Origin of the sequence: Bacteroides caecigallinarum (assembly GCF_016902295.1) — a bacterium.
GTDB classification, from domain to species: domain Bacteria; phylum Bacteroidota; class Bacteroidia; order Bacteroidales; family Bacteroidaceae; genus Phocaeicola; species Phocaeicola caecigallinarum_A.
Genome location: NZ_JACJLQ010000002.1, coordinates 1 through 57,671 on the forward strand (window position 1 = coordinate 1; position 57,671 = coordinate 57,671).

Here is a 57,671-nt window from a genome sequence, read left to right on the forward strand (position 1 = left end):
GAAATCGAATATCTACAAGCTGGGGTTCCCGAACAAGCATGTGAAGAATGCCTTCATGACATTGATGAAATATATTTAGATATTATGTGACGGAAGGAAGCTGGTGAAGGTGGGTGTGAACTTCAGCTATGAGAAGAGGAATGTGGAGAGGTGGATTGTGAAGTAATAAAAGGGAACCTTTTGGTTTTACGGAAACTTTTACGTAATTTTGTATCTGGTGGAATAAAACTATTACGGTTATGAGATATTTGAATCCTAAAGCGGACCTGACATTCAAGAAAGTGTTTGGCGAACATCCTGACCTGGTACGCAGCCTGCTGAATGCACTGCTGCCGTTCGAGACTCCTGAAGAGGAGATAAGTGAAGTGGAGTATCTGCCCGCAGAGCTGGTGCCGGACACTCCGCTGAAGAAAAACAGTATAGTGGACGTGAGATGCAAGGACAGAAGAGGAAGGCAATTCATAGTGGAGATGCAGATGCTGTGGTCTCCGGCTTTCATGCAGAGAGTGCTGTTCAACGCGTCTAAGGCATACGTAAGGCAACTCAACGGCAGGGAGAAGTATGAGCTGCTGCAGCCGGTTTATTCGCTGAACCTGGTGAACGATGTGTTCGAACCGGAAATGGAGAGCTATTATCACGACTACAGGATTGTGTGCATGGAAAAGACAGACAGGGTGATAGACGGACTGAGGTTCGTGTTCGTGGAACTTCCGAAATTCAAACCGCAGACTTTCAGCCAGAAGAAGATGCACGTGCTATGGCTGAGGTATCTTACGGAGATAGACGAGAATACGCGGGAAATTCCTAAGGAACTGATGGACAATCCGGAAATAAAGAAGGCCGTGACACAAATCCAGGAATCGGCTTTCAGCGATGCGCAACTGCTGGGATATGATGATTTCTGGGATGCCGTAAGGGTGGAGAAGACCATAGTAAGTGATGCGGAAAGAAAAGGCATGGCACAGGGCATTGAAAAAGGCATAGCGCAGGGAATTGAAATAACTGAAGCGAAATGGCGTGAAGAAAAAAACGCAATAGTACGCAACCTGAAATCGCTGGGACTGACTACAGAACAGATTCAGGCCGCAACAGGACTTACTGCTGAGGAAATAGAGGGGCTGTAGGATATAACTTCCTTAACTTCATGACATTGATGAAATATATTTAAATGTCATGTGACGGAAGAAAGCTGGTTCCCCCATATCAGTCAGAGATGACGGGTGTGGGGGAATTTTTCGTTTTTTTATAGTGGATATTTGGTTTTTAGAAAGAATTTGATTTCTTTTGTACAAAGAGTATTTGTAAAAATAAAGTATGCGTTTGAGCAGAAAGGAAATAGAAACAATACTGAAAGTAGCTAATGAGATATACGGCAAAGGGGTAAAAGTATATCTCTTCGGGTCACGCACCGATGATAATAAACGCGCGCGGCGACATAGACCTTCTTTTGCGTACACCTCAAAGCAATGGAGGAATACTGAAAAGAATACGAATGGCTGCCAGACTGAAAGAACTGCTTGGAGACCAGAAAATAGACATTATCGGCGATCACGAAACATCTGTTGTAGCTCGTGAGGCTTTATCTAAAGGTATTTTACTGCAATGACAGAAAGAGAAAAAGAAATAAGAGAACGTATATGTACGTGAACTCAGAAACGAGATAGCTCATGACTATCCTATAGACGATCAGGAAGTGGTACAGGCTATAAATGAATTGATTAACAAAACTGATCTTCTGCTGGAAATATATAGAGAACTAATGAAAAGGTTTTATAGCGAGGAATAAACATAACTTATAAACTCAAGAACTGTATGGAAAATTATATCCGTTTTGACTGGGCTATGAAGCGACTGCTGCGCAACAAGGCCAATTATGCGGTGCTGGAAGGACTGCTAACCACTCTGCTGGAAGAGAAGGTGACCATACACAGACTGCTGGAAAGCGAGAGCAACCAGGAGGATGAATTTGACAAGTACAACCGTGTGGATATGCTGGCGGAGAATTCGAAAGGGGAACTGGTACTGATAGAGGTGCAGAACAACAACGAGTTCGCGTATTTCCAGCGTATGCTGTTCGGAGCGTCGAAACTGGTGACGGAGTATATCAACCGGGGTGAGGGATACGAGAATGTGCGAAAGGTGTATAGCGTTAATATTGTGTATTTCTCGCTGGGACACGGAAAGGATTTCGTGTATCATGGTAAGACGGAATTCATAGGTGTTCACGAAGGGGACGTGCTGGAGCTGAGTCCTTTCCAGAAACAGACGTTCAAGGTGGACAAGGTGAGCCAGCTATATCCGGAATATTATATCCTCAAGGTGAACGACTTCAACAGGGTGGCTACCACTCCGCTGGAGGAATGGATTTATTATCTGAACACGGGAAATGTGCCTGAACATGCTACTGCTCCGGGACTGGAAACTGTGAAGGAACAGTTGAAACTGGACCGCATGAGCCGTGAGGAACTGAAGGCGTACTACAAGCATCTGGACAATATCGTGATTCTGCGTGACAATATAAAGACGGAGCGTGCGGAAGGTCGTGCGGAAGGTCGTGCGGAAGGTCGTGCGGAAGGTCGTGCGGAAGGAATTACCACAGTAGCACGCAACCTGAAATCGCTGGGACTGACTACTGAACAGATTCAGGCCGCAACAGGACTTACTACTGAGGAGATTAACAGGTTATAGATAGTGTGACGGAAGGAAGCTGGTTCCCCCATATCAGTCAGGGTAGTGTTTTTTCGGTACAAATACTCATTTCGGCCTATCTTAAGCAATATCCGATATTGAACTGCATGGCATCGGCCCTCAAAAGATGGGCATGGACATTATAGCTGAGATAGAGTGGAGTGGAAGGTATGTAATAGCGCAAGCCTATGGTTTCGTAATAGGGTTTTGCCATGGTTTCGCCCATCTGGCCAAGACGACGGCGCAGATACCAGCCTAAACCTACATTGAGGGCTACATTGCGGTAGCGGACTTCGTGACGGAGGGAAACGCCAAGGACATGGGGGTTGTAGCTGTAGCCGGTAACTCCTTTATCGCTGTCTATTCGTGAGGCTTCGGCATAATAGCCGGCATACATATAGTCGAGGCTTATTCCTGAACTGAACTTGAGATGGTAGCGGTACATTGCGGCAAGGGACGAGGCAAAGGACGGACGCACAGGGAAGCGGGCGGGGACACCTGTGGGATTGGACTGGTGAAGGTACCAGGTTTCTATCATGGTATGGAGATTACAGCCCGCACTGATGTCAAACCAGAATCCTTTCGGGACAGTGGTCCTGTGGTATGGCCTGTAGGATGGTATTTCCAGGGCTTCAGGATAGTATTTCAACCCGACTGTTATGCCTACGGTATTGGCTCCCTTATTGGGACGGCCTAAGGCTGAATTGGAGAAATGGCGCAGACCGGCTTCGGCCATGATTTCGAAATTGGGGTGGAAACGGCAGGCGGCATATAGTCCGGTGGAAAAATAAATGGAAAACGGGGAACCGATAAACTCATTGTCGATATTCGTAGTGGCGGAATATGGACGGGTGCAATAGCCTATGCCATTGGAGATTGAATATCCGAGGCGGAAAACACCGGTGTTGAGCAGGTCGCGGTTGAACTTGCCATAAAGTCCAATGATATAGCCTATACGTGAGGTATAATCGCGATTGGGGCGTCCGAGGGATGAACCGGTATAATCGGCAAGGATTATGCCTGTCTCCAAGCCGGGATGACCGAAAGTAAGGTCGTATGGTGTAGCTGTGAGACTGTCGGCCCGATATGTGACACTGAGATTATAACTGCGGAAACCATTGGTACGGATAAGGTCCTTGCCGAATTTGTCGCCGGGAATGAGCTTGCCGTATCCGTAACCCGCTCCGTAGGAGAGATTGCCGGTAATGTTCTGTGCGATGGCTGACTGTACGGACATCAGAGCCGTAAGCGATAATAGCAGTATGATGATTTGTTTTCGCATTTTGTATTCGTTTGAAAGCAAAGTTAATATTTTTTTCTTTACAATGCTCTTTTTTAACAGCAACTTGGCTATATCGGGAATTAATGGTATTTTTGTAGAGTAGAAAAGGATTTAGACATGAACGTAATAAAAACTGAAATAGACGGTGCGGTGATTATCGAGCCGCGTATATTCAACGATGAAAGGGGGTATCTTTTCGAATCGTTTTCGGAAAGGGACTTTTTCAGAGAGGTGAGAGTGGTGGATTTCGTACAGGACAACGAAAGCAAATCGCAATATGGGGTACTGAGAGGACTGCATTTCCAGAAACCGCCTTTCTGCCAGAGCAAACTGGTGAGGGTGATTAAGGGGGCGGTACTGGATGTGGCGGTGGACATACGCAAAGGCTCACCTACCTTCGGGAAGCATGTGGCGGTGGAACTGACTGAAGACAATCACAGACAGTTTTTCGTACCAAGAGGGTTCGCACACGGTTTTTCAGTATTAACTCCGGAGGTGATATTCCAATATAAATGTGACAACTTTTATGCTCCACAATCGGAAGGGGCAATTGCATGGGATGACCCGGACTTAGGTATTGACTGGAAAATCCCTGCTGACAGAGTGATTCTGAGTGAAAAGGACAAGCATCATCCGAGACTCAAGGATGCGGAATGGCTGTTCGACTTTAATGAGAAGATGTATTGATGGTAACCTCGTCAACTAGTCAACTAGTATCTCGTCAACTTAAAAACTCAAAAACTCATAAACTAATATGAAAGGAATAGTATTAGCGGGTGGTAGCGGGACGAGACTGTATCCTATCACCAAGGGAGTGAGCAAACAGATGCTCCCGATTTTTGACAAACCGATGATTTATTATCCTATATCCGTACTGATGCTGGCGGGGATAAGGGAGATTCTGATAATATCGACTCCATACGATCTGCCGGGGTTCAGACGTCTGCTTGGTGACGGTACCGAGTTCGGCGTAAGGTTTGAATATGCGGAGCAGCCATCGCCTGACGGACTGGCACAGGCTTTCATTATAGGCGAGAAGTTTATTGGCAATGACTCTGTATGCATGGTTTTAGGAGATAACATATTCCACGGCGCAGGATTCAGCGGGATGCTGAAAGAAGCTGTACGAGCGGCAGAGGAGGAAGGCAAAGCTACCGTTTTCGGATATTGGGTGAGTGACCCGGAACGATACGGGGTGGCTGAATTTGACGAGAAGGGCAACTGCCTGAGCATAGAGGAGAAACCGGAGAAGCCGAAATCGAACTATGCTGTGGTGGGACTGTATTTCTATCCTAACAAGGTGGTGGAAGTGGCCAAGAACATCAAGCCTTCGGCACGCGGAGAACTGGAGATTACTACGGTGAACCAGAGCTTCCTGAAAGACGGAGAGTTGAGAGTACAGACTTTAGGCAGAGGATTTGCATGGCTGGATACGGGCACACATGACTCACTGAGCGAGGCTTCGACGTACATAGAGGTGCTTGAAAAACGTACCGGACTGAAAATAGCTTGTCTGGAGGGTATCGCATACCGCAAGGGCTGGATTTCGGATGAACAGATGAGAAAGAATGCGGAGCCTATGATGAAGAATCAGTACGGACAGTATCTGATGAAGATGATTGAGGAGAGAAGGTAGGGTTATCGTATCGTCGATAAGGCCTGACGGACGTAGGCAGATTCCATATCTTCGGGTTTGAGAACCTCGCCATCGTATTGAAGCAAATCGATGTCGAGCGGTACAATACCTGTGGATTTGGAACTTGCAATCCGACCGCAGGCTTTTTCTATTTCCTTAAATAGAGATTTAAGAGAGGATATATCCATGGTGGTGGTGAATATGGCCGCACGGTTATGATAGTCCGGAACAGGGAATGATACTCCTTCGGCGGTGGTTACTACGGTATCTCCCCAACGGATGTCGGGGAAAATACGGGTGAGGGTGGTGACCGCCTCTGAGATATTGTCCGAAGGGTTATCGTTGGAGCCCAAACATAGCATACAGGTACTCATAATCGAAAGGGGATTTGTAAAGGTATTGTATTCTTTTGCATTATTTTGCATACAAATTTATGAATTTCTTAGTAATTTTGCATATCAATGATTAATAATATATTTTATAGTGGACAGAACTGTTATGCCGGCTATCAACTGTATAGCCGAACTCAACATACAAAAACCTGTGAAGAAAATCATGCCTAACGGTATGATGCTTAACATTATAGATACCGGTACAGAGGATGTGGTAAAGCTTGACCTGGTAATAGGCAGCGGACAGCTGAACCAGAAGTTTCCGCTTCAGGCCATGATGACGAACAGAATGCTGAGAGAAGGTTCCTCAAGGATGACTTCGTCCGAAATTGCGGAGAAGCTGGATTTCTACGGGGCATGGCTGGATCTGTCATCGTCGGTAAACAATGGGTTCATAACATTATACTCTTTAGGAAAATTCTTTGACAAAACTGTAGAAGTGCTTGCCAATATGGTGAAGGACCCGGTATTCCCGGAAATGGAACTGAGAATAGTGGCGGAATCGAACAAACAGGTTTATCTGGTAAACGCGCAAAGGGTGGAGGTAATGGCGAGAAAAAGGCTGAACATTGAACTTTTCGGACCGGAACATCCATTGGCAAGGTATGCCGTACAGAAGGATTATGACAACCTGAGCACTGATATGCTGAAGGATTTCTATAGAGACAACTACTGCTCGGACAACTGTACGATATTTGTAGCCGGCAAGGTGACCGACAAGGTTGTGGAACGCATAGAAGAATGTTTCGGGAAATCTCCGTGGGGAGATAACAGGAATATGGCAAGACCTGTAATACCGGAGCCGAGGGGTATGGCGCGGAAAAGGGTAACCGTAGAGAAGAAGGACGGCATGCAGAGTTCGGTGAAGATAGGATGTTTCATGCCGGACAGATTGCACGAGGATTTTCATGACCTGAAGGTACTGACAACCATGATGGGCGGATACTTTGGCAGCAGACTGATGAAGAATATCAGAGAGGACAAGGGATACACCTACGGTATAGCGTCGGGCATTGTGACATATCCGGAAAACAGTGTGCTTATAATCAGCACGGAAACGGCCAACGAATACGTGGAGGACGTGATAAGGGAGGTAAGGAACGAAATTGACCTGCTGAAAAGCACGGAGGCTTCGAAAGAAGAACTCAACATGGTGAAAAACTATATGTTGGGAGATTTGTGCAGGGCATACGAAAATACTCTGTCTGTGACTGACGCATGGATATATGTGCTTACAGCCGGGGCTAAAGAGGATTTCTTCGACAAATCGGTTGAATCGATAAGAAATATCACGGAAAAAAGAATAAAGGAACTGGCCGAAAAATATCTCGACTGGAACAGAATGGTGGAGATAGTGGCAGGTAATGTATAATATACAAAATAAAAGATTTTAAGGAATGAATTTCAGAATATATGGCATTGCATTGTGCATGATGATTGCGTGCGGAACGGTGGAAGCACAACTGTCCGTGGGATACTACAAGTTTAAAAACGGAGCTGAATATACCGGACAGCTGAAAGGCAGAAAGCCGAACGGCATAGGCAGAACGGTATATCCCGACGGAGACATGTACGAAGGAGAATACGTGAAAGGCAAAAGAGAAGGCGAAGGTACGATGATGCTGAATAGAGGAGAAAGGTATATAGGTCACTGGAACAACGACATGAAGCAGGGTACAGGCACTTATTATTTCGCCAACAACAACATGTATAACGGCTCGTGGATGGACGATATGCAGGAAGGACAGGGGATAATGGACTACTACAACGGCGACAAATACGAAGGCGAATGGAGCGAAAGCAAAAGAAACGGTACGGGAAAGTATGTCTGGGCAGGAGGCGCAGTTTACAACGGGGAATGGAAGAATGACCTGAAAGACGGGAAAGGAAGCATGACCTGGGAAGACGGATCAAAATATGACGGCGAATGGAAAAACGGACTGAGACACGGCACAGGCACTTTCGTATATACAAACGGCGACAAATACATAGGCGAGTGGAAAAACGACGTCCAGGACGGGAAGGGGGTATATTACTTCCATAACGGAGAAAAATATGAAGGACAATATGCCAACAGCGAAAGAACAGGACACGGAGTATATACTTACCCTAACGGAGATATATACAGGGGTGAATTCAACAACGGCAAACAGGAAGGCAAGGGAACATTCAAATGGGCAAACGGAGCCGTATATACCGGACATTGGAAAGATAATGAAAGGAACGGAACAGGCAAATATGTGTGGGCAAACGGCGATGTGTACGAAGGTGAATGGAAAAACAACATGGCCGACGGAAAAGGAAAACTGAAAATGACAGACGGATCGGTCTATACCGGTGAATTCGTAAAAGGAAAGGAGCACGGGAAGGGAACCATCACTGAAAAGGACGGAACCATATTCGAAGGTGAATTTAAAAACGGAAAAAAAGACGGAGACTTTGTTGAAAAAAATGCCGAAGGAAAAGTTATCAGAAAAGGAACTTTTAAGAATGGAAGACTACTGGATGATAAAAAATTATAAAATATGATGAAAATAATTTCCTGAGGATGTTTTTTTTAATTATTTTTTCTTTTCTTGAAAAATTAATGTATTTTTGTGCGTAAATAAACATATTATTATCTAATATTATGTTTTATAATTAGCATAAAACAATAACTATAAGCATAAAACCATAGATTATGGATAAAGTCTTGAATATTATCAGCAATGACCCTTGGTTGGAACCATACGCAGACGCCATTAACGGAAGACACGGAATGGTTATTAACAAAGAAAAGGAATTAACAAGAAGATGCTCACTTGAAGATTTTGCATCCGGACATCTGTATTTTGGATTACACAAAATCAAAGAAGGAAAAACAGTAAAATGGGTTCTCAGGGAATGGGCCCCGAATGCTACTGCGATATATCTGGTTGGTGATTTCAACGGATGGAAGGAAACTCCTGAATACCAGTTGACTAAAATCAAAAAAACAGAAAACTGGGAAATTGAGCTTCCGGCCAAGGCCATGAAACATGGTGACCTGTTCAAACTGAAAGTGTATTGGAGCAACGGATGCGGTGAACGTATCCCTGCATGGGCCACAAGAGTAGTACAGGACGAAAATACCAAAATATTCAGCGCTCAGGTATGGGACCCGGCAAAACCTTACAAATTCAAAAAGAAAGTGTTCATACCAAATGTGGGACCTCTGCTGATATATGAATGCCATATCGGTATGGCCCAGGATGAAGAAAAGGTGGGCACATACAATGAATTCAGAGAAAAAATCCTGCCAAGAATAGCAAAGGACGGATATAACTGTATTCAGATTATGGCTATACAGGAACATCCTTACTATGGAAGTTTCGGATATCACGTATCAAGCTTCTTCGCTCCATCATCAAGATTCGGTACTCCGGACGAACTGAAACAGCTGATTGATACCGCTCACCAGATGGGTATTGCGGTTATCATGGATATAGTACACTCACACGCTGTAAAAAATGAAGTGGAAGGACTCGGTAACTTCGCAGGCGACCCTAACCAGTATTTCTACCAGGGCGGAAGAAGAGAACATCCGGCATGGGACTCTTTATGCTTTGACTACGGAAAGAACCAGGTGCTGCACTTCCTGCTTTCAAACTGCAGATACTGGCTTGAGGAGTTCAAGTTTGACGGATTCAGATTTGACGGTGTGACATCAATGCTGTATTACAGCCACGGACTGGGAGAGGCTTTCTGTAACTACGGAGACTACTATAACGGCCATCAGGATGATAACGCAATATGCTATCTGACTTTGGCGAACAAACTTATTCATACTGTAAACCCAAGAGCAATCACTATTGCAGAGGAAGTTTCAGGTATGCCCGGACTCGCAGCTCCATTCGAAGACGGAGGCTATGGATTCGACTACAGAATGGCAATGAATATTCCTGACTACTGGATTAAAATAATCAAGGAAAGAAGAGATGAGGACTGGAAACCTTCAAGCTTGTTCTGGGAAGTTACAAACAGAAGAAAGGATGAAAAGACAATTTCATATTGCGAAAGCCATGACCAAGCATTAGTGGGCGACAAAACTATAATATTCAGACTTTGCGACGCCGATATGTACTGGCACTTCAAGAAGGGTGACGAAAACGGTGTAGTACAAAGAGGTATCGCACTGCATAAAATGATAAGACTGCTGACTGCCTCAACAATTAACGGCGGTTACCTGAACTTTATGGGTAACGAATTCGGTCATCCGGAATGGATTGACTTCCCAAGAGAAGGTAACGGATGGTCGTACAAATATGCAAGAAGACAGTGGAACCTCGTGGACAATAAAGAATTATGCTATCACTACCTCGGTGACTTCGACCAAAAAATGGTGGAAACAATCAAGAGCGTGAAAAATATCCAGAAGACAGATGTAGTGGAAATATGGCATAATGACGGCGACCAGGTATTGGCCTACAGAAGAAAAGATCTTGTTTTCGTGTTTAACTTCAACCCTACAAAATCGTTTACCGACTACGGTTTCCTTGTTCCGAGAGGTGCTTACGAAGTGGTATTGAATACTGACAGCAAAGATTTCGGAGGTTTCGGATTCAATGACGATACCATAACACACTTCACCTGTGCCGATCCTTTATATGCCAAGGAAAAGAAAGAATGGCTTAAACTTTATCTGCCTGCAAGGACCGCAGTTGTCCTGAAAAGGGTGACTAAATAAATATGCACTGGTTAAACAACAATAATAACTATAGAAGAAATGACAAGACTGCCGCACGCTTTATAAATATAGTGTGCGGAGTCTTGTTTATTGTTTTTTCTACCGTATATTTAATCTATTTCCAAAATGACCTTATCGAAGCGGTACATTGCTCGATATCCAAAGGAAACAAAGATTTCAACATTATCCCAGCCACCATTATCATTATTACAATATTGCTGATAATGAGATGGGGACTAAATCTTCTGATGAAATTAAGAGGAAATCTCAGCGCTCTGGCTTATCTGCCCTCGTTTTTAGGGCTCGTAACAATGACAGCTTTCGGAAGGGACTTATACACTGACTGTAACTCATATATCTGGTGGTGGCTGATGCCACTGCTGACCGTGGCTTTCGTTATCGTTGTAGTGGCAATAAGAAAGGCCATGAGAATAAAAGACCAGACAGCCGTTGAACTGACAAATGGTCTGATATGGAACATCACGCTGATGTTAATAATGTCGATAGGTACAGTTTGTCTTGGAAATACAGACAGATACATGCACAATGAACTGAGAATGGAAAACCTTATCGCGAAAGACAATAACGCAGAGGCGCTGAAAGTGGCAGGCAAATCGCTGAAAGCTACACGGACAATGACGGCACTGAGGATGCTGGCCATGACTAAAGAAGAAGATACAGGCGAAATGCTTTTCAAATTCCCTCAATACTATAAAGAGAACGGTCTGTTCTTTGATGATGACCCTACAAAAACATTAAGATATACAAATGATTCCATATACAGCTTTCTGGGAGAGCGACCGATGCCTGGAGAAAGGAAAATGGATTACCTGAAAAGGTTGGCATACAGGGGAGATACCTGCTATTATAACGCAAGATTGTACTATATGGCCGGACTGATGCTGGAAAAGGACATTGACGGGTATGCCAAGGCACTGAAGGATTTTGACATTAAGGGAGACTCACTGAAAAGGTATTTCAAGGAGGCGGCTCTGATGTATAAGGAAAAATATCCGCAATGGAACTTTGAGATAGATGACAAGGACAGCGTCTGCCACAAAATGTTGGAAAGGTACAGATACAGGCAGAAGGACTTCTATAAATCGAAGGACGAGGAAAGGAACAGAATGAGAATGGAATTCGGAGATACTTTCCTGTGGTATTATGACTATCAGGAATAACTTTTTTGGCGTACAGGGGGATACTGTGCGCTTTTTTTATTAATTTTGCAACTCATTTTGAACATTATAAAAAACAAATTATAAATAGCTATGGCTAAAGAACTGAAAGAACTTACCAAAAGAAGTGAAAACTATTCACAATGGTATAATGACCTCGTGGTTAAGGCGGATCTGGCAGAACAGTCGCCTGTGAGAGGATGTATGGTAATAAAACCTTACGGATATGCTATCTGGGAAAAAATGCAGAGACAGCTGGACGATATGTTCAAGGCAACAGGACACGTAAACGCATATTTCCCACTGCTAATCCCTAAATCATATCTGAGCCGTGAAGCTGAACACGTGGAAGGCTTTGCAAAAGAATGTGCCGTGGTAACTCACTACAGACTGAAAAACGCCGAGGACGGATCGGGAGTAATCGTTGACCCTAACGCAAAACTGGAAGAGGAACTTATCATCAGACCGACTTCGGAAACTATTATATGGAGTACATACAAGAACTGGATTAACTCTTACAGAGACCTGCCTATCCTGTGTAACCAGTGGGCTAACGTTATGAGATGGGAAATGCGTACTCGTCTGTTCCTGCGTACTGCAGAATTCTTGTGGCAGGAAGGACATACCGCTCACGCTACAAGAGAAGAGGCTGAAGCTGAAGCTCAGAAGATGCTTCATGTATATGGCGACTTTGCAGAGAAGTTCATGGCTGTGCCTGTAATCAAGGGTGTGAAATCGGCTAACGAACGTTTTGCAGGCGCATTGGACACTTATACTATCGAAGGCCTTATGCAGGACGGTAAAGCTCTGCAGTGTGGTACTTCGCACTTCTTGGGACAGAACTTCGCCAAGGCTTTCAACGTGCAGTTTGTGGACAAGAACAACAAGCTTGACTATGTATGGGCTACTTCATGGGGCGTTTCTACACGTCTGATGGGCGCGCTTATCATGACCCACTCTGACGACAATGGTCTGGTACTTCCTCCACATCTGGCTCCTATACAGGTTGTTATCGTTCCTATCTACAAAAACGAAGAACAGTTGAACCAGATAAATGAGAAAGTTGACGGCATAGTGAACAAACTGAGAAGCATGGGTATCTCTGTGAAATATGACAACGCCGACAACAAGCGTCCGGGATTCAAATTCGCTGACTACGAGCTGAAGGGTGTGCCTGTAAGACTTGTTATGGGTGGAAGAGACTTGGAAAACAACACTATGGAGGTTATGCGTCGTGATACTCTGGAGAAAGAAACCCGTTCATGCGACGGCATAGAAGAATATGTAAAGAACCTGCTTGAGGATATCCAGAACAATATCTACCAGAAGGCTCTTAAGTACAGAAACGAGCATATCGTGAAAGTGGATACTTACGATGAATTCAAGGAACAGATTGAAAAGGGCGGATTCATCCTTGCTCACTGGGACGGTACAACTGAAACAGAAGAGCGAATCAAGGACGAAACTAAGGCCACAATCAGATGTCTGCCTTTCGAAGCCGACGAAGAAAGCCTTACTCCGGGTGTGGATATGGTTACAGGCAAACCATCGGCAAGAAGAGTATTGTTTGCAAGAGCATATTGATTGGAGAAGAAGTTAGAGAAGTTATAGAAGGTAAAGAAGATAGAGAATGTCCTCTTTAACTTCTATAACTTCTTTAAATTCCTTAACTTCTATAATACTTTATAAGCTCAACCCCTTATTCATCTTAACCCATATAAAAAAATCCTAATTTTTTTCTTATCATAACTTACACAAGCTTCTTTGTTTTTATTTTTGCAGTGAATTTATTCGCAAATATGAAAATTAAGGAAATATTAGATGCCCTTGAGATATTCGCGCCTCTGCCTCTGCAAGACGGATTCGACAATGCCGGACTGCAAGTAGGATTGACAGACGTGGAAGCTACAGGGGCTTTGTTGTGTTTGGACGTTACCGAAGAAGTGGTTGAGGAAGCTATAAACCAGGGACTTAACCTGATTATCGCACATCATCCTCTAATGTTCAGAGGGTATAAATCGATTACCGGAAAAGACTATACCGAAAGGTGCATAATGGATGCCATCAAAAACGAAATAGCCATCTATGCGATGCACACTAATCTGGATAACGCTCCGAACGGCGTGAATTACAAGATAGCAGAAAAGATAGGACTGAAGAACGTAAGAGTGCTTGAGCCTAAAGAATATCTGCAGCAGAGCGATTGTGACAAAGCGGATCAGGAAGAGCCGAAAAAGCCTGAATGGCTGACAGCAGGAGCGGGAGCTATAGGTGAACTGGATGAACCTATGACAGAAACGGAATTCCTGAAACACGTAAAGAAAACGTTTGAAGCCGGATGCGTAAAGCATACGAAGCTGACGGGAAGACTTATCTCGAAAGTCGCAATATGTGGTGGAGCCGGAGCATTCCTAATGGACAGAGCGACAAAGGTACATGCCGATGCTTTCGTCACCGGCGAAATAAAATATCATGACTATTTCTACTACGAAAACAAAATACTGGCAACAGAAATAGGACACTACGAAAGTGAACAATATACTAAAGAAATCATTCAGGACCTCCTGAACAGGAAATTCCCGTCGCTGAGAACTGAAATGACCAGAATTAATACGAACCCAATTAAATATTTATAAAACTATGGCTAAAGAAGCAAAAAAAGACCTTTCTGAAATCAGTGTTGAAGAGAAACTTAAATCTCTTTACAAATTGCAGACCATACTTTCTGAAATGGATAAAATAAAAACCCTCAGAGGGGAATTGCCACTTGAAGTTAGAGACTTGGAAGACGAAATATCGGGTTTGAACACTCGTATCGAAAAAATCAAAGCTGAGATAGAAGAACTGAAACAAAATGTCGCAACAAGAAAAATAGACATCGAAACAGCAAAAGTTTCTATCGAAAAGTACAAAGCTCAGCAGGACAACGTAAGAAACAACCGTGAATATGACGTGCTGACTAAAGAAATAGAATTCCAGTCGCTGGAAGTGGAACTTAACGAAAAAAGAATCAAGGAAGCAAACGCTTCAATCAAGGCCAAGGAAGAAGAGATAGTGAAAAGCCAGAACGCTCTTGAAGAAACAAAAAAAGACCTTGAAGACAAGAAAAACGAACTGGAAGAAATAGTAGCCGAGACTAAACAGGAAGAAGAAAAACTGAGAGAAAACGCAAAGGCTATAGAAAGCGGTATAGAACCAAGATTGCTTCAGGCTTTCAAACGTATCAGAAGCAACTCAAGAAACGGACTCGGCATCACTTACGTACAGAGAGGCGCATGTGGAGGTTGCTTCAACAAAATACCTGCCCAGAGACAGTTGGACATCAAAATGAGAAAGAAAATCATCGTTTGTGAATACTGCGGTAGAATCATGGTTGACCAGGAACTGGCAGGTGTAGCCCCAACAGACACAGAAGTTAAGGAAGCTCCAAAAACGACAAGAAGAAGAGCTGCCTCAAGCCAAGAGGATTAAACAAGTGAATTCTTAATATTCAGGACAGGACCGTAACATGAATGCTTTAAGCTACATGTACGGTCCTGTATTTTTTTCACAAGTCACTGTACAGGGGAACTGAAGGAAGGAAAATGCATCGACCTGTCTCGTAATCAACCTTGCAACAATAATGAGTCATACCATTGGTAACAATAAGGTAATCAACCTTCAAAACTATGTTATATCGGGTAATCTGATTGAAAACTTGTTGAGAAATATTTACATCCGGAGCCTTGTATTCAATAATCATCCGTGGTGAAAGTGAGGAGGAAAAGAGAACTGTGTCGCAACGCTTGGCCGTGCCGTTAAGCTTTATGCTCACTTCGTTGGCAAGAAGTCCGACCGGATATCCGAGTCCGTTAATAAGATAATGGACAAAATGCTGACGGACGCATTCCTCAGGGGTAAGCGCAACGTATTTCTTTCGTAAAACATCGAATACATATTTCTTACCGTTACGGTCGGCAATTTTAAGAGGTGCGGATGGCAGGTTTAATGATAACATTTCGTATATTTGCATTAATAGTTCTGTCCGAAACGATTTGTAACGGAAATTTATCACGGACAAAATTAATAAAACGAGACGAAACGCTAAAACAAGCACGCAATAATTTACAAGAATCATGACTTACGAAGATATAGCCAGAGACATTAAAAACGGAAAGTTCGCACCGGTATATCTGCTAATGGGTGAAGAGGACTACTACATTGACAGAATTTCAGACTATATTGTAGAGAAATCCCTTGACGAAAACGAAAGGGAATTCAACCTGACAATAATGTATGGTCTGGATACAGACATGGCTAACATAGTGAACAACGCGAAGCGATACCCTATGATGTCGGAACACCAGGTGGTGGTGGTAAAGGAAGCTCAGAACCTCAGGGCATGGGATGATCTTTCGTTTTATCTGCAGAAACCTTTGGCATCTACAATACTGGTATTCTGTTACAAGCACGGGACACTGGACAAACGGAAAAAGATAGTTGCAGAGATAGACAAGACAGGAGTTTTGTTTGAATCGAAGAAACTAAAAGAAGCCATGTTGCCAGGATTCATCACCGCATATATGAAAAGAAAGAAAGTGGAGATAGAAGACAAAGCAGCCGAAATGATGGCGGATTTCGTGGGCAATGACCTGAACAGGCTGGCAGGCGAACTCGACAAACTGGTAATCACATTACCTAAGGGCCAAAACAGAGTCACTCCGACAGAAATAGAAAGGAACATAGGCATCAGCAAGGACTACAACAATTTTGAGCTTAAAAGCGCTCTAATCACTAAAGACATACTAAAGGCCAACAAAATAGTGAAATACTTCAATGACAACCCAAAGAACAATCCTTTACAGCCTACATTAGCTCTACTGTTCAACTATTTTTCGAATCTTATGGTGGCATATTATGCACCGGAACGTACAGAAAACGGTGTAGCCGCATACTTAGGACTTAAATCGACATGGCAGGCTAAAGAGTACATCGCAGGAATGAGAGCATATACAGGAATGAAAGTAATGAACATAATAACTCAAATAAGGCTCTCTGACGCACGATCAAAAGGAATAGGTAATGTAACACTATCACAAGGAGAAATCCTCAGAGAACTCGTCTATTTCATTCTACATTGATTTATCATACATTTGTATAAAGCTCTATCATAAGATAGGGCTTTTTTTGTGTCTTTACAAATGGGCATGAGAATTTAAAATTTATGGACAAGATTACAATTGTACGCAAATTTTCAATTCTCAGCGATTTCACGAAAAAGCAATATATCAATTTACATTTATAACACAGCTTAAGGCTTACTAATGTAAAATTACAAATGTAATCACATGACATTTGTATAAAGCAGAGCAACAATATGCATATTTGTAACTGACTATACAAATGTAAAAGGGTAGGAGGAATGGTTGTAATATATCACCTGACAAGCTGTTTACCAATGTAAATGTATATATTTACATACAATATATATAAAGAATAATATACTAATTACCAGCACTTTACATATATATGTCTGGAATAAGCTTTAAAAAGAAGAACTTGTAACAGCAAAATAGAACCAATACGGACACAATATACATTTATATCATAGTATAACTCACATATAATCAATTTATTAGCTGTATTATATGAATAATTTATTTAATCAATATACACTTGTAAACGCGAACAATTGTATATCATCAACAGTTGTTATTACATTTGTAATATTTACATTTATTCTTGTTAATTTGTTTTTGTAAAATCTTATCTTTACCTTTGTAACGAAATAAAAACTATAATTCCATTTGTAAATGAAGGACAGGATTATCCAAATCATGCGTTCGGCAGGATTAAGCAATGCTGATTTCGCAGATAAAATAGGAATTTCTACATCATCATTATCACATATATTCAGTGGAAGAAACAATCCGAGCCTGGATGTGGTAAAACGTATTCACAAAGCATTTCCGTCATTAAACCTGAACTGGATTTTGTACGGAGAAGGAAATATGTACATTAACGATGCAGAAAGCGATACTCCCATAAAGAACGTGTATGACAACAGTTCAGATTTCAATCAGGATAACAATTTGCCCATGATTGAAAGTGATGAGAATCCGGAAAATACGGGCAACAGGCAGTTTTATATTGATTTTCGCAAGGAGAAGCCGTCTGAAACGCCTGTAAACATGCATAAAGAGACTGAAAAAGAACAAGTTAGATACATAGAAAAACCTGCACCGAAAATTACTGAAATAAGAATTTTCTATGATAACGGCACTTTCGAGGTATTCAAACCGGACAGCAAGTAAATTTTGCAGAGAGGCTACACCTGCTGCACCTCGGAATTAAAAGTCGAAAACCATGTTTTCACTTTGTACTTCACTCGGTTTGCACTATCTTTGCATTACAAAACGATTTTATCCGGTTTTTTATGAAAAAATACATTTTAGATTTGACTGTAACTGAGAACACGCGTCTGCACGACAACTATGTTCTCATCAAGCTGACACAGGACAAACCACTTCCTGAAATGCTTCCAGGACAGTTTGCAGAAATACGCATCGATGGTTCGAACACCACATTCCTGCGACGTCCGATTTCAATAAACTATGTTGACCACGCAAATAACGAAGTATGGTTCCTTGTACAACTCGTTGGCGACGGTACAAGGAAACTCGCTACTGTGGAAAAAGGCGACACAGTGAATGTAGTCCTTCCTCTGGGCAATGGATTCTCAATGCCTGAAAATACTGAAAAGAAACTTCTGCTGGTAGGCGGAGGTGTGGGAACTGCTCCTATGCTTTACATGGGCGAAGCTCTTAAGAAGATGGGTTGCAAACCTGTTTTCCTGTTGGGAGCACGCTCTGCCAATGACCTTCTGCAGTTGGAAGAATTCAAGGCTTTGGGTGATGTATATACTACCACAGAAGACGGTTCGGCAGGTGAAAAAGGTTATGTGACAATGCACAGCATTTTGAAGACTACAAAGTTCGACATGATATATACTTGTGGTCCGAAACCTATGATGATGGCAGTGGCAAAATATGCCAAAGAAAACGGCATAGAATGTGAGGTGTCATTGGAGAACACAATGGCATGCGGTGTAGGCGCATGTCTGTGCTGCGTGGAGAACACCCAGGAAGGTCACGTGTGTGTATGTAAAGAAGGTCCGGTATTTAATTATAAGAAACTATTATGGCAGATTTAAGCGTAAACATTGGCAAGCTGAATATGGCTAATCCGGTGATGACTGCATCGGGAACTTTCGGCTATGGTCTGGAATTCGAAGATTTCGTGGACCTGGAGAAAATAGGTGGTATTATTGTGAAAGGTACAACACTGCACCATCGCGAAGGCAATCCATACCCGCGTATGGCAGAAACTCCGATGGGTATGCTTAATGCCGTAGGATTGCAAAATAAGGGTGTACACTATTTCGTTGATAATATCTATCCGAAAATCAAGGATATCAAAACCAATATGATAGTAAACGTGTCCGGTTCGCAGATAGAAGACTATGCGGAAACAGCACGTATCATCAACGAACTGGAAAACATTCCGGCTATAGAGTTGAACATCTCATGCCCTAACGTGAAACAGGGAGGTATGGCTTTCGGAGTAACAGCAAAAGGCGCTTCAGAGGTCGTGAAAGCAGTAAGAGATGTTTACAAGAAGACTCTTATCGTGAAGCTCTCGCCTAACGTGACAGATATTACAGAGATAGCTCGTGCGGCTGAAGATGCAGGTGCGGACAGCGTGTCGCTTATCAACACTCTGCTGGGTATGGCAATCAACGCAGAAAAGCGCAAACCTGTACTATCGACAATCACAGGCGGTATGAGTGGAGCTGCTGTGAAACCTATCGCTCTTAGAATGGTATGGCAAGTGGCTAAAGCCGTGAAGATTCCTGTAATCGGACTGGGCGGTATAATGAACTGGCGTGACGCTGTGGAGTTCATGCTTGCGGGTGCTACTGCTATTCAGATAGGTACGGCTAACTTCATTGACCCTGCCATTACAGTGAAAGTGGCTGAAGGTATAAACGACTATCTGGAACGTCACGGATATTCTTCGGTTAAGGAGATTATCGGGGCACTGGAGGTATGAGAAAAGTTAAGAAGGTAGAGAAGTTAAGAAGGTAGAGAAGTTAAGAAGGTAGAGTAATACAGTAAATAAAGTAAAATCCCGTGAAGCAATCACTGAATGTTTCACGGGATTTTTGTTAATCCTTAAGCAAGTCCGGACGCAGACGTTTGGTGCGTTCCAGCGACTGTTGGAATTCCCATTCACGAATCTTGGCCTCATGACCTGAAAGCAGGATATCGGGCACTTTCCAGCCATTATATTCGGCAGGGCGGGTATATACAGGAGGAGCAAGAAGATTGTCCTGGAAAGAGTCGGACAATGCGGATTGCTCGTCGGAAATAACTCCGGGGATGATACGTACTATTGCATCGGTGATGACAGCAGCGGCAAGCTCTCCACCGGTAAGCACATAGTCGCCTATACTTATCTCCTTAGTGATGAAATGTTCGCGTATGCGATAGTCTATACCCTTGAAGTGGCCGCAAAGGATTATGAGGTTTTCCTTCAGAGAAAGAGTGTTGGCCATAGGCTGGTCGAACTTCTCACCATCGGGACTTGTAAAGATTATTTCATCATAATGACGCTGTTCCTTAAGAGCTGAGATACAACGGTCGATAGGCTCTATCTTCATCACCATGCCGGCACATCCGCCGAAAGGATAATCGTCAACACGGCGGTATTTGTCAAGAGTATAGTCGCGCAGATTGTGGATATGAATCTCCGCAATACCTTTTTTCTGCGCGCGGCTCATTATCGAGCAGTTGAAGAAGCCTTCGATCATCTCAGGCAAAACGGTTATAATGTCTATTCTCATATATAGTTTAAAATAGTAGTTAGTGAAGTTATGGAAGTTAGAGAAGTTAAAGAAGTTACTGAAGTCATTTCTTTAACTTTGTGCAAAAATACACATTATCATCCGTACATATAGCGGCAGGATGAGTTTTTTTGCTAATTTTGCATTACTAACATCGTAAATATTATGACAAATCCCGAAATTGAAAGAATATACCAGCTGCGTGAAGAACTTCACGCACATAACTATAATTACTATGTATTGAACGCGCCTGTGATAAGCGACATCGAGTTTGACCGTATGATGCGCGAACTGCAGGACCTCGAAGCCAAACATCCCGAAACATACGACGAGAACTCGCCTACAATGAGAGTGGGAAGCGACATCAACAAAGATTTCGTACAGGTGGAACACAAATATCCTATGCTTTCGTTGGGCAATACTTATTCTGAAGAGGAGGTTACGGACTTTTACGAAAGGGTAAGGAAATCGCTGAACGAGGATTTCGAAATCTGCTGCGAGATGAAATTCGACGGCACCTCCATCTCTCTTACATACGAGAACGGCAAACTGGTACGTGCCGTGACGCGTGGCGACGGGGTGAAAGGCGACGATGTGACAAACAACGTGAAGACCATCCGCACAATCCCTCTGATTCTGAAAGGCGACAACTATCCTAAGGAGTTCGAAATACGAGGCGAAATCCTAATGCCGTGGGAAGTGTTTGAAAAGCTCAACAAGGAACGTGAGGCACGTGAAGAACCTCTCTTCGCCAACCCGAGGAACGCAGCTTCTGGTACTCTTAAACAACAGAATTCATCTGTAGTGGCATCCAGAAAACTTGACGCATACCTGTACTATCTGCTGGGCGACAACCTGCCATGCGACGGACACTACGAAAACCTGCAGGAAGCCCGAAAATGGGGATTCAAAATATCGGATACAATGCGTAAGGTGAAGACCCTGCAGGAGGTGTTCGACTTTATAAACTACTGGGACACGGAAAGGAAGAACCTGCCTGTAGCAACTGACGGTATAGTGCTGAAAGTAAACTCCATCAGACAGCAGAAGAACCTGGGATATACAGCCAAATCGCCACGATGGGCAATAGCATACAAGTTCCAGGCAGAACGGGCCCTTACAAAGCTTCAGAAAGTGACATACCAGGTAGGGCGTACAGGAGCAATAACACCCGTGGCAAACCTCGACCCTGTGCAACTTTCGGGAACGATAGTGAAAAGAGCATCACTTCATAACGCAGACATCATAGAAAGTCTGGACTTGCACGAGGGAGACATGGTGTATGTGGAAAAGGGCGGCGAGATAATCCCAAAAATCACGGGAGTGGATATAGCTTCAAGGACTCCAGGCAGCGAGCCTGTAAGGTTCATCACACATTGTCCTGAATGCGGTGAACCACTCACACGATTCGATGATGAAGCCGCACATTACTGTACAAACGAAGACTCCTGTCCTCCACAGATAAAAGGCAAGATAGAGCATTTCATCAGCCGGAAGGCAATGAATATAGAAGGGTTGGGACCTGAAACAGTGGACCTGTTCTATCAGGAAGGCATGATAGGCAATGCTGCCGACCTGTATTCACTGAATGAGCAGGAAATAGCACGGCTGGAGAGATTTGGAGAAAAATCTGCCCAGAACATTATGGCTGGCCTTGAAGCATCGAGACAGGTCGGTTTCGAGAGAGTACTGTTTGCGCTCGGAATAAGATTTGTGGGCGAGACAGTGGCAAAAAAGCTGGCACGTTCGATAAAAAATATTGACGCCCTGATGACAGCCACAAAAGAAGAGCTGATGGCAATAGACGAGATAGGAGAGAAAATAGCCGAAAGCATCATGCACTTCTTCAGTAGCGGGAAAAACCGTGAACTGGTGGCAAGACTGAAAGCCGCAGGACTGAAAATGGAGATGGATGCCCAAGAAACAGCCGTATTGTCGAACATACTTGAAGGACAGTCCATTGTGATAAGCGGAGTGTTCGCAGTCCATTCAAGGGACGAGTACAAGGACATCATAGAGAAGCACGGCGGAAAGAATGTAGGAAGCATCTCAAAGAAAACAAGTTTTATACTTGCGGGTGAAAATATGGGCCCGAGCAAACTTGAAAAAGCACAAAAGTTAGGAATCAAGATAATGAATGAGAACGAATTCCTGTCACTTATTGCAACCAGTGAGGATAAGGCTGTTGAGGAAACAAACACGACAGAAGAAACACAAGCCGGGAATTCTGTAACGGAAGTTGTTGGGAAAAAGCCTAAAAATGACAATAAGAACATACAACTGGAATTATTTTAATTCAAAATTTCATCTACATAACCAAAAAAAGTAATATAAATATAGTTTTAAACGAAAATATTAGTACTTTTGTAACTCACAAACGAGGAATTCATTAAATTATGATACGAAAAAGATTGAAAGGAATGGGAGTGGCACTAATCACGCCATTCAAAGAAGACGGAAGCGTTGACTACGATTCGCTGCTGAGGTTAGTTGAATACCAGGTGCAGAACGGTATAGATTTTCTCTGTGTATTAGGAACGACAGCAGAAACACCAACATTGACAGCTGAAGAAAAAAAGAAGATAAAATCGCTTGTAATAGAGAGAGTTAACGGACGTGTTCCAATACTTCTCGGAGTTGGAAGCAACTGTACTCAGACTGTGATAGACACAATCAAGAACGATGATATGACAGGGGTAGATGCATTGCTTATTGCAGTACCTTATTATAATAAACCATCGCAGGAAGGAATTTACCAGCACTATAAGGCAATAGCACAATCTACAAAACTTCCTATAGTGCTATACAATGTTCCCGGACGTACAGGTGTAAATATGACTGCCGCTACAACTCTAAGACTTGCTCATGATTTCGACAATATCGTAGCAATCAAGGAAGCTTCAGGCGACATCTCGCAAATGGACGAGATAATAAAGAAGAAACCGGAGAACTTCGACGTAATCTCCGGTGACGACGGAATAACATTCCCTCTAATCACACTTGGAGCCGTAGGAGTGATTTCCGTGATAGGTAACGCGTTTCCTAAAGAATTCAGCCGTATGACAAGACTTGCATTGGCTGGCGACTATAACAGCGCATTGGCTATACATCACCAGTTTACAGAACTGTTCAAGCTTCTTTTCGTTGACGGAAATCCTGCAGGCGTAAAAGCGATGCTCAGCATGATGGGTATGATAGAAAACAGACTGAGGCTGCCGTTGGTCCCTACAAGAATCACAACTTACGAAGAAATGCGTAAGGTACTCGAAGGGTTGAAAGTCAAATGCTAAATCTGATAAGCTTAGATAGTAATATCCGGTCGTAGATTCTGAATTTGCGTGCCGGATATTTTTTTTCATTAAATATTGAAAAAAGGGAAGGTCTATATAAATTTCCATAATTCTAATTAAACATAATACCGATTATACAAATTCCGTACATTTGAACAGAGGAATCAAATTCATCGACTTCAATCAAATATATTCCTAATGGAAAACGCCTTGACATTTTACCCAAAACATCAAGGCGTTTGGAGTAAAATGTCAAGGCGTTTTAATAATAACCCGCGCGTATTCTTCAGTCAAACAATTCTACGAACAGAAATTTCCGGAAAATCATGCAGCAACATCAGCAATATTCCTTCTTCATTCATGTTCTTGGCTTTTACTACCATAGTGACATAATGAACAGGATTGCCGTTGGAATCTGTTTTATCTTCCATTTCGTAGGAACTGATTATAAAATTCTTAGAACTGAACAATGCGGAAATCTTTTTCAGCGAATCCTGATCATGGGTAGAAAATTCCACAATCATGCTCCTCAGGCTTATACCTTTAAAGAAATAGTTCAGGACTTCCACACCTATGAGAAAAAGCACTGTGCCCGTAATTCCCATGACGTACATGCCGGCTCCTATGGCAAGTCCGATACCCGATGTGGCCCATATACCCGCAGCAGTGGTCAGACCGCGTACTATCTGTTTCCGGAGCAATATTATCGTGCCTGCCCCTATAAAACCTATTCCGCTCACAACCTGGGAAGCAATACGGCTTGGGTCAAGCCTTACAAGATCCGTTTCAAGCACATCGGAAAAACCATATTGCGATACAATCATCATCAGCGCACTGCCCAAGGCTACCAGGAAATGAGTCCTATAGCCCGCTTCTTTTGAGCGATACTCCCTCTCCAGTCCTATAATAACTCCCATAAGGCTGGCTACTACCAGCCTTATGATAAATTCTGTGTACATTTCCATAATCAATCATGCTTACACACAAATATAAGCATTGTTTATGAAAAAAACAATAATCAACCCACTCTGCCCATTCTTGATATAAGCTCGTCACCCAATTCTCCTTTAACCTTGATATGCTCTACTACAGCATTTACGAAAGGATTTCCCTCAAAATCTCCTCTAACCTGCTCAAAATCAAGCTTTTGTTCTTCACGGCTTCCATCAGCGCCAAATCCTGTCATGGCAGAAAGCGAGAACTCCTTCTTGGCATCTTCGTAAACCATTCTGTCAAGGCCTATCACGGCTTCCTTCCACTTCTCTACGATACGGATAATGTCTTCACGGGTGATTTCACCGGCATTCAGGCCAAAGAATTCAAGCATCTTGCCGTATGCCCATGTCCACTCGTAAGTATAATAATTGTTGTGCATTTCTGTCAGGCGGGAGTCTATCTTTTCTACAGAATCCAGCACTCCGCTCTCAATATCTGCCATCAGACGGTCTATCTCGCTACGCGGAGCTATCAGTCCCGATACGTCAACCCACTCTCCTGTACCTATCGCTGTGTCAGGCTTCAGTCTTTCGCGGATTTCCTCATCAGTCTTGAACTCCGTAATCTCCAGTCGTTTAATCACCGAGTTTCCGAGGAACTTTGTGATACCTGTCTCATAGAACTTTATACCCTTGTTGAGTGATGAATTCTTGATTTTTGCACTCTGATATGAATATGTCTCCGATGTCTCGCCCGATACCCTTGCAAGGTCTTTCAATATCTGACGTCCCTTGAACATCTTCTGTATGGTATATGGACTGAGGAGGTTGTAGTTCACCTTATCCATTCGGCAAGGGTCCTTTCTGTTGTCACGCTTAGGCCATTTCTGGGCATCGCGGATGGTTCCCACACTGCGGAGGTTTACGCCGGGCATTAGGTATGTGGTATTCTTCTCCTCGATGAGGTATGAGAAAGGCAGGTTTGTGGTGTCAGGATGAGCCACATGGCGTCCCATAACGAGCGAGAATGCTCCGATACGTGCCGGCCAAAGGATATAAGAATCTGAGGCAGTCTTTGCTCCTCTCTCCATGATTCCCTGATGGATAGGTCCCAGCTTGTACATGTGGTTACTCTGGTTTGAACCTGAACCGGCATTCATGAACGAGAACATTCCGGCAATGAGAAGCGTTGACTTATGATGAGTGACGGTGAAAGGACCCGCAAAGATGGCGCATGCCTCGCCGTTTTCCTCCTGACAGTTGCAGAAGAAAAGAGAGTCGGATGCCGAATAGTTATGCCCCATGTGGCACGACTGACCAACGAAACATCTTGTGAGCATAGTACCGTCTTCGATATGCGAACCGCTGGAGATGATGAAATCATCGCAGATTACTCCGTAACCTATATGGATGGGAGCGCTTTCGTTACTGTTCAGGCTACCGTTCTTAAGTCGTCCCGCACTCTCTATCTTACAGAAACTTCCGATACGTACGTTCTTGATATATCCTGTATCTACAATCATTGCATCGCGGCCTACATATCCGTATTCCGATGCTATCTCGCCGGCATACTTCATAACGAGAGCTTTCATCTTGGCAGCCAGGTCCGGACGATGTCTGTACATGGCAGCGATATAAGCCTCATGAGCCGATAATTTGTCATGAATTATTACCTCACGTCCACCGGTTTCACTAAGCACAGACACTTCGGTACCGTTCCCGAAAGTGGAACGTCCTTCAACAACCATACAATCGACATTCTCTATGAAAACCCTATCGGATATTACATAATTAGCTATATAGTTCTTTACATTTTCTATACAGCAACCGTTGCCTATAGTAACGTTATGCAGTGTGGCATTCCTTATCCCTGAAGATTTCTTTACTCCCCCGGCAAGTGTAAACTCACCGCTCAACTCCCCTATCCTAATCTTGCCGGACATTCTTACATGCCATATCTTTGAAGCGTCAAAGTTCTCTACCACAGTTACGTCCGACCAGTTCTCGGCGCAACATCCCTGTGCTACGAGTGTATCAATCTCAGCCTCCGTGAGATTTCTAAAAGTATGTTCCATAAAATTCATTTCTTGTATTCATTCTTAAGGCAAAGATAACGACATATTTCATTGCATACAAGAGAGTAACAGAACATTTTGACATTATTCTTCCCAAATCCATCCGTAATTGAGCGAGTTTTTTTTATTTTTGCAGAATATTACAACTGTTGAATACCCCGTAATATTTTGGATTTTAAAGCATATTTCAGCTTCCTTCCGCAAGAATGAACAACAAATGAATTATTAATAGGAAGATCATAATAACTATACTATATGAAACAATATGAAGCGGTTATAGAAACATTGGAAACACTTGGCGGAGTTGCTACATTGGGAGAACTAAATAAAGAAGTTTTTAAAATAAAAGATTGTGAATGGAAGACAAAGACTCCTTTTGCAAGTATCCGTCGTATAGTTCAACAAACGAAAGGGATTTATAAAATAAAACCAGGATTATATGGACTTGAAAAATACAAAAAGCAACTTGAAGATAGTGGAATAATTGTAGATACGGATAAAAACAAAAACTCTGCCGAAGTCTGCAATTTCAATCATACTTACTATCAAGGTATCCTGCTTATAATAGGAAAGTTTCATAATATGCAGACTTTTATACCCAACCAAGATAAGAATAAAAAATTCTATAACGGACAAAAGCTACAAGAACTTTCCACACTCAATGAGCTACCAACTATTCATATCCTCAATTGATAAAACGCAGTTCTACTATTGACACAATTTGGTTTAATGCTCGAAACATGCCAGATTCTTTTTTTGAGATAGAGCATTCAACTGACATCCAAAATTCTTTGTTAAAATTCTATGACTTACAAGACTTCCATGCAAGGATGGTTATTGTAGCCGACATAAAGCGTAAACAAGAATTTGAATATAAAATGGGATTTCATGCATTTAAAGAATTAAACGCCCAGAGACGAGTTTCATTTTTAAGTTATGAAGCACTTGTCAAACAATATGAAATTGAATTGGAAAAACAATCATTAGATTTTATTCTATAAAAGTGTTACGGCATTGAAGAGCACTCCTGCCCTCTGCCGTAACACACGCCTATTATACATCCCTGATTATTCGCCGGAGATAAGTTTAGCCCCTCAAAATCTATGGAAGTAACCAAAATCTTGTTGTCCTTAATCTTTACAGATGCCTGATATACCTCCTTGACTTTTCTTGTAAACTCACAATACACTGTATCACTGTCTATTCCGGTCAGGCGGATATGTGTTATTTTTGTGAATTTCTTGATTCGCTTGCCAAGTTTCAGTTTCCAGTATTCCTGGTCTTCAACTCCGTCTGTGCATAAATACTTGTATGCATAATCATTGTATGCCATTGAAGTGGACGATTTATTGACCGGATAGTTAAAACATTGCAAGATGGAGTCAAGATTCTTTATGTTGCCTATAATGGATTCGTTATAGTCTATCGTGATTTCTTACCCAATACACTTTCTACACTGATTTTCAGCTGTTCCAAACATTCTTTTTCATCCATAGTATTTACTTTTGGTGCAAATGTAATATTTTATTGATAATCTCACACTAATTCATTAATGAATTGTCGAATCATAATCTCTGATTTTTTTCTAATTTTTTCTATTCCATAACGCCCTGTTTATCTGTATTTCTAACCTCCGGGTTACTTAGTATCCCTAATGTAACTTCTTGTTTTATAAGATGTTATAAGCTACATTTGCAAAGAGAAAGAGAAAAAGAGTACTCTAAACGATAATGTATCACAAAGTAAAAACAAGGAAAAATGAAACAGATTGAAAAACTAATCTCAGCAGAAAATTTCTGCGCCGTAAATTTAGGTAAATTAAGCCAGTTGAATGAATATGTTCTCGAAATGGGTCCGGAAATCAAAATACCGGGAAAGGTTTTCTGCGGAACAGCATTAGGATGTACAGGTAGCGAATTTTCTTTCCAGATGTTCCAGCCTGGAACTGAAACAGGATTCAAGCACACTCATAAGAGTCATGAGGAACTGTACTTCTTCCTGAGTGGAAATGGAGAATTTCAGGTTGACGACAAAATATTCCCTATAACAGAAGGCACAGTTGTCCGTGTTTCTCCGGATGGAAAACGCTCGGTACGCAATAACGGCGATACGCCACTGGTAATGCTATGCATACAGTACAAGGCAAATACATTCAATAGTGAAGATGCGAATGACGGAGTAATCCTGCAGGAACAGGTGAAATGGTAATATAAAGAATAATCCGGGAAGTTTATGAAACCTTTGAAAGGGAACTTGCCGGATTATAATATTTTTCATAAAAACTTAGTTACATTTGCAGTGTACTAAAATTCACACCATGACAAAGACAAATATTAAGGAAGAGCTGTTTTCTGACTGCCCAATACGCAACATTCTGGCAAGAATAAGCGACAAATGGTCGATGCTGATTCTCTTCATGCTGTATCAGAACGGCACTATGCGGTTTAACTCATTAAGACACAATATCCCTGATATTTCGCAGAAAATGCTGTCATCTACATTGCGTACATTGGAAGAAGACGGATACATTCTAAGGAAATCGTATGCTGAAGTTCCTCCACGTGTGGAATATTCACTATCGGAAAGAGGAAAATCTGTCATTCCGCACATAGAGGGACTTATTGAATGGGCAAAAAATAACCTTGAAGATATTCTTAATGACAGAAAGAAGAATTCTGCCAGATAAATATCAATCAATATCAGCACTTTCCCCCGCAAGAGCATTTCTGCTCCTCTGTATAGTTTTTGTTCGCCATTAATAGTATGTTTGAATATTGTTCGCAAAATAATAATATTCAGGCTTACAAACAAAATTGCAAATTTTTCATTACAACACATTAATATATGCTCCAGAAACTATTATTTACCCACGCTTTTTTCTCCTTATGACGAAGCCTGTATATATGCACCACATAGCTGCCATTCCGGCAAAAAAGATATAGACAAGAGTGCCCTGACCAAGGACGGTGTATATACGCCCTGTATGTATCTCCTGCGCAAAGTTCCATAACGACATAGGCAGAGAAGAAAGATTTTCGGGCATATGTAGAGCTGTCGTTCCCTTATAATACTCCACTACGAAAGTTTTTTCTCTAATATTATCGCAATAGCCCGATACGGCATATTTCCCGAATGGAGGACCTGCAACATTTTTCGCTGTCTCACCTGTAAAATAATCTGTAGAAACCTGCCTGCTTCTGTCCCAAACATACATTCCGCTGAAAGAACCGGACAGCCAATTGCCAAAGGAATCTTTCTGCCATACATTAAGCCCCATGACACTTACCGGAGGAACATTCTCTAATTTCACAGGAACGGATTCCAATGTAGCCAAATAGAAAATACCTTCGGAGGAAGAAAGGAGCCAGTCTCCAAATTCTGTATCATAACGAAGCATACGCAGTTTGTCGTTCCAGGCATTGTCGCTATTGGCAGTTGTAAAAGGTATAGCCGGAGTACGGAAAGAAACGAGTGCTATAAGTACAGGCGGACGGAGACACCACCCTGTGAAAGCCACGAATATAAGTATAATGAAAGTATATCTACCAAGTTTGTCATGCCAGTTGATTGATGACTTCATTAGCTGAGTACTTCCTTTTGCTGTTTTACCGCTCATACGGATTCTCTTGATATATTTAGGGAGAAGCCAGTAAGCAAGCCCTGTAAAACACAACACTATGAGTATCACTGCCACAGTATCCATAACCAGTTTCCCAAGAGTACCGAACATCTCTCCGCTATGCATAAGCCATACTGTACGGAAGAGCGAAACCTTACCGTCATAACCTTCAGGAGCTTTTAATTCCAATCGGCTGAATTCATTATAGGGAGTGACGGAAGTGTAGAGATACGAACGGCCCACTACCACCATAGTATCCCCTTTCATTACCAAATCCGATATGCGTTCGTGGGCTGATAGTATAAGAGAGGTACTATCCCATCCTTCTCCATCATTTCTGTAAAGTCCAAATTGTCCCGCTGCAAAAAGAGAGCCGTCCGGAGTATGAGCCATAGCCTTGATGTTGCGGAAATCAGCACCTATGGGAAGTCCGGCATTAAAATCATACACATGCAGTCCGATTGAATCAGTCTTCCAGATTCCGCTGTTTCCATATATAAACACTTTATCCCTATATTTTATAGAACCTCGCAGAAGCCCCATATTCCATTTATTATATCTATAATCTGCCGGAAGAAAACTTCTGTCAATATTTATATCCGCCACCAGTTCACGATGATTTAGCACTATTCCGCTCAGGCAAAACATAAGCATGAAGAATGCGAATATTATGCCGAACCATTTATGATGTTTTTTCCATGTGATGCGTTTCATTATACAATATCAATATTGAAATCCGGTGCAAAAATAAATATAATCACTATTCCATACAACAGGGGCATAAACAGAACGCCCGACAAACGTCAATACTACGTTCATCGGGCGTTGCTTATTCAGATTATTAAAAGACTGATTACATCTTAGTCTTTTCAAACTTGTTCTTTTCTGCCATCAGGATTTTTTCAAGTTCCTGTGTCTTTTCAGGATTTTCCTTAGCTACATTTTTCTTTTCAGAAGGATCGTCAACTACATTATAAAGTTGTACTTCCTTGCTGTTGCCAAGTTCTGTCTTGGTCCAGAATTCCAATGCAGGCTTGTCGCTAGTCTCAATATACTTCCAACCGTCTTTAACGATAGAAAGCGTGTTGTTCAGGTTCTGCTGGATTACATAGTCACATCCCTTAGTATCTGTTCCGATAAGAGTATTCAGATAGTTACGGCTGTCAGGAGCCTGTCCTTGAGGAATTTCATATCCCAACAAACCTGCGAATGATGCAAAGAAATCGACAGTAGAATAAAGTCCTTCCTGTACGGCTGGTTTAATCTTCTCCGGCCATCTTACAAGCAATGGAGTACGTGTACCGGCCTCGTATGCACTATATTTACCACCACGATAATTCAACATAGGAGTATGTCCGTTCAGCAATTCGCGAGCCTGATCCTGATAACCGTCGTCTATCACGGCACCATTGTCACTCAGGAATACGAAGATAGTATTATCAGCGATATTCAGACTGTCAAGAGTATTCATAATCTCGCCCACTGTCCAGTCTAACTGAAGGATAACATCTCCGCGAGTGCCCAAACCACTCTTTCCTGCAAATCTCGGATGCGGTACACGAGGTACGTGTACATCCTGAGTTCCCATATAAAGGAAGAATGTAGTGTCCTTGTTGCTTACTATGAAGTCCTTAGCTTTCTGTGTAATGATATCAGCAATCTTTTCATCATCCCACAGTGCAGACTTACCGCCTGTCATCCATCCTATACGAGGAATACCGTTTATGATAGTATTATTGTGTCCCTGACTTGGTTTAAGCTTGACAAGTTCAGGATTTTCCTTACCTGTAGGCCAGTCTCCTACCTTATGGTCATAGCTGACAGTTATAGGGTCATTAGGGTCAAGTCCGTCCACGCGTCCGTTTTCTACAAACACGCATGGCACACGGTCAACCGTAGCCGGAATAATGTATTCATAGTCGAAACCTATATCCTGAGTATTAGGCTTGATAAGTCCGTTGAAATCTGTTCCTCCCTTAGGGCCAAGTCCGAGATGCCATTTACCTACTGCTGCAGTGGCATAACCTTCGGCCTTGAACATGTCGGCCATAGTTGTACATTCAGTATTGATTATCAGCTCAGAATTACCCGGTGCGATACCTGTATTTTCCTGACGCCAAGGATACATACCGGTAAGTATTCCAAAGCGTGTTGGAGTACTTGTAGAAGATGTAGTATAAGCATTTGCAAACTGAAGTCCCTGACTTGCCAATCTGTCAATGTTTGGAGTCTGGATTTTTGTTGCACCATAGCAGCTAAGATCGCCTATTCCAAGGTCGTCTGCTATAAGGAATACTACGTTAGGATTTTTCTGTTTGGTTTCAGATTGATTCTTTGAACCGCCACCGGAACATGCGCTAAGCAACGCTGCAGCTGAAATCAATCCCAAGTGAAAAGTGGTTTTTTCCATAAGGTAAGATTTAGTTTAAATGATATATGTGTACAAAGATACGAAATATTATTAAAAATGCATTAATTACGCCAAAGAAAATAATATATTTTATTTATACTGACATAATAAATAAGAATATTTCCATTAGTTCTAATCAGAATTCAAATCTTACTTCATATAAAAAGGTAAATGTTATCTCTTCTTTAGGATTCCATTTACCTTTAATATACAATCAAAATTTATGGGCAAGTTCTGTAGCCAAACGACATCCATCAGTATTCTCAATCTCACCTTCATTTAAGACATCCGATATCAGAACTTCACCTGCAAGATTCCATTTCAACAAGGAAGCAGTCTTCTCCATTGGTATTCTTACACCATCCATTACAGACATATCATTTTCCTCGCAACAAGTAATCAGGCCCCACTTCTTTCCGGATACATTCTTCTCCCCAACTACAAGCGAGAATAAGCAATCAATTACTCCTTTTATTTGTGCCGGAATAGAATACCAATAGACAGGCATGGCAAACAGAACTCCATCCGAATCAAGAATAGAAGATGCTATAGCATCAAAATCTTTATTGAATGTGCATGCTCTCCCGGTCTTATAACAAGTCATGCACGCATGACAACCACTTATATTCATTGAAACAGCATCATAAAGATTAATAGTATGACCGCACTTTTCAGCTTCTTTTATAAACGCACGTGTCATGGCAAGGCTATTTCCATTCTTCCTCGGACTACCTGTAATAACAGTAATTTTCATATTTACTTCTCCTTATTTTTTATTGTATTTGAATTCTGATTATAGGCTTTTGCCACACATTTCCATTCACCGCCAATCTTCATAAGTAGAAGATAATCAGTAAAATCTATACGTCCACCCCAGTTTTCCTCCAAAACACGAACTACAGCAAGTGTCTCTTCCACATCGATTACGTCTATACGCGCCTTGAAACCGCTGTCCGGACCAACATTGTCTACATTCCTGTAGAATTGTTCTATACTGCCATGTTCCAACTGACCGTCTAAATATCCGAACAGGACAGCTTCATCTATAAAAAGATGTTTAGCATACGAACTGTTGCCTTCTGCAACACTCCTCACAAAATTCATGGCCGCAAGTTCTACAGCCTTGTATTCCTCTATATTCGCTCTCATAATTATAGGTTTATGTGTCAGTAATCATAATGGCACAAAGTTAGAGGGTAGTTGTTATTTCCACAAGTACCGAAAAATTTTTCGGTATATGAAAATTTTTTCATCATATCATAGTTTTGTAATTTTACGCTTGTTTTTGAGTGATAATAAATTTCAGTTCCATAGACTTATGTACGAAAGAAAAATACCGGTAGACTTGGATTGTCCTTTAAGGCTGACAATCAGCCTTATAGGTTCAAAGTGGAAATCATGCATCCTAGATGAATTGCGAAACAAATCATTACGTCCGAGCGAACTTCATAAAATATTTCCTGAAGCCACTCCACGTGTACTTGATTTACAGTTAAAAGAACTGGTGGAAGACGGATTGGTCACGAAAACCATATACCCTGAATTACCTCCACGTTCGGAATATACCATCTCATCATTAGGCCTGACATTGATACCAATTATTGATGCCATGATTGAATGGGGTAATAAGAATGAAAATTTATTTATCAGAAAATATGGGAAAGCTATTTCAAATGATATAACAGAGAATTAGCCTGACAGAAGTTTATTCTACAGGCTCGACAAGTGCAAAATTCCTTTTCATTTTCTCTAAATACAACCTATATTTATATAAATACAAGTTATATTTTTATATAAACAATCTATATATATAAAAACACAATCTGTATATAGAGAAAATGTAAGGTCATTCATGATTTTATTCAGGCTTAAAGTACAAATTTCTTCATGGCATTATACACACCGTCTTCATCTACAGATGACGTAACATAATCGGCCACTTCTTTGAGAGCCTGATTAGCATTTCCCATAGCAACGCCCAATCCTGCCTTTTCTATTATCGACAAGTCATTACCTCCATCTCCGAAGGCCATTGTTTCATCTATACTGATACCTTCGTGCGATATAATATCCAGAAGACCGTTACCCTTATTGGCATTTGTGGCAGTAATATCAGCGAAGTCCGGATACCAACGTGATGAAACACATCCGGAGAGGTACGGCATAATCTGCTTTTCCTTGGCTACAGAAATGACAGGCGTAAGCTGCAATATTCTTTGTTGCAGAATCTGTTCCACATTATTGTCTTCCCTCATATTGTGTACATTCAGCATCTGGCGGAATATCCGGTCTGTCCTCTCGTCGCTATTGTACATGGTAAGGTCCTTCTCGCCTACCACCATACACGGGAATTTCATATCGTCTGAAAACCTCAACACCGTCAATACATCTTCTTTCGGGATAGGTGTACATGATATTATCTTGCCGTCTGAAAAGCACAATGCTCCATTGGCTGTGATATATCCGTCTATCAGATGCTTTATTTCGTCAAGGTTGTTTATAAGAGATAAAGGACGTCCGGTGGAGATATAAATTCTGACACCTTTTGCCTTGGCCATTGAAATAGCATCTATGGCAGACTGTGGAATACGATGGGTGTTAAAACTCACCAGTGTTCCGTCAATATCGAAGAATATAGCTTTTATCATATGTTATATCAAAATTAATTACGCAATGCACGCATGGCATTGAATACGGCAAGAACCGTAACACCAACATCAGCGAATACAGCCATCCACATTGTGCTGAGACCTACAGAGGCTAGTACAAGGACTGCTATCTTCACTCCTATCGCAAACCAGACATTCTCGCGGGCTATCCTTATCGTACGCCTTGAGATACTTATCGCCTCGGCTATTTTTGAAGGTTTGTCGTCCATCAGAACAACATCGGACGCCTCTATGGCAGCATCGCTTCCCAGTCCGCCCATAGCTATACCCACATCGGCACGTTTAAGCACAGGAGCGTCGTTTATTCCGTCGCCCACGAAGGCCAGAGTCTTTCCTTTATCTACAGACGAGAGAAGAGCCTCCACATGCTCCACCTTGTCTGCCGGAAGGAGTTCCGCATGGCAGATATCTATTCCAAGCTTGCCAGCCACATCCATAGCCACTTCTTTACGGTCACCGGTAAGCATCACAGTTTTACTTATTCCCAGCCTTTTCAGTGAAGCTATTGCCTCAGGGCTATCTTCCTTTATACGGTCGTTTATTACGATATGGCCGGCATATTCTCCATCTACAGCCACATGTATTATAGTACCTATCCTATGACAATCATGCCATTTCACACCGATACTGTCCATCATCTTCTGATTGCCCACACACACCGTACGTCCTGCCACATTTGCCTTTATTCCATGTCCGGCTATTTCTTCCACGTCAGTTACCGGGCAACCGTCGTGCGCCTCGTTTGGAAAAGCCGAACGAAGGGCTTCACCTATGGGATGTGTAGAGAAATGTTCCACATGTGCGGCAAGATGCAGCAACTCCTGTTCGTTGAACCTGTCCGAATGGACAGCCTCAACGGCAAATTCTCCTCGTGTGAGTGTTCCGGTCTTGTCGAATACAACAGTACCAATCTTTGAAAGTGTGTCCATATAATTGCTTCCTTTTATAAGGATACCACGGCGTGAAGCTCCGCCAAGTCCACCGAAAAATGTAAGAGGGACACTGATTACCAACGCACAGGGACAGGACACAACCAGAAATATCAGGGCACGATGGAGCCATAATGGGAACGATTCCATAAAGGCCGACGGTGAAAACAGCGGCGGAATAACGGCAAGAAACAGTGCGGCTATAACCACTATAGGAGTATATACACGTGCAAAACGTGTTATAAACGATTCGCTGCGCGACTTGCTGGCATCGGCATTTTCCATGAGACTGATGATTTTCGACACAGTGCTTTCTCCGAAACTCTTTGTGGTCTTAACACGGATAACTCCCGTAAGGTTTATGCAACCGGACATAACCTCATCGTTAACCGACAATTCGCGCGGCATACTCTCGCCTGTCAACGCTATGGTGTTAAGTGACGATGTACCCTCTACAACTATTCCGTCCAAAGGAACTTTCTCTCCTGGTCTGATAACAATTGTTTCGCCTACATTGACCTTCTGAGGAGAAACTGTAACGATTTTTCCATTTCTCTCCACATTTGCCACATCCGGACGTATGTCCATAAGATGCGAAATGCTGTCGCGGCTCTTTCCTTCGGCATAACTCTCAAACAACTCGCCTACCTGAAAGAAAAGCATAACGAATACAGCCTCCGGATACTCAGTCTCAGCACCGGGGAGGAAACCTATACATAAGGCTCCTATGGTAGCGACAGCCATAAGAAAATGTTCATTAAACACATCTCCTCCGGCTATACCTTCGCATGCCTCTTTTAATGTCCCGTATCCGACAATAAGATAAGGCACAAGATAAACAAACAGTAACTGCAAGGTTGACAAGTTACCGTATTTCTCAATTATTGCCGCCACTATGAGCAACAACGAGGTGATTACAATAAGGGTAATCTTTCCTCTCAGACCACTATGCGCATGATTGTGCTTATGGTCGTGTACATGTTCATTATTCTCTGTCATAATTCAAATCTTTCTGTTTCGTGACGCAAATATAAAATGGATTTTATACAACCTGGTTGCATAAAAACTTTGCGGGAGTATATGCAACCGGGTTGCATAAAAACGGACAGGCGTACAAATGTACTTATTTTTTTATATCTTTGCCGCGATGAAAACAAACAATCAGAAAAGACGATGGAAACTAATGATTTAGCTGACAGCCTGGAGCTTAAGGGAGTAAAACCGACAGCAAACAGAATACTTGTTCTGAAAGCACTCAAAGTACAGACCCGTCCCTTGAGTCTGACAGACCTTGAGGATATTCTTGCCACGATGGACAAGTCGAGCATATTCCGTGTGTTGACACTGTTCCTTGAGCACGACATAGTGCATTCATTCGAGGACGGGCGCGGGATTCTGAACTATGAGCTGTGCACAAGCAAAACCGTGTGTAACCAATCCGACGCACATATACATTTCTATTGTGAGTCGTGCAGAAAATCATTCTGCATGGATGACATTCCATTTCCTGCGTTTGAGCTGAAACAAGGATTTACCATGCATTCTGTATCGTTTGTAATAAAGGGCGAATGTCCCGAGTGCAGCAGAAAACATAAGGATAATCAGCATGGATAAAATAGGAAGTCTGGAGATAGGCCATTCTCACGTGAAGGATAAAGATTTCAATATTAAACGTGAGATAGTGGACGACGAGAATGTTGAGGTTACATTCTCTCACCGTCATTTCTTTTATGCCGTTTACTGGATACACGATGGAAACGGAACTCATACCATAGACTTTGAAGAGTATCAGATAATACCAGACAGAATTTTCTTCATAAAGCCGGAGCAAGTACATTTTCTATGTACCGAAGGGAAAATGAGATATTCCGCATTGCAGTTTACAGAAGATTTCATGATACCCTACTCTACTGATTTACAAAAGCTGATTCCTGTCTGCAAGGACCTGAACGAAGATGAAAAAGTCCGTATCCGCGCTCTATTCAATCAGATATACCAAGAGTCCGTCTCGAATCTCGTAAACTCAACAGCTATAATCCAGTCGGAAATACATACATTGCTTTTGGAACTTGAAAGAATAGGCATTAACAATTCGGCCACATCAATCATACCGGATATTCTGAACAGATACAAATCTCTAATAGACAGTTCATTCGCAAAAGAGCACCAGGTACAATATTATGCCGGACAATTGGGATGCAGTCCTAATTATCTTAACGTCCTAAGCAAAAAGCATCTCAACAAATCCGCATTGGAGATGATAAACGAACGCTTGATATTGGAGATAAAAAGGCTGTTGCTCCGTACGGATAATGACATTTCAGAAATTGCATATAAGTTAGGTTTTAATGAATTGTCCTATTTCTCACGCTTCTTCAAACGCCATACAGGCACTACGCCAAATGAATTCAGAATCATGATGAATAAAATGTACCAAAAATGAGATGTTTTGTGTAATCTCATCACAATGTATGTTCCATATCTTTGCACCAAAATAAAAACAACAATGATATGGGACATAAACATGAATCATTATCACCGGAAAAATCTCAAGGTGAAAAACGGACTGCGTTTGTAGTGATATTCTCGGCTACGACAATGGTACTTGAAATAATATTCGGACTGTTATCAAACTCAATGGCGCTGCTTGCCGACGGCATTCACATGGGCTCGCACGTACTGGCTATAGGTCTTAGTTGGGGTGCATACGCATTAGTACGCAGATTGCAGAAAAAGCAGGTAAACAATGTTGACAACGACAAGGTACTGTCGCTTTCGGCCTATACAAGCGGAATCCTTTTATTACTGTTCGCTGTTTTCATCATCATAGAGGCGGCAGAACGTTTCTTCACTCCTGCCATTGAGATTAGATATACGGAAGCCATGATTGTGGCAGCCATAGGAATGGTGGTAAATATAATATGCGCATTCGTATTGCATGATAATAAGGGGCATCAGCACGAAGACTATAACCGTCATTCGGCATACCTGCATGTAGTGGCTGACGCGTTGACAAGCCTTGGAGCCATCTTCGGACTGATATGTGCTATGATATGGGATATTACGTGGATTGACACACTTGTGGCAGTTGTATGTTCCGCAGTAATAATTCGATGGTCGAAGAACCTGCTTTTTGATACAGGAAAAATACTTACATCCAAAGCCGACAGATAATAATGAAACTCTCAGAATTAAAGAAAGGGGAAAAAGGGATTATAAAAAGAATCAATGGGCAAGGACTGTTAAGAAAACGTTTGTCGGAAATGGGATTCATAAAAGGCAAAACAATTGAAGCTGTCAGATATGCACCTTTAGGAAGTCCTGTGGTATATAGAATCCTAAATTCAGAAATTGCCATTACACCGGAAATTGCTTCACTGATAGAAATAACCAAAAAAGAACTACCTTTGCAGTAAAAACCAATTGTTATGAGGCATAAAGAATCGTATGGCATTTATCCGGCAGAAACGGCTGAGCACATTTCTCTGCTGAAATACTCCAAAAGTTCATGCGGAGTGGATTTTCTTCTTAATACGGCGGAAAGTTCAGAAAAGCCGGGATGGTTCAATCTTGAAAAACGGTATAAAACTGATTTCTTTGAGTTTTATTTCTTTCGTAAAGCAGAAGGCTATATGCTTTTGTCGGGCAGAAAGATAGAGTTGCACCCTAATATGGTACTTGTAGTATCCCCTTTCCAGATTCAGGAATGGCATGTCAGCCTGGACAAGTTGGACTATACATTCTTAATATTTCAGGAGGAGTTCATCAACAATTTCCTGTCCGACAAATACTTCATGTACAGACTACTGTATTGCTACCAGCATGACTATCCAACTTTTTTCGATATGCCGAAGGAAGATATGGCTACATACCTGACTATCCTGCAACAGATGAAAAGAGAGCTGCATAATCCTATTGCCGACAGCTACCACATGATTGTGGCATGTCTGTATCAGTTTCTGCTGTTACTGAACAGATTCTATGCCAGGCATTTCAACCTTCCTTTCGCACCTCCACAGAACAATTACGCATACCAATATAAAGAACTGCTGGAAAAACATATTTCAGAGAAGACACATGTATCGGATTATGCGGAGATGATGAACGTCAGCAGGGTGACACTGAACAAGGCCGTAATGCGAGAGTTCGGTCTGTCGGCTGTACATCTGCTGAAACAGCGGTTGCTGCAGGAAGTGAAGAACGATATTCTTTTCTCCGACATGTCTGTAAAAGAGATAGCCTACCGCCTGCATTTCTCTGAACCTAACCATCTGATGCGTTTCTTCAAGCAGATGACAGGACAGACCATCAGTGAATTTGTGGCATCAATCAAGTCAATATAATCAGTGTTACTGATTCAACCTTATCTTCTCGTGGTAAAAATAATTTACTATGACAGGTTTTCCTTTCTCTGAACGCCCGTATGGCAAGTCATTAACCATGTATGGGAAACCGTTTTGTTTTGCGAACATTGAAATCTCTTTTTCGAGGGACTCCCAGTAGTCCATCCGTTTCTTATTGTAGATTTCATCATACAAGGCATAAACATCCGGATGATTCTCCCTAATATAACTCATGATGGTACCCTTGAATTGACCCCGAAGATTTAGATTTTCAAGCCATATCAAATCGGCAAAATCCTTGACTCGCCCGATAATGGATTTCACATCGGTAATACCCGGGAATATAGGCGACACGAAACACACGGTACGTATTCCTGCTTCATATACCTTTTTCATAGCCTCAATCCTTCGCTCTATACTTACGGCGCGGTCCATATCCATGCGGAACTGTTCGTCCAAGGTATTTATAGACCATGAAACTGTAACCTTCGGGAACTTCTTAAGCAAGTCGAGGTCACGCAAAACCAAATCGGATTTGGTACATATCATTATCTCGGCATTTGTACCTTTCAGCTCTTCCAGAAGTCTGCGAGTCCTGCAAAACTCCTCTTCGTATGGATTATATCCATCTGTAACAGAACCGATAACAATCCTCTGACCATCGTATTTATGCGGATTGGCTATAGGTTTCCAGTGCTTCACATCAAGAAAGGTTCCCCATGGTTCCGTATGACCGGTAAAACGTTTCATGAACGATGCATAACAATACTTACATGCGTGAGGACATCCCACGTACGGATTGACAGAGAATCCTCCAACCGGCAAAGACGATTTGGTCATCACGCTTTGCACCTCTATTTCCCTGATGATTTCTTTTTCCATGCTTTTTTAATAAATTGTTCCGGTAATTCTTGAATCATGTTATCTTCACCCATAATAGGCAAAAGATCTTCTTTCATAAAAACAGGAATATTACATTTTTTTGCTTGTTCAGCTATATGTAATACCCACTTTGGCCTGGCATCAACTTTCCCTTTTCTTTTTCCGGTTTCTGTTCCTATAACGACCCAGTCAAACCCTCTAAAATCAATTTCGCCTATATCCTCAAAAAGAGGTTCAAATGTGGCATGATAATGTTTAGCCTTAACATGTTTCTTTAAATCTGTAAGACGTTTTTTCTCTGACGCCCTGGTTACAGTCACACCCATCCACACATTTTCATCGTCTGTTCTGAAATCAATAAGTTCAGGTCGCTTGGTCAATAATATGTAAGAATGCTGAGGATTAATAGATATACGATTGAATATTTCATTATTCCATTCTGTTTTCCAATCAGAGAAATCGCTCATTCCGGTGAGAAACCATACATGTGATTTCGGATTATCCATAAGATATAACTTCCTGCCCATATATTCCGGTTTTGAGAAATCATCAGTCATATGAAACCTGTTGCAGTTACACCTGGCATAACAGTAGTTACACCCTATAGTACAACCTATAACAATATTCATATTCTGAATCAGAGATTTAATACACACAGTCATATTACTTATATTTTCCTGTAAAATTAATCCATAATAAACACTGAAAATGTACCATAACAGCAATGAAATATACCAATTTGATAAGGACAGGCGGAAATATTGCAGATACGATGAAGAAACAGAGAAATCAATTAAAAACAGAAACGGAAGAACAGGCAGACAGCCTAATGCTTGCCTATTCTTCCGTTATCAAATGGTCCGTAAATGGAAACCGATATCTTATTTCACTCTAACCTTTACAATAACTTTCTTCAGTTCAACTTCTGTGACACCAGGAGCATGAGCATCTTCAGGGAAGAAGATAGCGAACATACCTGGTTTAACAGTCAGATAGTCAGTAGCATGACCGGGATAGAAAGTCACGTCCTTTTCCGCATTGTATTCAGCCTCAGCGAGATCTGTTCTTGGCATATATCCCATTAGTTCAGTGCTGGTAAGAGGAATCTGGATGTCGATGAAATTATTGTGTGTCTCGATTTTTGCATCATCCTTAGTCTTTGGTCTTGCAGCTGCAAAGTTAACGAACAGTTCGCCTTCTTTCAGCACTACCTTACCAAGTTCGTGAGCATTAAGGTCTGTTTATTTCAAAAATTCAATAGCCTGAGCAAACAGCGGATTTACAGAGACATACATTCCAATGTTTTCAAGTTTGTCGATAATCATAATCGTAATGTTTTTAATTCAGATAATGCAAAATTAAGAAAAAGATAAGGAATAACCACTATATTAAGAAAAGAATATGTTGAGAATTAGAGATATTAAATGCAAAATCTCCGGTTTAAAAATGAGTTTCGATATTAAACACTTTTAATAATATGATGGATTATAGTATTTTTTATAACTTTGACAAGTTAATGAATTATACATCATAAATATAATATAAAAACTTCAAATATGGAAAACAGTGACAAGCTCGATAAATACATACAATTGTTAGAAGCTAATAAGAATATTATACTTACAGGAGCACCTGGTACAGGAAAGACTCATCTTGCTAAAGCTATTGCTAAAAAGATGGAAGCTGAATACGAATTTGTTCAATTTCATCCATCTTATGATTATACGGATTTCGTAGAGGGGTTACGTCCTACTCCACCTGACAAAAATGGGAATATTGGTTTTGAAAGGAAGGATGGGGTGTTTAAGGAGTTTTGCAAGAAGGCTATAATAAGAAAATGGAATACAATAGACTCCAATGATTATAAAAATGCTATAAAACGATTTAAAAATGAATTAAAAATAAACTTCATTAAAATAAAAAGTTTTAGAAGTGAAACTATTATACACACGTATATTGATGATAAGAATATTATTTGTGTACAAAATAAAAGTGGACAAAAAAGTTGGAGTACCTCAGACAACAGGTTACTAAATTATTTAATAAGTAAAATATGTCCTCCAAATGATACTTATCTTAAATCAATAGGAAATTATATACTTGACAATTACCTACAGAGCAACATTACAATCACTCCTAATATAGGTAATTATATCTTCATCATCGACGAAATAAACCGTGGTGAGATTTCCAAAATCTTCGGTGAACTTTTCTTCAGCATAGACCCAGGTTATCGTGGAGAAAAAGGTCTTGTGAAAACACAATATCAGAATCTGATTACAGACGAATCGGACCCTTTTTACGAAGGATTTTATGTTCCGGAAAATGTTTACATCATTGGAACTATGAATGACATAGATCGCAGTGTGGAAAGTATGGACTTTGCAATGCGCCGCCGTTTTGCCTGGATAGATGTAAAAGCAAATGAAAATACCGGAATGCTTGATGAAGAACTGTCTGACATGAAAGACGAAATAATAAGCATTATGAAACGTCTTAATGAGGTTATATGGGATGAAGACAACAATACTGGAATAGAAGGATTAAGTGCCGCATACCATATTGGTGGCTCTTATTTCAGTAAGCTGTCACTCTATTTGAATAAAGAACATACAAACAAGCAAGAAGCTTACGAAAACTTATGGAACAATCATCTGAAAGGAGTACTATTTGAATATCTGAGAGGAACGATTAATGCAATGGAAAACTTGAAGATACTGGAACGAGTTTATTTTAATCAAGATATCTATGGTACTGAAGGATAACTCGAAATATTCTGTAACAACAGATAATCTTAATGATGTTCTGTTGTTACAGAACATTGCAAACCGTAACATTTCAGAATTGGCAGATGAATATGACAACAGCATACTCATTTATCCGTATTCTTTCAAAGAATGTGAAGATAAATTAGGTAAACAACAATTGATATCATTACAAGCTACGTGGAACGGGAATAAATGTACAAAGGTTAATCTTGAAACCGGTAATGTGGCAGGTTTTATTGGAATAAACGGATTGTCTGTTTCCATACATTCACGTTTTTCAAGAAATACGGATGAAGACTTCTTTCTACATTATATGCTTCAAAAGGTACTGAACATAAATGTGGTCAGTCTTCAACATGGGATAAAAGATGAGCAAGTCTTTGATTTTCTGCTTTATTTGTTTCCTAAGTTACTTAACGATGCGTTAGCACAGGGACTATATAAAGAATATCAACGAAATGAATATAATGATACGAATATCAGGGGTGTGATAGACATAAACAGGCATATAAAAAGGAATATGCCATTCAATGGTCGTATAGCCTATCGTACACGTGAATTCAGCCATGACAATAATGTGACCGAGCTGATACGTCATACAATTGAATATATCTGTACAACGAAATTTGGAAGGGAATTAATGGAAATCAATGTCGAAACACGTTCCAATGTTGCACAAATCTTGGCTGCCACAACTCGCTATAAACGTCAAGACAGGGAGAAGGTAATAAAAAATAATCTGAAAATAGCGAACCATCCTTTTTATATCCGATATGCTCCGCTTCAGAAACTTTGTTTGCGGATATTGGGACACGAAAAGATAAAATACGGTCAGAACGAAAATAAAATACATGGTATTTTGTTTGATGTTTCCCATTTATGGGAAGAATACCTCGCAACCATCCTTACAAGACAAGGTTTCAAACATCCAGACAACAGGAAAGGTATAGGAAGAATACACTTGACGAATACCAACAAATTTCCACGTTATCTTGATTTTTATAGAGAACATGACAGTATCGTCATCGATGCAAAATATAAAGCGGAAACTGAAAAAAGAGATGATATTCACCAGATTATAACGTATATGTACCGTCTGAAAGGTAAATATGGTATTCTTATTCACCCAACGCACAAGGAACATATAGTAAAAAAATATCATCTATTAGGATATGGAGAAAACAATGATGCGGAATTGCACACATATTTATTTAAGATACCACAAGACGCAAACAATTATAATGACTTTATTACCAAAATACGATTATCAGAGGAATTGCTCATAAAGCACATGGAAACTTAAGAGCTAATCGTTTTAATCAGATGATTGTTATTGAATATTTTAGACTAAATAGAATTGGACAAATATTAAAAGTGCTATTTTATGAATGATTTAGAAAAGCTTATATTATTAAAGCAGAAAGCCGCATATCAAGAAACTCCACCAGGGGTCGGAGAGCCAGCATTCAAAGCACATGCAAGGAAAAAGCAGTCACTTTTTCGTCAGATGGTGTTAGGAATTCCATACAATCCCAAACACAAGTTCGGTAAGTATGGGGCTTTCCTCATGGAGCCATTCGCTTCATTAGGATATAATTTCTGTGAGGTTTATCGAAACGATATACTTAATGGCATAAAGGAGCGATACGGGAAATTGAATACAGCTCTCCATGAGGGACTTATGGGCAATATGCTTAGGAGTGAACATATCCCATGGAATGTATTTTATCCAATGAAATCTGACCTGCAAGCCACAGCCGCTCTATTAAAAGATATTCTGAAAACAGACGAGATAGACAAAGTAACAGATATTCGTATTGAGTGGGCTCCGAAAAAAGAGGAAGCACTTGACGACAATACCTCATTCGATACATATATTGAATATATTTATAATGGGAAAGAGTGTGGTGTAGGTATTGAAGTAAAATATACTGAAGAAGGATATCCTTTTGGGAAATTAGAAAGGAAGAGGGTTATGGAAGAGGAAGATTCCTTATACGCCATCAAGACACGCCAATGTGGGTTATACACAAATGAGATAAACAACCGCCGCCTGAGTGAAACATTGCTTTGCAAAGATGACTACAGGCAGATATGGAGGAATCATTTATTAGGTGCTGCAATGGTTATGAACGGACGAATCACTAAATTCCATAGTATCACACTTTATCCCAACGGAAATACCCATTTCAAGAAAGTACTTCCTGAGTATGAAAAATTACTGTCGGAATATGGAAAAGCAACATTCGGCTATATTACCATCGAAAAACTCATCCTTCTTATATGTAAGCACTTTGAGATGAATGAAAAGAACAAGCAATGGGTAGACTATCTGAATACAAGATATCCTTTTATCTAAGAATGAATAAAAAAACATTACTCAATTATTTATAATAACCAAGTAATTTGTAATTTTGTTATAATTCATGCGAACTATTAAAATCTCAAATGATTATGGATAAAGAAGTTTTGGATTTTGTAACATTTTGCATCAGCTCATTGGCTGTACATCTTCATCTATCACAGAGAGAAGTTTATAAACGGCTTAAAGAATCAGGGATACTGTATGGATACATTGTCCCCTCATACGATGTACTGCATACATTTGGTTCGCGTTATCTGATGGAAGACCTGACAGATTATATGAAAGAGAAAGGAGTTCTATAATTATGAAAGTATATCATGCTTCAAGTGTTATAGTAGAAAATCCGGACACGATACATTCAAGGGAGTATCTTGATTTCGGACAGGGATTTTACATTACAACAATACGTGAGCAGGCTGAAAAATACGCACAACGTTTCCTGCGTAGAGGTAAACCTGCTTGGCTCAATATTTATGAATTAAGTTATAATATTGATAAATGGAAATTACTTCGTTTTGATTCATATAACAGCGAATGGTTGGATTACGTTGCAAATTGTCGTATAGGAAAACCTGTAGAACTTTATGATATGATTATTGGAGGTATTGCCAACGATCGTGTTATTTTAACATTAGACAGATATTTCGCAGGTGAATTATCCAAAGAGCAAGCGTTAGGTTTATTGAAATACGAAAAGCCAAATATCCAATTATGTATTCGGTCACAACAAATGATAGATGAATGTTTAACTTATATTGAAAGTATTAAATTATGACAGGAGTTTCAAAACAGATATATAAAGGAGTAAAATGCTCAAACATAATATCAAGCTTGAGTGAGATGTATCATATAACAATTGAAGAAGCTACAGATATATATTATAGTTCTGAAATAGCAGACCTTATAGACGAGGGTATTGCTGACCTACATTGCAGAAGTGACAAATATCTTGCTACAGAAATCTGGAATGATTATATCGCTCAAAATCATAATTAAGAATATCTCATATTCTCCTTTGAAAACCCGAAAACTTTTAATATCTTGACAACATAAATCTTTAAAAAACACTTATTTTATGGAAATCTGGCAAATATGGCTTGCCATAGCACTGGCACTGGTAATAATAGAAATAATCACCGTAGGTTTTGCTGCATTATGTTTAGCTATTGGAGCCGTTGGCGCAGCGGTGGCATCTTGTTTCACCGATTCTTTGGTCTGGCAGATTACGGTATTCGCTGTTTTCACCTTAATATCATTTATCTATGTGCGCCCGTTCATGCTTAAATTTCTTTCAAGGAAGAAAGATTCGCCGAAAAGCGGAGTGGAAGCTCTTATCGGACGAACCGCCATTGTAGAGGAAGATATCGTACCGGAAACAAACAGCGGACGCATAGCCATTGACGGGGACAGATGGAAGGCCGTGTCGGAAGACGGAAACAATATAATGAAAGGTGAGAAAGTTGTCGTTCTTAAAGTGGACAGCATTATCCTCACTGTTAGAAAAGCATGATTAATATCCATATTATAAACATCTAAAACACACATTCATTATGGGAGCTTTGATTATTGTAGGGCTTGTGGCACTTGTTGTGATAGTTTTCGCAGTACAAGGGCTTAAAATCATACGCCAGGGGGAAACAAAGGTTATTGAAAGATTAGGAAGATACCACAGCACGTTGTCTTCCGGAATAAACATTATATGGCCTATTCTCGACAGACCGAGAAAGGTTTATACAAGGTATGTGGTAACCAGAATGAACGGAGCTACACAGACACTGATAAGGATGTCGGACGTGATAGACCTTCGTGAACAGGTTTACGATTTTCCGGAACAGAGCGTGATTACCAAAGATAATGTTACCACCAGCATCAACGCATTGCTGTATTTCCAGATTACAGACCCGTTCAAGTCTGTATATGAGATAGAAAACCTGCCTAACGCAATAGAGAAACTTACGCAGACAACTCTACGTAACATTATCGGTGAACTGGAGCTGGACGAAACCTTGACATCGCGTGATACAATCAACTCCCGTCTTCGTGAGGTTCTTGACGAGGCAACAAACAAATGGGGAGTTAAAGTAAACCGTGTGGAACTGCAGGACATTACTCCTCCCGAGAGTGTACGTCGTGCCATGGAACAGCAGATGCAGGCAGAGCGCGAACGCCGTGCAAAAATTCTGAAGGCTGAAGGAGACAAGACATCGAAGATTCTTTATTCCGAAGGTGAAAAAGAAGCACAGATAAACCAGGCAAAGGCTCAGAAAGAATCGCAAATCCTTATGGCACAGGGTGAAGCAGAAGCTAAAATCCTTCAGGCAAAAGCAGAGGCGGAAGCCATTGAGAAACTGGCTGAAGCAATTAAAGGTTCCAGTTCAGACCCGGCATCTTATCAGATTGCACTGAAATATATCGAAACGCTTAAAGAAATGACAAGCGGAAAGGATAACAAGACCGTTTATATCCCATACGAAGCGACCTCCCTATTAGGCTCTTTGGGAGGCATAAAAGAAATACTTAAAGGATAAACCCACGCTTAATTTAAACGTGCCCATGTTTGACTTTAAACGTGCCCGCATTTGATTTCGAATGCGGGCACGTTTTTTTTCAGTGGAAACAGAATAAAATTTCACCTCCACAAACAGCCGTTTCACCTCCGTTTTTATCAGCCTCATAAGATAGCGACACCGGAACATTGACATAATACATATTTTTGCGTTATTATCAGAAATAACATAATCACGCAAAAACTATGTTTAAGAAAATCGTTCATTTTTCAATCAAAAAAAACTGTTTGTGGCACTGGCTACAATAATGCTGTTGGCAGGGGGTATATACTCCATGTTTACACTGCCAATAGATGCCGTGCCGGACATAACTAACAATCAGGTGCAGATAGTAACTGTATCGCCTACCCTTGCGCCACAGGAAGTGGAACAGCTCATCACATTCCCGATAGAAATCGCCATGAGCAACATCATGAATGTAGAAGAAATCAGGTCTGTGTCAAGATTCGGACTGTCGCTTGTAACCGTAGTATTCAAGGAAGATGTACCTACCCTCGATGCCAGACAGTTGATTAACGAACAGATACAAACAGTGGCAGGTGAAATCCCGCCAGAATTGGGCACGCCGGAAATGATGCCTATCACTACCGGATTGGGAGAAATATACCAGTATGTACTTAAAGTAGCTCCCGGGTACGAGGACAAATATGATGCCATGGAGCTGCGGACCATCCAGGACTGGATAGTGAAAAGACAGCTCTCAGGAATACCCGGAATAGTGGAGATAAACAGTTTTGGCGGTTATCTGAAACAATACGAGGTGGCTGTTGACCCTGACGCTCTGTATTCACTGAATATCACTATAGGCGAAGTGTTCTCGGCACTCAGCAAGAACAACCAGAATACCGGAGGCAGCTATATAGAAAAGGTGAACCGTGCATACTATATCCGTTCGGAAGGTATGATTAAGGACGTGAAGGATATAGAACATATAGTTATAACGAACCGTGGCGGTATTCCTGTACACGTAGCAGATATAGGTAAAGTGAGATTTGGCGCTCCAAAACGTTTCGGAGCCATGACAAAGGATGGTGAGGGAGAATGTGTGGGCGGCATAGCGATGATGCTTAAAGGCGCAAACGCCAATGTCGTGACAGGGGAACTTGAGAAACGCATGGAGAAGGTCCAGAAGACGCTTCCCGAAGGTGTAAGCGTAGAGCCTTACCTGAACCGTTCTGAGCTTGTAAACAGAAATATATCCACAGTAATAAAGAATCTTATAGAAGGCGCCATAATAGTATTCCTTGTACTGATTATATTCCTCGGGAATGTCAGGGCTGGACTTATCGTGGCATCAGTCATACCGCTTGCCATGCTTTTCGGATTCATCATGATGAGGATATTCGGTGTGTCGGCCAATCTTATGAGTCTTGGGGCCATAGACTTCGGAATTGTGGTGGATGGTTCGATAGTGATACTTGAAGGAATCCTTGCACATATCTACAGCAAAGGAATGATGGGCAGGACATTCACCCGCGAAGAAATGGATGAAGAGGTCGAGAAAGGTGCGGGCAATATGGTGAGAAGTGCCACCTTTGCCGTACTTATCATCCTGATAGTGTTTTTCCCTATCCTCACTCTTACAGGAATAGAAGGAAAGTACTTCACCCCTATGGCAAAGACATTGGTGTTCTGTATCATAGGAGCATTACTATTGTCACTGACATACGTACCTATGATGGCATCGCTGTTCCTGAAAAGAACCGTTTCTGTGAAACCAACTCTTGCAGACAAGTTTTTCTCACGTCTCGCCTATTATTACAAAAAAGCATTGGACTTTTGTCTGAAACACATCTGGGGCACTATAGCTACATCGTTTGTGGCTCTTATAGCGTGGTATCAAAGATTCAGGAGTCACTGGACAAGAACATAAAGCTCAAACCGGGATATTACTTTGAATACGGAGGGCAGTTCGAAAATCTTCAGAATGCCATCAACACTCTTACTGTTGTGATACCTATAGCGTTGATGCTCATCCTGCTATTGCTGTTCTTCGCATTCAGAAGCGTAATTTATTCGCTCGTGGTATTCTCTACCGTACCATTGTCACTTATCGGTGGTATCGTAGCGTTATGGCTAAGAGGATTGCCGTTCAGTATATCAGCCGGAGTGGGGTTCATTGCCCTGTTCGGGGTGGCAGTATTAAACGGTATTCTCATGATTAACCATTTCAATGATTTAAGAAAGAAAAACGAATACACTATGTGTACGGGAAGTATAATCAGACACGGATGTCCGCATCTGCTAAGACCTGTATTCCTTATCGGACTTGTGGCTTCATTGTGATTTGTGCCTATGGCAATAGCTACGTCAGCCGGTGCGGAAGTACAAAGACCATTGGCTACAGTGGTTATAGGCGGACTGATTGTATCTACTGTTCTGACACTGATTATCATTCCTGTGTTCTATAAACTTGTAAATAATATTTCATACTCTTTTATGAGAAAAAACAGTTTAAAAAAGATAAAAGGTGCAGGAAAAGCCTTTGGAATGACAGCTATACTATTGTCGCTTGCCATAAGCGCAAACGCGCAAAGCACCGTACCAGCTAAGGTGAGCATGGAAGAAGCAATAGAAATCGCTCTCCAGAATCATCCACGGCTGAAAGTCGCGACTGTTGAAATTGAAAAAGCGAGAGCGTCAAAGGGAGAAATCTGGGACGGTGGAAGCACTTCATTCAGCTATGCATGGGGACAGTTGAACGGCGAATATAACAAAGACAATGAGATGAGCATAGAACAGTCGTTAGGCTCATTCATCACTCCGTTTTATAAGAATGCTCTTGTAAAATCGCAGGTAAGTACAGGTGAATACTACCGCAACATGGTAAAAAAAGAGATTATTGCCGAAGTGAAACGAGCATGGACATACTATCAATTCGCAAACAGTATCTATAACCTATACAAAGAGCAGGACCAGCTTGCAGGAAAACTTAAGCAAAGCGGCGAATTACGCTATTCGCAGGGCGACATAGACCTGACGGAGAAAAATATGATTTCTGCAATGGCTGCAAATATGCGTACTATGCTGCTTCACTGGCAGGAAGAACTTTCACTGGCAGGTAAAAGACTGACATGGGTATGTTATTCCGACAGACAGATATTACCATCGGACAATTCTCTTTCAGTATTTCCAAGCTTCAGTACAGACATATTGCCATCTTCAGACCATCTGAACTATTTCTTGGGAAAAGTGGATGAGCAAAAAAAACTGCTGCAGATAGAAAGAAGCAAGTTCTTTTCCTCATTCCTGAAAAGGGTGACAAGTTCATACCATTATCCACCGATTCGATACTATTTTTCTATATATCCGATGGACAGGTAAAAGCTGTAAATACGGATGGCAAGCAATATCCCTTTACACTATCTTTGGACGAACTTGCAGAGATGCTCAATCCCAAACTATTCTTCAGGGCAAACCGCCAGTTCCTTATTTCAAGAAAAGCCATAAAGGATATCAGTCTGTGGTTTAACGGACGACTGGTAATAAATCTGAACATTCCTATGGATTTGAAAGACAAAATAATCATAAGCAAAGCCAAGGCTTCCGAATTTAAAGAATGGTTCTAAACGTATTACAAGACCTGTATCGAAAACATTTCCATACAGAAAAAGGCTGTTGCCTGATATATCAGTTCCACAGACTCAGGATATCGGAATCTCCCCAATAGAGATGTGTAAAACCGGCAACAACATTCTTATACCTATACAGAGGTGTGCCTGTATCAACTCCTCTTGTATTTTCAATAATAATAGTGGAAATACCTGAATTATCTTTAACTCCATCATTATCGACAGACAAATATCGTGACTCATATCCTTTAAGTCTGGCGGATTTGTCCGACAGGAGTCTATAACCAGATACCACTCCCCCTTTATTCATAAAACAATGTATAGGCAAAATGCCGCTCATCTCGTATGGAGTACCGCCATCTCTCACTGTGATAGTCTGAGCCAACAAAGCTACAGCACCACCCTCAGCCAGAATCTTTCCGCCACTATTGGCAAACTCATTAAGATGATGAAGAAATTCCTTCCTACGATATAACTGACGTGCAAATAATTCCGGAAATCCTCCCGGGAAATATATCAAATCGGCTTCAGGCAATTCTTTAGCAAACAGAGGGCTGAAAAAAGCAATATTCCCAACAGACGATAATTTGTCCAGATTCTCCTTATACATAAAATTGAACGCACTATCCTTTGCTACAGCTATCTTAATCTTTTTGTCTGAATTAATAATGTTTGTATCTGTTTCCTCCACATCCGAAGTGTACGGAAGTGTATATTCGCATGGGAAAATACGCATACCCATTTTCATAATACGTTCAATATCTACATTCTGCTCTACATAAGCCGAGGCTTTTTCAGCAACCTCCTCTATTTCAGAACGGACTGATAGCGTTATGGCCGTATGGCGTTGCGGCAATTTCAGATTATCATCAAAAGGAATATAGCCAAGACAACTCAAACCGGCGTCGTTGCATGCATCTTTAAGATATGAGAAGTGTGTCGGCGAAGACACCTGTGTAAAGACCACTCCTATCACTTTTACCTTAGGACGGAAATGTCTGTAACCATAAAGCATCGGAGCCACAGAATAAGCGGCCGAACGTGCATTAACAACCAATATTACCGGCACAGAAACCAACTGTGACATCTCGGCGCTGCTGCCCTGCATTCTCCTGTAGCCATCGAATAAGGCAGAATTACCTTCTATCATACATACGTCCGCCTTCTCGCCATATTTATTGTAAACATACTGTAAGTGTGTACGTCCGGCAAACCATGAGTCCAAGTTTACGGAATCAGTACCGGAAGAAATAGTATGTAAGAGCGGGTCCATAAATCCCGGACCACACTTGAATGGTTGAACCTTAAATCCCCTATTTCTCAATGCGCGAAGAAGCCCTAAAGCGAAAATAGTCTTTCCGCTTCCCGATGTCGCACCTCCTATGAGAAATTGTGGTTTCATACTGATTTTGTTATCTTAAAAAATGCAGACACAAAAGTACAAAAAATATTTATTCTTAATATCATCATACAATGTGTATGCTTACAAAATGTGTTTCAGAGTAGATTTTTTGGTCATTTTTTAGTAAATTCGCACAACTTTTTTCGGTATGAAAAAGTTGAGAAACCCAAAATACGGAATAACAATATGAATATAAAGTTTTTAAGCCTTGCCAGCGGAAGCAGCGGAAACTGCTATTATCTGAGCAATGGCAACACTTCTATCTTGATTGACGGAGGCTTGGGAATACGTTCTGTAAAAAAGATTTTCAAAGACCACAGCTTAAGTCTGGATGATATTAAAGCTGTATTTGTTACCCACGACCATGCCGATCATATAAAGGCTGTCGGACATCTGGCAGGAAAGCATAACATTCCAGTCTATGCAACTGCCGAAGTTCACGAGGGTATGAAAAGAAGCTACTGCATGACAGAAAAACTGGCGGATAATATGAAAAGATTTATCAGCAAAGGAGAAACCGTCAAACTGGACGAACTGGAAATTACATGTTTTGAAGTTCCTCATGATGCAACAGACAATGTAGGTTACAGCATAAAAATCTGTGACAAAATCTTTACATTTATCACCGATATAGGTCGAATAACACCTATCGTTGCCGAGTATGTAAGTATTTCTGATTATCTCGTAATGGAAGCGAACTATGATAAAGGTATGCTTGACACAGGACCTTATCCTACACACCTGAAGGAAAGAATAGCAAGCGGAAACGGACATCTCTGCAACAAAGAACTTGCAGAATTCATATCCAACAACTTTCCACCAAAACTTAAATATTTATGGCTATGCCATTTAAGCAAGGATAACAATCATCCTGAACTTGCTTTAAAGACCGTCGAGACCTCTCTTAAGACACAGGATATTATCATTGGAAGAGATTTGGAAGTGGTTCCACTGAGAAGGACTTCTCCTACCGGAATATTTGAGCTATAAACATCAGGAACGGACTTTAGACAGAAAATCGGCTATCAGAGGTAACATCTCTGCCGGCTCTGAGAGTCCGTCGCATAACGTTTCCACAGGACAACGTCCTGTTCCCTGACGGTTTATAATATAACCTACCTCCTGATCGAAATCAGTAGCTACTCCGGCATCGCGCAATAAAGCCAATGCCGGAGTACTTATTATATGTGTATGAAGTCTTGATACTTTTCCTAAAATCATCAATGCGGCAGCACCCTTCCCAACGACCTTGTCTGCTATAAAGGAATGTTCAAGCAGCTCAGGTTCTGTAGTCAGAATATTATATAAGTCTGCCACTCCCCTACGGGTGAATGTTCTCATTTCTGAGCCATTTCCAACGACACATGACCATCTTCCACTCTGTAATTCATCAACAAGCGACTTCATATCGCCATTCCATGCAAACGTCATAACTTATTCTGTTTTAATGACTCTACAAAACGGTCGATACGGTGTAATTCATGAGGTATATTGATATTTTGCGGACAATGCTCGACACATTGTTTACATCCAATACAATGACTTGCCTGTCTCAATTTTGGCACACTCCTGTCATAACCTACAAGATATGCTCTACGCGCCTTATCGTAATTCTCGTCTTTACTTGATTTAGGAACATTTCCTTCGTTCACACACTTGTTATAGTGAACCAGAATGGCAGGTATATCTATACCGTAAGGACATGGCATACAATATTTACAGTCATTACAAGGCACTGTAGGATATTTTCTGATAAGCTGCGCTGTCTCTTCAAGGAATACTTTATCATCGTCTGTCAGCGGAACAAGAGGTGAATACGTACGTATATTGTCTTGCAAGTGTTCCATATAAGTCATGCCGCTAAGTACAGTAAGAACCTTATCCCATGTTCCCGCAAAACGGAATGCCCATGAAGCAACACTTTCCGACGGACGGTTCTGCTTGAATCTGTCAACGATATGCTGTGGGACGTTCGACAAACGACCACCAAGCAACGGTTCCATTATTATAGCCTGAATATTGCGCTTTTCAAGTTCTGAATAAAGATATTCGGCATTTACATTGTTTCCTGTAGCATGACGCCAATCGACATAATTCAACTGAATCTGCACAAAATCCCAATGAACTTTATCATGCATGGCAAGAACTTCATCGAAAACATCTTTTGTTCCATGAAATGAGAATCCAAGGTTACGAATCCTTCCGGCTTTCCTCTCTTCCATAAGATAATCAATCATACCATTATCAATGTATCTTGCCCTGAAAGTGTTTATTCCACCATTTCCTATAGAATGAAGGAGGTAATAGTCGATATAATCCACCTGCAATTCTTCAAAAGATCTTTTATACATCTTTATCGAGTTCTCTCGAGTGTAATTAGAGAAATTCGACAACTTGGTAGCTACATAGAATTTATCCCTTGGATGTCTTTTAAGAGCTATACCGGTTGATCTTTCCGACCATCCCTGGACATATACAGGTGATGTATCATAATAATTCACACCATGAGCCATAGCATAATCTATCAATTCGTTTACGGCATCCTGGTCTATCACATTTCCATCTCCCGCAGGCGAAGGCAATGTCGGCCAACGCATACATCCATATCCCAACAACGAAACTTTATCACCACGCTCTGATGTACGATATGTCATTTTATCTGTTGGTACAGGCGATGTAGGATCGGATGAAGACTCACTCTCCGACTTACCGCTTCCACATCCATAGAACAATCCACTGACGGCAGCAGTACTTATTCCTACTATTTTGATGAAATCCCTTCGATTTATATTCTTATTATCCTCCATAAGGCAATTTAATTCTAATATTATCAAATCATTCTATGACGTTCGTGACCCTCAACATAAATAGCACTGAACGGACGTGCAGGACAAAGATTTTCGCAGGCGCCACATCCAATACATCTTTCTACGTTTACTGAAGGTATCTGTGGAGATGATTTATCACCTTCACTCCTTCTTATCATCTTAATGGCACCGGCCGGACAATGACGCGCACAATTTCCGCATTCAACTCCATCCTTCACAGCCACACAGTTTTCAACAATAAATACAGCATGT

57 protein-coding genes and 3 pseudogenes (1 of these 60 running past the window's edge) are annotated in these 57,671 nt (G+C 41.2%); 40 read left to right on the plus strand and 20 right to left on the minus strand.

All coding sequences use genetic code 11. The features are described from left to right. Window positions 1–239: 239 nt before the first annotated feature. From H6A27_RS00870 to H6A27_RS00880, 3 genes are all read left to right on the plus strand, one after another. Window positions 240–1,124 carry an Rpn family recombination-promoting nuclease/putative transposase gene (locus tag H6A27_RS00870; RefSeq protein WP_204507347.1) on the plus strand — a complete coding sequence of 295 codons (885 nt, stop codon included), beginning with the start codon at window positions 240–242 and terminating at the stop codon, window positions 1,122–1,124. Window positions 1,125–1,411: 287 nt separating this feature from the next. Then, window positions 1,412–1,606 (plus strand): nucleotidyltransferase domain-containing protein, encoded by a 195-nt coding sequence (locus H6A27_RS00875; RefSeq protein ID WP_239469517.1) that lies wholly within the window; start codon window positions 1,412–1,414, stop codon window positions 1,604–1,606. A gap of 206 nt (window positions 1,607–1,812) precedes the next feature. Continuing rightward, complete coding sequence (locus H6A27_RS00880) at window positions 1,813–2,688, plus strand: Rpn family recombination-promoting nuclease/putative transposase (protein WP_204507348.1); 876 nt, start codon at window positions 1,813–1,815, stop codon at window positions 2,686–2,688. A gap of 76 nt (window positions 2,689–2,764) precedes the next feature. Here the strand turns inward: H6A27_RS00880 and H6A27_RS00885 are convergent, their stop codons facing one another. Next, window positions 2,765–3,970 (minus strand): acyloxyacyl hydrolase, encoded by a 1,206-nt coding sequence (locus tag H6A27_RS00885; protein ID WP_204507349.1) that lies wholly within the window; start codon window positions 3,968–3,970, stop codon window positions 2,765–2,767. A gap of 117 nt (window positions 3,971–4,087) precedes the next feature. On the opposite strand from H6A27_RS00885, the gene rfbC reads away from it, so the two are divergent. Together rfbC and rfbA are read left to right on the plus strand one after the other, a co-directional pair. After that, window positions 4,088–4,657 carry a dTDP-4-dehydrorhamnose 3,5-epimerase gene (gene rfbC / locus H6A27_RS00890; RefSeq protein ID WP_204507350.1) on the plus strand — a complete coding sequence of 190 codons (570 nt, stop codon included), beginning with the start codon at window positions 4,088–4,090 and terminating at the stop codon, window positions 4,655–4,657. A gap of 67 nt (window positions 4,658–4,724) precedes the next feature. Further along, a complete protein-coding gene (gene rfbA / locus H6A27_RS00895; RefSeq protein ID WP_204507351.1) occupies window positions 4,725–5,606 on the plus strand; it encodes a glucose-1-phosphate thymidylyltransferase RfbA in 882 nt (293 codons plus the stop codon). A gap of 2 nt (window positions 5,607–5,608) precedes the next feature. Here rfbA and H6A27_RS00900 read toward each other — a convergent pair whose 3' ends face one another. Further along, the gene (locus H6A27_RS00900; protein ID WP_204507352.1) at window positions 5,609–5,980 is read right to left on the minus strand and encodes a 2-amino-4-hydroxy-6-hydroxymethyldihydropteridine diphosphokinase; all 372 of its coding nucleotides are present in this window, start codon (window positions 5,978–5,980) and stop codon (window positions 5,609–5,611) included. Window positions 5,981–6,086: 106 nt separating this feature from the next. On the opposite strand from H6A27_RS00900, the gene H6A27_RS00905 reads away from it, so the two are divergent. From H6A27_RS00905 to H6A27_RS00935, 7 genes are all read left to right on the plus strand, one after another. Further along, window positions 6,087–7,370 carry a M16 family metallopeptidase gene (locus H6A27_RS00905; protein WP_204507417.1) on the plus strand — a complete coding sequence of 428 codons (1,284 nt, stop codon included), beginning with the start codon at window positions 6,087–6,089 and terminating at the stop codon, window positions 7,368–7,370. Window positions 7,371–7,395: 25 nt separating this feature from the next. Further along, window positions 7,396–8,520, plus strand: coding sequence for a phosphatidylinositol-4-phosphate 5-kinase (locus tag H6A27_RS00910; RefSeq protein ID WP_204507353.1), 1,125 nt, complete (start codon window positions 7,396–7,398; stop codon window positions 8,518–8,520). 158 nt (window positions 8,521–8,678) lie between these two features. Further along, the gene (locus H6A27_RS00915) at window positions 8,679–10,703 is read left to right on the plus strand and encodes an alpha amylase C-terminal domain-containing protein (protein WP_204402941.1); all 2,025 of its coding nucleotides are present in this window, start codon (window positions 8,679–8,681) and stop codon (window positions 10,701–10,703) included. 2 nt (window positions 10,704–10,705) lie between these two features. After that, on the plus strand, window positions 10,706–11,884 hold the full coding sequence (locus H6A27_RS00920) for a DUF6057 family protein (protein ID WP_204507354.1): 1,179 nt from the start codon (window positions 10,706–10,708) through the stop codon (window positions 11,882–11,884). Between the two features lie 90 nt (window positions 11,885–11,974). After that, window positions 11,975–13,465 (plus strand): proline--tRNA ligase, encoded by a 1,491-nt coding sequence (proS, locus tag H6A27_RS00925; RefSeq protein WP_204507355.1) that lies wholly within the window; start codon window positions 11,975–11,977, stop codon window positions 13,463–13,465. A 215-nt stretch (window positions 13,466–13,680) separates the two neighbouring features. Continuing rightward, entirely contained in the window at window positions 13,681–14,517 is an 837-nt protein-coding gene (locus H6A27_RS00930; protein WP_204507356.1) for a Nif3-like dinuclear metal center hexameric protein, read from the plus strand. A gap of 4 nt (window positions 14,518–14,521) precedes the next feature. Further along, on the plus strand, window positions 14,522–15,352 hold the full coding sequence (locus tag H6A27_RS00935; protein ID WP_204402953.1) for a zinc ribbon domain-containing protein: 831 nt from the start codon (window positions 14,522–14,524) through the stop codon (window positions 15,350–15,352). 76 nt (window positions 15,353–15,428) lie between these two features. Here the strand turns inward: H6A27_RS00935 and H6A27_RS00940 are convergent, their stop codons facing one another. After that, window positions 15,429–15,878, minus strand: a complete 450-nt coding sequence (locus H6A27_RS00940; RefSeq protein WP_204402955.1) for a type I restriction enzyme HsdR N-terminal domain-containing protein — start codon at window positions 15,876–15,878, stop codon at window positions 15,429–15,431. A gap of 118 nt (window positions 15,879–15,996) precedes the next feature. Here H6A27_RS00940 and holA point away from each other — a divergent pair, with 118 nt between their 5' ends. From holA to H6A27_RS00960, 4 genes are all read left to right on the plus strand, one after another. Next, window positions 15,997–17,001 (plus strand): DNA polymerase III subunit delta, encoded by a 1,005-nt coding sequence (gene holA / locus H6A27_RS00945; protein ID WP_204507357.1) that lies wholly within the window; start codon window positions 15,997–15,999, stop codon window positions 16,999–17,001. Window positions 17,002–17,673: 672 nt separating this feature from the next. Next, complete coding sequence (locus H6A27_RS00950; protein ID WP_204507358.1) at window positions 17,674–18,174, plus strand: helix-turn-helix domain-containing protein; 501 nt, start codon at window positions 17,674–17,676, stop codon at window positions 18,172–18,174. A gap of 122 nt (window positions 18,175–18,296) precedes the next feature. After that, a complete protein-coding gene (locus H6A27_RS00955; RefSeq protein ID WP_204402961.1) occupies window positions 18,297–19,073 on the plus strand; it encodes a dihydroorotate dehydrogenase electron transfer subunit in 777 nt (258 codons plus the stop codon). Further along, window positions 19,061–19,972 carry a dihydroorotate dehydrogenase gene (locus H6A27_RS00960; protein ID WP_204507359.1) on the plus strand — a complete coding sequence of 304 codons (912 nt, stop codon included), beginning with the start codon at window positions 19,061–19,063 and terminating at the stop codon, window positions 19,970–19,972. The genes H6A27_RS00955 and H6A27_RS00960 overlap by 13 nt, the downstream gene beginning before the upstream one ends. A gap of 115 nt (window positions 19,973–20,087) precedes the next feature. Here H6A27_RS00960 and trmD read toward each other — a convergent pair whose 3' ends face one another. Beyond that, window positions 20,088–20,765: a tRNA (guanosine(37)-N1)-methyltransferase TrmD gene (trmD, locus tag H6A27_RS00965; protein ID WP_204402964.1), complete on the minus strand. Its 678-nt coding sequence runs from the start codon at window positions 20,763–20,765 to the stop codon at window positions 20,088–20,090. Window positions 20,766–20,930: 165 nt separating this feature from the next. Between trmD and ligA the strand changes: the two genes are divergently transcribed. Beyond that, window positions 20,931–23,060 (plus strand): NAD-dependent DNA ligase LigA, encoded by a 2,130-nt coding sequence (ligA, locus tag H6A27_RS00970; RefSeq protein ID WP_204507360.1) that lies wholly within the window; start codon window positions 20,931–20,933, stop codon window positions 23,058–23,060. A 101-nt stretch (window positions 23,061–23,161) separates the two neighbouring features. Further along, the gene (gene dapA / locus H6A27_RS00975) at window positions 23,162–24,055 is read left to right on the plus strand and encodes a 4-hydroxy-tetrahydrodipicolinate synthase (RefSeq protein WP_204402968.1); all 894 of its coding nucleotides are present in this window, start codon (window positions 23,162–23,164) and stop codon (window positions 24,053–24,055) included. Window positions 24,056–24,345: 290 nt separating this feature from the next. Here the strand turns inward: dapA and H6A27_RS00980 are convergent, their stop codons facing one another. Both H6A27_RS00980 and H6A27_RS00985 read right to left on the minus strand, forming a co-directional pair. Further along, window positions 24,346–25,020, minus strand: a complete 675-nt coding sequence (locus H6A27_RS00980) for an MgtC/SapB family protein (RefSeq protein WP_204402970.1) — start codon at window positions 25,018–25,020, stop codon at window positions 24,346–24,348. Window positions 25,021–25,073: 53 nt separating this feature from the next. Further along, window positions 25,074–27,065 (minus strand): DUF4954 family protein, encoded by a 1,992-nt coding sequence (locus H6A27_RS00985; RefSeq protein ID WP_204507361.1) that lies wholly within the window; start codon window positions 27,063–27,065, stop codon window positions 25,074–25,076. 255 nt (window positions 27,066–27,320) lie between these two features. On the opposite strand from H6A27_RS00985, the gene H6A27_RS15080 reads away from it, so the two are divergent. Continuing rightward, window positions 27,321–27,758 (plus strand): hypothetical protein, encoded by a 438-nt coding sequence (locus H6A27_RS15080; protein WP_239469518.1) that lies wholly within the window; start codon window positions 27,321–27,323, stop codon window positions 27,756–27,758. Window positions 27,759–27,805: 47 nt separating this feature from the next. Further along, window positions 27,806–28,066, plus strand: coding sequence for a hypothetical protein (locus H6A27_RS15085; protein ID WP_239469519.1), 261 nt, complete (start codon window positions 27,806–27,808; stop codon window positions 28,064–28,066). Between the two features lie 5 nt (window positions 28,067–28,071). Here H6A27_RS15085 and H6A27_RS00995 read toward each other — a convergent pair whose 3' ends face one another. Next, window positions 28,072–28,398 (minus strand): hypothetical protein, encoded by a 327-nt coding sequence (locus H6A27_RS00995; RefSeq protein ID WP_204507362.1) that lies wholly within the window; start codon window positions 28,396–28,398, stop codon window positions 28,072–28,074. A gap of 425 nt (window positions 28,399–28,823) precedes the next feature. Here H6A27_RS00995 and H6A27_RS01000 point away from each other — a divergent pair, with 425 nt between their 5' ends. Continuing rightward, window positions 28,824–29,273 carry a cupin domain-containing protein gene (locus H6A27_RS01000; protein WP_204507363.1) on the plus strand — a complete coding sequence of 150 codons (450 nt, stop codon included), beginning with the start codon at window positions 28,824–28,826 and terminating at the stop codon, window positions 29,271–29,273. A gap of 109 nt (window positions 29,274–29,382) precedes the next feature. Beyond that, complete coding sequence (locus tag H6A27_RS01005) at window positions 29,383–29,751, plus strand: winged helix-turn-helix transcriptional regulator (RefSeq protein ID WP_204507364.1); 369 nt, start codon at window positions 29,383–29,385, stop codon at window positions 29,749–29,751. 177 nt (window positions 29,752–29,928) lie between these two features. Here the strand turns inward: H6A27_RS01005 and H6A27_RS01010 are convergent, their stop codons facing one another. From H6A27_RS01010 to H6A27_RS01025, 4 genes are all read right to left on the minus strand, one after another. Then, a complete protein-coding gene (locus H6A27_RS01010) occupies window positions 29,929–31,398 on the minus strand; it encodes a PepSY domain-containing protein (RefSeq protein ID WP_204507365.1) in 1,470 nt (489 codons plus the stop codon). 139 nt (window positions 31,399–31,537) lie between these two features. After that, complete coding sequence (locus H6A27_RS01015; protein ID WP_204507366.1) at window positions 31,538–33,094, minus strand: sulfatase-like hydrolase/transferase; 1,557 nt, start codon at window positions 33,092–33,094, stop codon at window positions 31,538–31,540. Between the two features lie 214 nt (window positions 33,095–33,308). Beyond that, entirely contained in the window at window positions 33,309–33,848 is a 540-nt protein-coding gene (locus H6A27_RS01020) for a flavodoxin family protein (protein ID WP_204507367.1), read from the minus strand. Window positions 33,849–33,850: 2 nt separating this feature from the next. Next, window positions 33,851–34,243, minus strand: a complete 393-nt coding sequence (locus H6A27_RS01025) for a nuclear transport factor 2 family protein (protein ID WP_204507368.1) — start codon at window positions 34,241–34,243, stop codon at window positions 33,851–33,853. 169 nt (window positions 34,244–34,412) lie between these two features. Here H6A27_RS01025 and H6A27_RS01030 point away from each other — a divergent pair, with 169 nt between their 5' ends. Next, a complete protein-coding gene (locus H6A27_RS01030; RefSeq protein WP_204507369.1) occupies window positions 34,413–34,787 on the plus strand; it encodes a winged helix-turn-helix transcriptional regulator in 375 nt (124 codons plus the stop codon). A 175-nt stretch (window positions 34,788–34,962) separates the two neighbouring features. On the opposite strand, the gene H6A27_RS01035 is transcribed toward H6A27_RS01030, so the two are convergent. Both H6A27_RS01035 and H6A27_RS01040 read right to left on the minus strand, forming a co-directional pair. After that, window positions 34,963–35,742, minus strand: coding sequence for a Cof-type HAD-IIB family hydrolase (locus H6A27_RS01035; protein WP_204507370.1), 780 nt, complete (start codon window positions 35,740–35,742; stop codon window positions 34,963–34,965). Between the two features lie 14 nt (window positions 35,743–35,756). Next, window positions 35,757–37,691, minus strand: coding sequence for a heavy metal translocating P-type ATPase (locus H6A27_RS01040; RefSeq protein WP_420867832.1), 1,935 nt, complete (start codon window positions 37,689–37,691; stop codon window positions 35,757–35,759). A 174-nt stretch (window positions 37,692–37,865) separates the two neighbouring features. Between H6A27_RS01040 and H6A27_RS01045 the strand changes: the two genes are divergently transcribed. The 5 genes from H6A27_RS01045 to H6A27_RS01065 all read left to right on the plus strand — a co-directional run bounded on the left by H6A27_RS01045 (window position 37,866) and on the right by H6A27_RS01065 (window position 41,035). After that, window positions 37,866–38,306 carry a Fur family transcriptional regulator gene (locus H6A27_RS01045; protein WP_204507371.1) on the plus strand — a complete coding sequence of 147 codons (441 nt, stop codon included), beginning with the start codon at window positions 37,866–37,868 and terminating at the stop codon, window positions 38,304–38,306. Continuing rightward, window positions 38,299–39,135, plus strand: coding sequence for a helix-turn-helix domain-containing protein (locus H6A27_RS01050; RefSeq protein WP_204507372.1), 837 nt, complete (start codon window positions 38,299–38,301; stop codon window positions 39,133–39,135). Before H6A27_RS01045 ends, H6A27_RS01050 begins: the two co-directional genes overlap by 8 nt. A 68-nt stretch (window positions 39,136–39,203) precedes the next feature. Further along, complete coding sequence (locus tag H6A27_RS01055) at window positions 39,204–39,866, plus strand: cation diffusion facilitator family transporter (RefSeq protein WP_204507373.1); 663 nt, start codon at window positions 39,204–39,206, stop codon at window positions 39,864–39,866. Between the two features lie 2 nt (window positions 39,867–39,868). Further along, entirely contained in the window at window positions 39,869–40,108 is a 240-nt protein-coding gene (locus tag H6A27_RS01060) for a FeoA family protein (protein WP_204507374.1), read from the plus strand. A 12-nt stretch (window positions 40,109–40,120) separates the two neighbouring features. Beyond that, window positions 40,121–41,035, plus strand: a complete 915-nt coding sequence (locus H6A27_RS01065) for a helix-turn-helix domain-containing protein (RefSeq protein ID WP_204507375.1) — start codon at window positions 40,121–40,123, stop codon at window positions 41,033–41,035. Window positions 41,036–41,041: 6 nt separating this feature from the next. Here H6A27_RS01065 and H6A27_RS01070 read toward each other — a convergent pair whose 3' ends face one another. Both H6A27_RS01070 and H6A27_RS01075 read right to left on the minus strand, forming a co-directional pair. Beyond that, a complete protein-coding gene (locus tag H6A27_RS01070; RefSeq protein ID WP_204507376.1) occupies window positions 41,042–41,917 on the minus strand; it encodes a radical SAM mobile pair protein B in 876 nt (291 codons plus the stop codon). After that, on the minus strand, window positions 41,890–42,579 hold the full coding sequence (locus H6A27_RS01075; protein WP_204507377.1) for a radical SAM mobile pair protein A: 690 nt from the start codon (window positions 42,577–42,579) through the stop codon (window positions 41,890–41,892). Before H6A27_RS01075 ends, H6A27_RS01070 begins: the two co-directional genes overlap by 28 nt. 62 nt (window positions 42,580–42,641) lie before the next feature. Between H6A27_RS01075 and H6A27_RS01080 the strand changes: the two genes are divergently transcribed. After that, window positions 42,642–42,812 carry a hypothetical protein gene (locus tag H6A27_RS01080; RefSeq protein ID WP_204507378.1) on the plus strand — a complete coding sequence of 57 codons (171 nt, stop codon included), beginning with the start codon at window positions 42,642–42,644 and terminating at the stop codon, window positions 42,810–42,812. On the opposite strand, the pseudogene H6A27_RS01085 reads toward H6A27_RS01080, so the two are convergent. Further along, window positions 42,799–43,242, minus strand: a pseudogene (locus H6A27_RS01085) (NanQ anomerase/TabA/YiaL family protein). The gene H6A27_RS01080 and the pseudogene H6A27_RS01085 sit on opposite strands and share 14 nt — an antisense overlap. A 231-nt stretch (window positions 43,243–43,473) precedes the next feature. Here H6A27_RS01085 and H6A27_RS01090 point away from each other — a divergent pair. The 10 genes and pseudogenes from H6A27_RS01090 to H6A27_RS01135 all read left to right on the plus strand — a co-directional run. Next, a complete protein-coding gene (locus H6A27_RS01090) occupies window positions 43,474–44,682 on the plus strand; it encodes an McrB family protein (protein WP_204507379.1) in 1,209 nt (402 codons plus the stop codon). Beyond that, complete coding sequence (locus H6A27_RS01095) at window positions 44,666–45,988, plus strand: McrC family protein (protein ID WP_204507380.1); 1,323 nt, start codon at window positions 44,666–44,668, stop codon at window positions 45,986–45,988. Before H6A27_RS01090 ends, H6A27_RS01095 begins: the two co-directional genes overlap by 17 nt. Before the next feature lie 81 nt (window positions 45,989–46,069). Beyond that, the gene (locus H6A27_RS01100; protein WP_204507381.1) at window positions 46,070–47,044 is read left to right on the plus strand and encodes a PGN_0703 family putative restriction endonuclease; all 975 of its coding nucleotides are present in this window, start codon (window positions 46,070–46,072) and stop codon (window positions 47,042–47,044) included. A gap of 95 nt (window positions 47,045–47,139) precedes the next feature. Continuing rightward, window positions 47,140–47,352, plus strand: a complete 213-nt coding sequence (locus H6A27_RS01105; protein WP_154042757.1) for a DUF3791 domain-containing protein — start codon at window positions 47,140–47,142, stop codon at window positions 47,350–47,352. Between the two features lie 2 nt (window positions 47,353–47,354). Beyond that, a complete protein-coding gene (locus H6A27_RS01110; RefSeq protein ID WP_204507382.1) occupies window positions 47,355–47,825 on the plus strand; it encodes a DUF3990 domain-containing protein in 471 nt (156 codons plus the stop codon). After that, window positions 47,822–48,046 carry a DUF3791 domain-containing protein gene (locus tag H6A27_RS01115; protein WP_154042759.1) on the plus strand — a complete coding sequence of 75 codons (225 nt, stop codon included), beginning with the start codon at window positions 47,822–47,824 and terminating at the stop codon, window positions 48,044–48,046. The genes H6A27_RS01110 and H6A27_RS01115 overlap by 4 nt, the downstream gene beginning before the upstream one ends. A 79-nt stretch (window positions 48,047–48,125) precedes the next feature. Continuing rightward, window positions 48,126–48,560 carry an NfeD family protein gene (locus tag H6A27_RS01120; RefSeq protein ID WP_204507383.1) on the plus strand — a complete coding sequence of 145 codons (435 nt, stop codon included), beginning with the start codon at window positions 48,126–48,128 and terminating at the stop codon, window positions 48,558–48,560. 40 nt (window positions 48,561–48,600) lie between these two features. After that, entirely contained in the window at window positions 48,601–49,578 is a 978-nt protein-coding gene (locus H6A27_RS01125) for an SPFH domain-containing protein (RefSeq protein WP_204507384.1), read from the plus strand. 224 nt (window positions 49,579–49,802) lie between these two features. Next, window positions 49,803–52,857: pseudogene (locus H6A27_RS15805) on the plus strand (efflux RND transporter permease subunit); the annotation flags it as partial. Beyond that, window positions 52,857–53,186: pseudogene (locus H6A27_RS01135) on the plus strand (LytTR family DNA-binding domain-containing protein); the annotation flags it as partial. The pseudogenes H6A27_RS15805 and H6A27_RS01135, both read left to right, overlap by 1 nt. 61 nt (window positions 53,187–53,247) lie before the next feature. On the opposite strand, the gene H6A27_RS01140 reads toward H6A27_RS01135, so the two are convergent. Further along, the gene (locus tag H6A27_RS01140; RefSeq protein ID WP_204507385.1) at window positions 53,248–54,591 is read right to left on the minus strand and encodes a cobyrinic acid a,c-diamide synthase CobB; all 1,344 of its coding nucleotides are present in this window, start codon (window positions 54,589–54,591) and stop codon (window positions 53,248–53,250) included. Window positions 54,592–54,777: 186 nt separating this feature from the next. Here H6A27_RS01140 and H6A27_RS01145 point away from each other — a divergent pair, with 186 nt between their 5' ends. Next, window positions 54,778–55,581 (plus strand): MBL fold metallo-hydrolase, encoded by an 804-nt coding sequence (locus tag H6A27_RS01145; protein ID WP_204403004.1) that lies wholly within the window; start codon window positions 54,778–54,780, stop codon window positions 55,579–55,581. 3 nt (window positions 55,582–55,584) lie between these two features. Here the strand turns inward: H6A27_RS01145 and H6A27_RS01150 are convergent, their stop codons facing one another. The 3 genes in view from H6A27_RS01150 to H6A27_RS01160 are tightly spaced (at most 23 nt apart) and all read right to left on the minus strand, a layout consistent with a single transcriptional unit that may run on beyond the window. Beyond that, window positions 55,585–55,998: a DUF1893 domain-containing protein gene (locus H6A27_RS01150; protein WP_204403084.1), complete on the minus strand. Its 414-nt coding sequence runs from the start codon at window positions 55,996–55,998 to the stop codon at window positions 55,585–55,587. A gap of 20 nt (window positions 55,999–56,018) precedes the next feature. Further along, window positions 56,019–57,398 carry an aldo/keto reductase gene (locus H6A27_RS01155; protein WP_204507386.1) on the minus strand — a complete coding sequence of 460 codons (1,380 nt, stop codon included), beginning with the start codon at window positions 57,396–57,398 and terminating at the stop codon, window positions 56,019–56,021. Window positions 57,399–57,421: 23 nt separating this feature from the next. After that, window positions 57,422–57,671: the end of a 4Fe-4S binding protein gene (locus H6A27_RS01160; RefSeq protein WP_204507387.1), read on the minus strand. 1,253 nt of this gene lie beyond the right edge of the window; the window shows 250 of its 1,503 coding nt (coding positions 1,254–1,503); its start codon lies beyond the right edge, outside the window — the gene reads right to left on this strand; its stop codon occupies window positions 57,422–57,424.

Bases quoted from the DNA above. Each gene is read 5' to 3' on its own strand.
- H6A27_RS00875 (WP_239469517.1), top strand. From the start codon at position 1,412: ATGATAATAAACGCGCGCGGCGACATAGACCTTCTTTTGCGTACACCT.
- H6A27_RS01125 (WP_204507384.1), top strand. From the start codon at position 48,601: ATGGGAGCTTTGATTATTGTAGGGCTTGTGGCACTTGTTGTGATAGTT.
- H6A27_RS01070 (WP_204507376.1), bottom strand. From the start codon at position 41,917: ATGGAAAAAGAAATCATCAGGGAAATAGAGGTGCAAAGCGTGATGACC.
- rfbC (WP_204507350.1), top strand. From the start codon at position 4,088: ATGAACGTAATAAAAACTGAAATAGACGGTGCGGTGATTATCGAGCCG.
- H6A27_RS00935 (WP_204402953.1), top strand. From the start codon at position 14,522: ATGGCTAAAGAAGCAAAAAAAGACCTTTCTGAAATCAGTGTTGAAGAG.
- H6A27_RS15080 (WP_239469518.1), top strand. From the start codon at position 27,321: ATGAAACAATATGAAGCGGTTATAGAAACATTGGAAACACTTGGCGGA.
- H6A27_RS01145 (WP_204403004.1), top strand. From the start codon at position 54,778: ATGAATATAAAGTTTTTAAGCCTTGCCAGCGGAAGCAGCGGAAACTGC.
- H6A27_RS01055 (WP_204507373.1), top strand. From the start codon at position 39,204: ATGGGACATAAACATGAATCATTATCACCGGAAAAATCTCAAGGTGAA.
- H6A27_RS01090 (WP_204507379.1), top strand. From the start codon at position 43,474: ATGGAAAACAGTGACAAGCTCGATAAATACATACAATTGTTAGAAGCT.
- H6A27_RS01150 (WP_204403084.1), bottom strand. From the start codon at position 55,998: ATGAAGTCGCTTGTTGATGAATTACAGAGTGGAAGATGGTCATGTGTC.
- H6A27_RS00900 (WP_204507352.1), bottom strand. From the start codon at position 5,980: ATGAGTACCTGTATGCTATGTTTGGGCTCCAACGATAACCCTTCGGAC.
- H6A27_RS01115 (WP_154042759.1), top strand. From the start codon at position 47,822: ATGACAGGAGTTTCAAAACAGATATATAAAGGAGTAAAATGCTCAAAC.
- H6A27_RS01140 (WP_204507385.1), bottom strand. From the start codon at position 54,591: ATGAAACCACAATTTCTCATAGGAGGTGCGACATCGGGAAGCGGAAAG.
- H6A27_RS01110 (WP_204507382.1), top strand. From the start codon at position 47,355: ATGAAAGTATATCATGCTTCAAGTGTTATAGTAGAAAATCCGGACACG.
- H6A27_RS01030 (WP_204507369.1), top strand. From the start codon at position 34,413: ATGTACGAAAGAAAAATACCGGTAGACTTGGATTGTCCTTTAAGGCTG.
- H6A27_RS01080 (WP_204507378.1), top strand. From the start codon at position 42,642: ATGAAATATACCAATTTGATAAGGACAGGCGGAAATATTGCAGATACG.
- H6A27_RS00915 (WP_204402941.1), top strand. From the start codon at position 8,679: ATGGATAAAGTCTTGAATATTATCAGCAATGACCCTTGGTTGGAACCA.
- trmD (WP_204402964.1), bottom strand. From the start codon at position 20,765: ATGAGAATAGACATTATAACCGTTTTGCCTGAGATGATCGAAGGCTTC.
- holA (WP_204507357.1), top strand. From the start codon at position 15,997: ATGACTTACGAAGATATAGCCAGAGACATTAAAAACGGAAAGTTCGCA.
- H6A27_RS15085 (WP_239469519.1), top strand. From the start codon at position 27,806: ATGCCAGATTCTTTTTTTGAGATAGAGCATTCAACTGACATCCAAAAT.
- H6A27_RS01040 (WP_420867832.1), bottom strand. From the start codon at position 37,691: ATGACAGAGAATAATGAACATGTACACGACCATAAGCACAATCATGCG.
- H6A27_RS00980 (WP_204402970.1), bottom strand. From the start codon at position 25,020: ATGGAAATGTACACAGAATTTATCATAAGGCTGGTAGTAGCCAGCCTT.
- H6A27_RS00995 (WP_204507362.1), bottom strand. From the start codon at position 28,398: ATGGCATACAATGATTATGCATACAAGTATTTATGCACAGACGGAGTT.
- H6A27_RS01120 (WP_204507383.1), top strand. From the start codon at position 48,126: ATGGAAATCTGGCAAATATGGCTTGCCATAGCACTGGCACTGGTAATA.
- H6A27_RS01015 (WP_204507366.1), bottom strand. From the start codon at position 33,094: ATGGAAAAAACCACTTTTCACTTGGGATTGATTTCAGCTGCAGCGTTG.
- H6A27_RS01065 (WP_204507375.1), top strand. From the start codon at position 40,121: ATGAGGCATAAAGAATCGTATGGCATTTATCCGGCAGAAACGGCTGAG.
- H6A27_RS01100 (WP_204507381.1), top strand. From the start codon at position 46,070: ATGAATGATTTAGAAAAGCTTATATTATTAAAGCAGAAAGCCGCATAT.
- H6A27_RS00910 (WP_204507353.1), top strand. From the start codon at position 7,396: ATGAATTTCAGAATATATGGCATTGCATTGTGCATGATGATTGCGTGC.
- H6A27_RS01095 (WP_204507380.1), top strand. From the start codon at position 44,666: ATGGTACTGAAGGATAACTCGAAATATTCTGTAACAACAGATAATCTT.
- H6A27_RS00885 (WP_204507349.1), bottom strand. From the start codon at position 3,970: ATGCGAAAACAAATCATCATACTGCTATTATCGCTTACGGCTCTGATG.
- H6A27_RS00930 (WP_204507356.1), top strand. From the start codon at position 13,681: ATGAAAATTAAGGAAATATTAGATGCCCTTGAGATATTCGCGCCTCTG.
- H6A27_RS00950 (WP_204507358.1), top strand. From the start codon at position 17,674: ATGAAGGACAGGATTATCCAAATCATGCGTTCGGCAGGATTAAGCAAT.
- H6A27_RS01005 (WP_204507364.1), top strand. From the start codon at position 29,383: ATGACAAAGACAAATATTAAGGAAGAGCTGTTTTCTGACTGCCCAATA.
- H6A27_RS00920 (WP_204507354.1), top strand. From the start codon at position 10,706: ATGCACTGGTTAAACAACAATAATAACTATAGAAGAAATGACAAGACT.
- H6A27_RS00960 (WP_204507359.1), top strand. From the start codon at position 19,061: ATGGCAGATTTAAGCGTAAACATTGGCAAGCTGAATATGGCTAATCCG.
- H6A27_RS00940 (WP_204402955.1), bottom strand. From the start codon at position 15,878: ATGTTATCATTAAACCTGCCATCCGCACCTCTTAAAATTGCCGACCGT.
- dapA (WP_204402968.1), top strand. From the start codon at position 23,162: ATGATACGAAAAAGATTGAAAGGAATGGGAGTGGCACTAATCACGCCA.
- H6A27_RS00880 (WP_204507348.1), top strand. From the start codon at position 1,813: ATGGAAAATTATATCCGTTTTGACTGGGCTATGAAGCGACTGCTGCGC.
- H6A27_RS01045 (WP_204507371.1), top strand. From the start codon at position 37,866: ATGGAAACTAATGATTTAGCTGACAGCCTGGAGCTTAAGGGAGTAAAA.
- proS (WP_204507355.1), top strand. From the start codon at position 11,975: ATGGCTAAAGAACTGAAAGAACTTACCAAAAGAAGTGAAAACTATTCA.
- H6A27_RS01060 (WP_204507374.1), top strand. From the start codon at position 39,869: ATGAAACTCTCAGAATTAAAGAAAGGGGAAAAAGGGATTATAAAAAGA.
- H6A27_RS01050 (WP_204507372.1), top strand. From the start codon at position 38,299: ATGGATAAAATAGGAAGTCTGGAGATAGGCCATTCTCACGTGAAGGAT.
- H6A27_RS00985 (WP_204507361.1), bottom strand. From the start codon at position 27,065: ATGGAACATACTTTTAGAAATCTCACGGAGGCTGAGATTGATACACTC.
- H6A27_RS01155 (WP_204507386.1), bottom strand. From the start codon at position 57,398: ATGGAGGATAATAAGAATATAAATCGAAGGGATTTCATCAAAATAGTA.
- H6A27_RS00870 (WP_204507347.1), top strand. From the start codon at position 240: ATGAGATATTTGAATCCTAAAGCGGACCTGACATTCAAGAAAGTGTTT.
- rfbA (WP_204507351.1), top strand. From the start codon at position 4,725: ATGAAAGGAATAGTATTAGCGGGTGGTAGCGGGACGAGACTGTATCCT.
- H6A27_RS01105 (WP_154042757.1), top strand. From the start codon at position 47,140: ATGGATAAAGAAGTTTTGGATTTTGTAACATTTTGCATCAGCTCATTG.
- H6A27_RS01000 (WP_204507363.1), top strand. From the start codon at position 28,824: ATGAAACAGATTGAAAAACTAATCTCAGCAGAAAATTTCTGCGCCGTA.
- H6A27_RS01020 (WP_204507367.1), bottom strand. From the start codon at position 33,848: ATGAAAATTACTGTTATTACAGGTAGTCCGAGGAAGAATGGAAATAGC.
- H6A27_RS01010 (WP_204507365.1), bottom strand. From the start codon at position 31,398: ATGAAACGCATCACATGGAAAAAACATCATAAATGGTTCGGCATAATA.
- H6A27_RS01025 (WP_204507368.1), bottom strand. From the start codon at position 34,243: ATGAGAGCGAATATAGAGGAATACAAGGCTGTAGAACTTGCGGCCATG.
- H6A27_RS00955 (WP_204402961.1), top strand. From the start codon at position 18,297: ATGAAAAAATACATTTTAGATTTGACTGTAACTGAGAACACGCGTCTG.
- H6A27_RS01075 (WP_204507377.1), bottom strand. From the start codon at position 42,579: ATGACTGTGTGTATTAAATCTCTGATTCAGAATATGAATATTGTTATA.
- H6A27_RS01035 (WP_204507370.1), bottom strand. From the start codon at position 35,742: ATGATAAAAGCTATATTCTTCGATATTGACGGAACACTGGTGAGTTTT.
- ligA (WP_204507360.1), top strand. From the start codon at position 20,931: ATGACAAATCCCGAAATTGAAAGAATATACCAGCTGCGTGAAGAACTT.